The organism is Bifidobacterium sp. LH_413, assembly GCF_056357015.1.
In genome coordinates, this window is sequence record NZ_JBKEVK010000002.1 from 286,458 (window position 1) to 344,128 (window position 57,671).

Here is a 57,671-nt window from a genome sequence, read left to right on the forward strand (position 1 = left end):
CGGCGTGGATCTTCGCGTCGACCGTGCTGATCGCGGCGACCTGGTCGGCGTTCAGCGCGGCGTCGTACACGCGGAACGTGGAGACGGCGCCCTTGAACAGCGCGTCCGGCCACGGCGAGCGTGCGATCGTGTTCAGCGACTGGTCCTTGACGGTGGACAGTTTCGCCGGCACGGTGCCGGACGCGACCTGCACGCCGTCGATGTACATCTTGGTCGTGTTGCCGTCGATCGTCGCGGTGACGGACAACCAACGGTCGGCGGATGCGACGCAGGATTTCGCCTGGACGAGCGTCTCGGCGCCGCCGGACTTGAGGCCGACGAGCGGATTGCGGCCGGAACCGCAGTTGAGCGTGGAGAAGAAGTACTCAGTGTCGGAGCTGTCGTTGCCGACGTTCCACAGGAAGTGGAACGAGCTCAGCATGCTCTTGTCGGCCTTGACCTCCATCTGCACGGTGGCCGCGTCCTTGCCGGCGAGCAGGCCGGCGGGCAGCTTCACCCAGTCGCCGGAGCCGGTCTTCGCGCCGCCGGACAGGGTGAGGGCGCTGTCGGACCAGAGGGTGTCGGCCGCGTTCTGGACTTCGGCCGCGCCGAGGCTCGAGTTCGCGGTGGGCGCGCCGTTGGCGACGGTCTTGCCGTCGGCCGGCTTCGACGTGAAGTCGTAGGCGGCGACGAGATGGTCAGTGGGGATGGTGGCGTCGGCCGCGACCGCCGTGGTCGCGCCGAGCGCCATGCCCGCGAGCGCCATCGGCACCGCGAGCGCCGCGCCGAGGATCCTCTTCCCCCAGCGCCTGGTAGTTGACATGGACATTACGTGTTTCTCCTTCGAAATTGATGTATTGTTCGGCCCCCTCTGACGAGGGGGCTCCCGGCGAAGCCGGGTGGGGGAGAGACAACCGCAAACGTTGCGTTCCAGCTATCTCTCCCCCAGTCCGCTTCGCGGACAGCTCGACCGCAATTGCGGACGGCCTGCGGCCGGCCTCATATCAGCTCGCCTGTCGGCTCGCACATCGCCTACAAACGCCTCCGGCGTTTGCTTCACGGCGATGTCCCGTCAGAGGGGGCCAGAGCCGGGTGCAATGCCATACCCGGCTCTCACCGCTATGCGCGCTTGCGGCGGAGGGCTAGAGCGATGCCGGCGGCGAGCGTCGCGAGGGCAACGGTCGCGGCGGCGGTCACGGACGCGCCGGTGGCGGACAGGCCGGGCTTCCTGCAGGCGTTGGTCGCTCCGTTGCCGCCGTTGCTGCCGGCACCGGAGCCATCGCCCGTACCGTTGCCGTTCTCACCGTTGCCGTTGTCCCCCGGGCCGGTCGGGTTGTCCGGATCCTCGTCGGACGGCCAGGCGGTCTGCTTGGCGCCCCAGATGGAGACGGCGCCCGGTGTGGCGGCGGCCACGTCGGTGCCGGCGTTGGTGAACACGCTGCCGCCGACCGCGCCGAACACGAGCGCGTAGCCGCCGGTCTCGTTGGGCTGTCCGGCGAGCGTGCCGGTGTAGTCGCCCATCAGGTCGCTGCCGGGCGCGGCGGCGGTCACGTGCAGCGTGACCGTGTTGCCGGACAGCTCCCACGTGCCCTGCGCGCGTCCGGAGACCGTGCCGTCCTCGTTGAGGCGCACGGTGACCGCGTGCACGATGCCCGTATCGGCGAGACGCGTCGCGAGATCGGCGTCTTCCGTATTCGTCGCGTAGCTGCGCGTCGGATCGTTGACGGCGATCTGGTATTCGCCGGCCACGTCGGCGACCTTGTACGAGGCCTTCTGACGGAACGCGCCGGAGTACTCGTACGGGGTGGAGACGAGCCAGCCGTCGGCGGTGGCGACCATCTGCTGCACGCGCAGCTCGTTGTCGGACTTGGTGGCGGTCTCGGAGGCGGTCTTGTCGACGAAACGCGTGTGGTACACGTTGTAGATCGCGCCGTCGGAGCCGACGTAGACCTCGTTGCCGCCCTGCGACGTGCGGATCTCGGTGGAGCCGTTCTGCTCCACGGTGGAGAGCACGCGCAGGCCGCGGTTGATGGTCTTGTTCGCGCCGGAGCCCGGGTTGCCGTACACGGACGTGTAGATCGCCGGGTTGCCGTTCTGGTCCACGTACGGGCCGGTCAGCTTCTTCGAGCGGAACTCGCGGATCTGGTAGCCGCCGTCCACGCCGAGGTTGCCGTAGGAGACGAACATGTACCACCAGTCGCCGTGCTTGACGAACGACGCGCCTTCGCCGGAGTTGTTGTGGCCGCCGGCGAGCTTCACGCCGTAGTAGGCGTCGGAGACGTCCGCCTTGGTCGCGTAGGTCGCGCCGTAGTCGCGCAGGCCGGTGGCCGGGTCGAGCTTGATCGCCCAGATGCCGCCGAACCAGGAGCCGAAGCTCATCCACAGCTGGCCGTCGTCGTCGGTGTGCACGTCGGCGTCGATCGCGTTGATGCCGGTGTCGTCGAGGCTCTTGTAGCGGGCGGGCACCTTGCCGTCCGTGGTGAGCACGCCGGGCACCTTGGCCACGTCGGTCGCCGCCACGTCGGAATCCTGGAAGCCTGAGTAGACCACGGGGCCCACGTACGTCCAGTCGCCGTCGAGATGGTCGGCGGTGAGCAGCACGATCACGGTCTTCTGGTAGTTGCCCTTGCCGCCGCCGTTGACGGACAGGTACATCGTCCACTTGCCCATCGTCGCGTTCCAGGAGACGTCGGGCGCCCACATGTTGCCGTCAATCTCGCCGTTGCCGGCGTCGTTCTTCGACGACCACTCGTTCCAGATGCCGCCGAGCACGGTCTTGTAGTCGGTGCTCAGGTTGTTCTGGAACGGCTCCCAGTTCTGGAGGTCCTTCGACTTGAGCCATGCACGGTGGGAGCCGAACACGTAGTACGTGTCGCCTTCCTTGACGATGCTCGGGTCGTGCGCGCTGCCGCGCTGGTGCGTGTCGTCGGCGCGGGAGGCGGTCACGTCGGCCGTGTACGTCACGTCGACGATCGAGCCGTCCTTCATCGTGTAGCGCACGGTGAACGCGAACGTTCCGGCCGCAACGTCCAGCGCGTCGTAGCGCACGCCGCCGTCGGCGAGCGTGACGACACCCTGCGCCGGCGCCTTGGTGAGGGCCCGCTTCGCGTGGCCCTTCACCGCCGCCGGCTCGGCGAACGTCACGGTGCCGTTCGTCGAGACCGTCATCGCGTCGGTCTTGACGTCGGTGACGGTCGCGGCCTTCGCGGCGACGGTGACGGTCGCCTCGACCGGCATGCGCGACGCGTCCTGCGCGACGCCGGACACGGTGAACGTGCCTTCCTTCGCGTAATCGCTCGCCTTGATCTCGTTCCAGACGACGGCGACGTCCTTGGACGTGCCGTCGGCCATGGTGAGGTGCGCGGACTGCGGCAGCGTGGGCGCCTCGCCGGGCTTCGTGGTCGCGTCGAGCGCGTCGACGGACTTGACGGCGATGCTCGGCTCGTACGCTTCGAGCACGGCCTGGTATTCGGCGCGGGTGACGCCGAGCACGGTGCCGTGGCGCGGACGGCCGCCGTCGGAGTTGAGCGGCATCTGCGATTCGGGCATCTTCTCGCCAACGGACGTCCACTTGGACGCGTCGGTGATGTCGGTCGTGGCGAACGGCACGTAGTGGTTCGGGCCGCCGTGGTAGTTCGGCTGGTCGGCGAACAGGTAGTACTGGTAGCCGTTCACATCGCCCTTGTTGGCCTTGAACAGGGACGGGCCTTCGCCGGCGGTGAACGTGCCGCCGTAGCCGTTGGGCTGGCCCTTGCCGATGTTCACGCCGATTTCGGTCCACTTGGAGCCCTTGAGCGCGGTCGCGTAGTCGGTCACGCCGTCGGCGCCGATGGAGGCGGTCAGGTCGGTGGACTTCTCCTCGCGCAGGGTCATCGAGTTCTCGTCCTTGTAGATGCGGTAGTAGGTGTCGCCCACCTTCTGCACGGTCGCGTCGATCGAGCCGGCGCCGGCCTGGCCGCGGCGGTCCACGTTGATCCATTCCTTCGGTTCGGAGAAGGTGATGAAATCGTCGGTGGTCGCATACATCATGCGGTTGTAGGTCAGCGACGTGCGGTCGTTCTCGTCGGTGGTGTCGTACAGGTTCGACGCCCAGTAGACCACGTAGGTGCCGAGTTCGTCGTCCCAGTAGGCTTCGGGCGCCCACGTGTTGCCCGCGTAGTCGGTGCTGACCTTCACGTGGCGCTGCTTCGACCAGTTGACGAGGTCGGTGGACTCCCAGATCTCCAGGTACTTGGAGCCCTTGTTCTGGGCGGTAGAGAAGTCGCCGTTGACGACCTTCAGATCGGTGGCGAGCAGGTAGAACTTGTCGCCGTCATGCGAGCGCATGATGAACGGGTCGCGCAGGCCCTTCTCGCCGAACGTGGAGGTCATGATCGGCTCGGCCTTGCCTTCGGCGTTCGTGTTGAGCGCGTTCCAGTCGAGCGCGTTGTTGCCCTTGGATGCGGCGATGCTGACCTTCTGCGATTCGCCGCCTTCGCCGGTGAAGTACATCCACACGTAGGCCTGGGTGTCGGTCTTGCTGGACGGCATCGGCTGCACCTTGACCGCGAAATCGCAGGTCTTGGTGACGCTGCCGCTGGTCACGGCGGCGGTGAGCGTGATGGTGGTCGCCTTCGCGCCGGCAGCCGGGCGGGCGATTCTCACGGTCTTCGAGGTCGCGTTGACGCCGTTCGCGATGGTCGGGTTCGCCTTGCCGGCGTCCTTGACGGTCCACGAGATGGTCGCGCCGTTGGCGCCCTTCGTGGGCACGGAGAAGTTGGAGCGCATGTCGGTCGCGTTCTCGATCGAGAGCGCCTTGACGTCACGTGCGACGATCTCCTCGTCGCCGAGCTTCTGCGGCACGAGCACGGTGAACGTCTTCGTGACGGGTTGCGGCGGCGCGGGCACGCCCGTGTTCGGCGAGAGCGTGGCGGTGAGCGTCACGGTCACGTCGCTCGCGGTGGACGGCGTGACGGTCGCATTGCCGGCCTTGTCGACGCTGATGACCTTGTCGTTGTCGCTCGTCCACGTGACGGCGGCGTTGTCGGTGGCGGTCTTCAGCGCGAAGTCGGCGCTCGCGGTGGCCGGCACGGTGAGGTTGCCGATTTCGCCGTTGAGCAGGTCGGCGGCGCCGTCGGAGTCGAGCATCGTGACGATCTGGCTTTGGGTGAGCGCGGTGTCGTACACGGCGAACGACTTGATCGCGCCGTGGAACATCGCGTCACCGACGCCCGGATACGTGGAGTTGCCTATCGTGTTCCAGTTCTGCGCCTTGAACTGGTTCGGCAGCGTATTGAACGTGCCGGAGCCGACTAGTCGGCCGTTGATGTACAGGTTCGCCTGCTTCGTCGCGCCGTCGATGGTGGCGGCGAGCAGCTGGAACTTCTCGGTGGACAGGTTGGATGAGGCGCTGAAGTAGTTCTCGTTCTCGCCGTTCTGCGTGGCGGTGATCGAGGTGTACAGGCCGTTGTGGGTGGAGACCGCCCAGTTGCCTTCCGCCTTGAGACGCGAGCCGCCGAACGTGAAGAAGTACGTCCACTTCGAGTCGCTGATGCTGAAGTCGCTGTTCTTCACCATCGTGACCACGGTGGCGGAGGTCTTGTCCTTGAGCAGATCGTCGGGGAGCTTCACGTATTCGTCGCCGGTGAGCTGGAGCGCGCCGTCCGCGTAGGTGCCGGCCTTGTCGGCGTCCTTCGTGTCCTTGACCTGGGCGGCGCCGAACGTGGAGCCGGTGGCCTCGTTGGCCACGGCGCCGTTGCCGTCGTCCTTGGCGAACGAATAGCTGGCAAGCGGGGTGGGGATCGATGCGGCCTTGGTGGTCGCGTTGGCGTTGGCGGTGGCGGCCTTGGCGGCGATGGTCTGGGCCGTGTCGCCGTCGGCCGCGACCGCGGTGGTCGCGCCGAGCGCCAGTCCGGACAGGGCCATCGGCACGGCGATCACGGCGCCGATGAGACGCCTGCGGATCGCGTGCCCTCCGGCCGATCGCCGCACGGCCGAAAGCCGCCCGATCGGTGATGGTTGGGTGGTCATTGTTTCCTCCTTCGCGCAGAACTTCCGTAGTCCCACGCACATCTACTGTGATGCCGCATCACCAGTGATGCAGCTGTTGATGCACCGATGCACCAACGAAATGCGCCATAGGCGCATACGTTGTTGGGGGGGGGGCGAGCGGGGTGGCTCCCTCTGACGAGGGAGCTGTCAGCCGAAGGCTGACTGAGGGAGAGATAGCTGGAACGTTACGTTCGCGGCATCTCTCCCCCACCCGGCTTCGCCGGGAGCCCCCTCGTCAGAGGGGGCCGAAATCGGCATGCGCCTTCGGCGCATTCTGTTTTTGCTCCCCCACATTCGTGGGGGAGCAAGCGGCTCACGCCTGGCGCTTGCGCCAGACGGTGAGGGCGATGCCGGCGGCAAGGACCAGCGCGGTGGCGGCGGTCACGCCCGCGATCGCGCTGCCCGTGGAGGACAGCACCGGCTTCTTCGTGGCGGTCGTGTTCGTGCCGTTCGGCTTGCCGGACGAGCTCTTCTTCACCAGACCGTCAACGGCGGACTGGAGCTTCGCGAGAACCTGATCCACCTGCTGCTGGCTGGCGTTGTCATCACGCAGCACAGCGTCGGCGGCGGCACGGGCGGCGGCGAAGGCGGCCCAACCGGACTGGTAGTCGGACGCCTCGTATCCCTTGACCTTGTCGTAGAGCTTCTTCAGCGCGTCCTTGTCGACCGTCGCGCCGGGCTGGTCAGGCTGGTCGGGATCCGGGTTCGGATTCTCGCCCTGCGCGACCGTGACGGACTCGCTGGTGGAACCGTTGACGAGGCCGTCGGTGTAGCCGTCGTAGGTGGCGGTGATGTCGCCGGAGACGGCGGCGGGGACGGTCACGGCTGCGACGCCGTCGGCGTCGAGCTTGACGGTCTCGGTCCAGCTGTCGTCCGCGGTGGCGAACTTCACGGAGCCGGCGACGGTGCCCTTGTCGGCGGCCGCGACGGTCGCGGTCAGGACGCGGGAGTCCTTGTCATACTTGAGCGTGGTCGTCGAGTCCACGGCGGCGAGCTTCGTCGGGTTGGCGGTCGTCCACTGGTGCATGTTCTCGGCGATGGCGGCGGACACGTTCACGAACGCGCCGTGGCGGGTCGGGGTCGGCATGTTGGTCGGGGTGACCTTGCCGGTGACGCCCGGGCCCCACTGCTTCTCCGTGTTCCAGCCGTCGGTCTGCGACAGGCGGTTGGCCCAGCTGGAGGCGGCGATCGCGGATTCGGAGGTCATGTACGGCTTGTAGCCGCCGGAGTCGGCCATGATGATCATCGCGTCGCCGGCCTCGTTCTGGTTCGGGTCGCCCGCGTTGAGCTTGATGGACTCCGGGCCCTCGAACGGCAGGATGTTCTGGTCGACGAGCTGCCAGGTCTTGGTCACGTCGGCGTTCGGATCGGCGGAGGTCGTCTCGCAGGTCAGGCACTTGGAGCGCTCGAGGAACGTGGACTTCTTGGTGGTGATGTAGTCGCCGGCCTTGCCGTTCTCCTCGTTCTTGGTGAGGCGGTAGTACATATCGCCGATCTTGAACACGGTGGAGTCGATGCGGGAGTACTGGGTGTCCTGCCACTTCTGCACCGGGGTGTAGTTCTTGAAGTCGCGTGTGATGGCCATCATCACGATGTTGTACGCGCCGCCGGTCTTCGAGCTCTTCACCGCGGTGGAGCGGGTGCCGTCCGTGTACTCGCGGGAGGAGAAGAACACGACGTAGGCGTTGAGGTCGTCATCCCAGAACGCCTCCGGCGCCCAAGTCATGCCCATGTTGTCGGCGTTGACCTTGATGCCGGTGTCGCCGTCCTCGGCGTTGGTGCGGGTCCAGTTCACCATGTCGGTGGACTCCCACGCCTCGAGCTTGAGGGAGCCGTACTGCTGGTTCTTGTCCCAGCCCTGCGAGGAGACCTTGAGGTCGGTGGCGATCATGTAGAACTTGTCGCCGTCATGGGACTTGAGCACGTACGGGTCGCGCAGACCCTTGGTGTCGGTGTTCGAGACGATGACCGGGTCGGAGCCGTTGATCTCCTTGAACGAGAAGAAGTTGTTGCCGTCGGTGGCGGACTCGTACAGGGCCTCGCCAATCTTGCCGTTGGTGGTCGCGGAGTCGGACAGGAAGGTGACGGACGCATACGCGCCGTCCGGCACGGAACGCGTCTTCTCCTTGACGGTGACTTCGACGGTCTTGGTGACCTTCTCGCCGCCGTTGTAGCTGGCGGTGGCGGTCAGCGTGACCGGCTTGGAATCGCCGTCGCCGTAGGCGGGGCGGGTCACGACGCCGGCACCCTGGTACGGGTCGGCGGCCGCGCCGTTGGCCGGCGCCTTGTAGTCGGCGTCCGTGCCGGTGATGAGCTTCGGATCGGAGGACGTCCACGTGATCGCGGAGCCGTTCTTCGTGCCTTCGGCGACGAGCGGCAGGTTCTCGGTCGTGGTGGTCTTGAGCGCGCTGATCGCGGAGTCGAGGTCCTCGGTGGCGGCGCTCTTCGCGTCCAGCGGGTTCACGGTGACGGGCAGCTCGGCCTTCACGCCGCCGATCTCGGTGGTCGCGGTGATGGTCGCGGAACCGGCCTTGACGGCGGTCACGGTGCCGTCGTCGGAGACCTTCGCCACGCCCTCGTCGGAGGACGACCAGGTGACGTTCTTGCTCACGGCGTCGTCCGGGGTGACGGTGGCGGTGAGCTTGGCGGTGGACTTCTCGGTCAGGGCGAGCTTGCCGTCGACCACGCCGTCGCCGGAGATGGTCACGCCGGTCGGCGAGGCGAGTTCGGCGCCCTTGTACACCTTGATGTCGTCCATCGCGCCGTTCCAGTACTCGTCGCCGTTGTAGAACGACTTGCCGATGTACGTGGTGTAGGCACCGAGGTCGCTCATCTTGATGCCGGTGTCGGCCTTGAAGATGATCGGGGTGCCGTCACGGAACACGGCGAGCTGGGTGCCGTCCACGACGATCTTGAAGTTGTGCCACACGTTGTCGTTGTTGGCGACGTTGACCTTCGCGCCCTGCTCGTTGCCCCAGTTGTTGTTGGAGATGACGCCCTTGACAGCGGTCTTGCTGTTGTAGAACATCAGGTACTTGTTGGCGTTCGCCTGATCGGTGGTGTTGGAATCGTTCGAGCCGTCCTTGCCGACGATGAGCGAGAAGAACTTGCCGCTGTCGTCGTGGCGGGTCTTGGTCGCGAACTCCATCGTAAAGGAGTCGCCGGCGTCCTTGAACAGCTGGTCGTCGATCTGCGCATACTGGCCGTCGCCGCGCAGCGACAGGGCTTCGTTGTTGCTGCGGTCGCCGTACTGCTCGACCTTGGCGCCACCGTTGAGGGTCAGGTTGTACTTGCCGGTCGAATCGGCGATGGAGCCGCTGCTGGTGCCGTTCTTGCCGGTGAAGTCCCAGCTGGCGAGCAGGGTCGGTGCGGCGTCGGCCGCGGCGGTGACGGCGGGCGCGGACTGCGCGGCCGCGGTCGTCGCGTCGGCGGCGGTGGCCGCGGGCACGAACGCCGCGAACATCGGCACGGCCGCGATCAGCGCGACTGCTTTCTTCCAGTTCTTCATATGCTGCTATGCACTTTCGTCCAGGCGCGACGCAGCGCCTCTTCCTTCCGTTCTCCCCCGCCATCGCCGTACCACGGTGCTACGCCACACCACGGCCATGCCGGACGTTCCGCACGCCGGTTCCGGTTCGTCCCGTCACCCGCGCACGTGACGTTCCACGATACCCGTTCGCATCGGTCGCCGTCCGTCGCTCCTCAACGACGTCCGCCTGTAATGTGAACGTTCTCATAGAAAACTGCCGCCTATTATTACACCCCCGCCCGACACCCGCGAAACCGCTTGAAACAAAAACAACCTCCCTCTGACGAGGGAGGTGTCATCGCGAAGCGATGACGGAGGGAGAGAAGAGGAGCGGCCGCAGGCCGCGGGGAAATCGAATCGGCCTTCGGCCGATGCCGTATCTCCCGCGGCCTGCGGCCGCTCCTCTACTCTCCCCCAGTCCGCTTCGCGGACAGCCCCCTCGACAGAGGGGGCCACAAAACGCCTTGCGTCTAGAGGCGCATTCCGTCATCGCATGCCGTTTACTCCTTGCGGCGGAGGCGGGCGATGGCGGCGGCTGCGGCGATCGCCATGCAGACCGTCACGAAGACGGCGAGCGGGAGGATCGTCGAACCGGTGGCGGACAGTCCGCCGCGGTCGGCGGCGTTCTGGCCGGACTGGCCGGACTGGCCGTTGCCGGCAGCCGAGCCGGCGCCGGAACCGTTGCCGTTACCAGCGTTTCCGGAACCACCGGCGTTACCGGAACCACCGTTATCGCCGGAACCATTACCGGAACCATTACCACCGTTTCCGTTATCGCCGGAACCGTTGTCACCGGAACCGTTGCCGCCGTTATCGCCCGAATCGGGCTTGTCGGCGGACTGCTGGAACGCCTTGACGGCGGCGTTCAGCGCGGCGGTCGCGGAGGCGACCTTGCGGCCGGAGAGGTCGCCGCTCGTGTCGGACGCGACCTTCTCGGCGGCAGCGATCGCATCCTGGAGCGTCTTCCATGCCTCGTCGGTCTTCTTGCCCTGCGTCACGGCCTTGGCGTCGGCGATCGCCTCGGCGAGCGCGGCGCGCTGGGCGTCGGTCGCCTTGGCGTCGGCCTTGCCGAACGCGGTCACGGCGGCGTCGAGCGTGGCGGAGGCCTGCTGGAGGTCGCCGGCGGTCGCGGTCGCGTTGTCGCGCGCCTTCTCGGCGGCGGCGATTGCATCCTGCAGCGTCTTCCACGCGGAATCGACCTTGTCGCCCTGTTTGACGGCCTTGGCGGCGGCGATGGACTCGTCGAGCGCCGCGCGGGCGGCGTCGAGCGTGGCGTCGGTCGCGGTCGCGGCGACGCTGTACCACGTGGCGTCGCGCACTTCGACGCGCACCTTCACGCCGCCGGCCTGCTCCGGCACGGTCCACTCGACCTGCGCGGCGTCGGACCAGTCCTGCAGGACGGTCTCGGCGCCGTCGGCGGCCACGGCGACGAAGCGGTACTGCTTCGCGCCGTCGACGCCGCCCTCGGCTTCGGCCTTGACCGTCACCTTGGCGCCGGCCTTGACCTCGCCGTCGATGTCGGCGGTGAGGGTGAGCGGCGTGTACGCCTTGACGCGGTCGGCGCCGACGGCCGCGATGGCGACCTTCTCGCCTTCCGAGCCGGCGGGCGCGTACACCGTGCCGTCACCGGCGAGGCTCAGCTTCTTCAGGCTGGCGGGCACGACGACGATGCTCGGCGTATCGGAGATGTTCAGCGTGGTCATGCCTTCGCCGAAGTACGCGGTCTGCATGCCGCCGGCGATGATGCCGCCGGTGTACGTGCCGTCCTGGCCGCCGCGCACCACGAGATGCGTCGGACGGTGGCCCCAGAACTCCTGGTCGATGTTCTTGGTCTTCGTGCCGAACTCGACGTATTCGAGGCCGGAGGCGAACAGGAACGAGGACTTCGTGCTCTCGAAGCCGTCCGGGAAGACGACTTCGGTGAGCCCGTCGGTCGAGTTGAACGAGCCGGTCGTCGTGGTCTTGAGGCTCGCGGGCAGGGTGATGTGCTTCAACTGGTGGTTGTTGCGGAACGCCTGCGCCTCGATGGCGACCGTGCCGTCCTTGACCGTGTAGTCGGTGACGGGGTTGCCCGGCGCGGAGAGCACCAGGTGGAGGCCGTCATCCTGCTTCTGGTAGAGGACATTGCCGCTGGCGGAGTACACCGGGTTCTTCTCGGACACGGTGATCTCGCTCAGGCCGTTGGCGCCGGTGAAGACGCCGGCCACGCCGGACGTGATGCCCGCGCCGAGGTGGACCTTCTTGAGCGAGGTGATGTTGGAGAACGCCAGATCGCCCAGGTCGGTCACCGAATCCGGGAAGTCGAGCGCGGTGATGGCCGGCGACTGGCCGAACGCCAGCGAACCGAACGACTTGAGCCTGTTGTACTCGGGTCGCATGTTGAGGTCGGTGAGCACCGGATCGCTGTAGAAGGCGCTGCCGCCCACGGTGATGGTGCCGCCGAAGTCGACGGACTTGAGGTTCGCCATGTTCATGAACGCGCCGTGCGCGACGGTCTCCAGGGTCTTCGGCAGGACGACTTCGGTGAAGTCGGTGCTCAGGAACGCGGAGTCGCCGATGGTCTTGAGGCCTTCGGTGAACTTCACGCCCTTGAGCGTGGAGTTGTCGTAGAACGCGTACTGGGCCACGTCGGTCACGGTCGCATCGAAGCCGTTCTCGCCCTTGGCCGGAATCGCGTAGACGCCGTCCTTCGGGCCCTGCGCGTTGGCGTTCGGGTAGGCGATGATGCGCGTGCGGTCCTTGTTGAACAGCACGCCGCCGAACTCGCTGTAGTGCTTCACGTCCTTGCCGACGGTGAACTCGGCGAGCTTGGCGTCGCCGACGAACGCGGCCTCCAGCTGCTTGTCGGGCACGTTCGCGCCGACCGTCGCCTTGGCGAGGTTCGGCATGTTGGAGAACGCGCCGTGGCCGACCTCGTCGAGCGAGTCGGGCATGACGAGTTCGGTGCCGGTGGTGCCGGAGAGCGCGGTCGCGCCGATGAACTCCAGTCCGTCGTTCAGGCGCACGTCGGCGCCGACGAGGGCAAACGCGCTGTCACCAATCGAACGCACGCTGGCGGGCAGTTCGATGACGCCGGAGAACGCGGCGCCGGCGAACGCCGAGCCGCCGATCGTCTTCAGCTTCTGCGGCCAGCCGGTGGTCACGTCGCCCTTCCGGTCGACGAGCTTGAGCGCGCCGAGCGACTGGTTCGCATTGAACGCGTTGTCGCCGATCACGGTGGTATCGGCGGAGATCGTCACGTCGGCGAGCTGGGCGTCGCCGTTGAACGTGCCGTCCGGAATCTCGGTGAGGGAGGCGGGCAGCGTCGCATGGCGGAGCGTCGAGCTGTAGAACACGTTGACGCCGAGCTCGAAGTCCTTCACGTCGACCGGCAGGTTCACCGTGTCGAGCGCGAGGGTCTGCGTGAACGCCTCATCGCCGATGGACTTCAAGTGGCTCGGGTGCTTCGCGTCGTTCTGGAACGTGACCGTGGTCAGCTTTCCGGAGCCGGCGAACGCCTGTTTGCCGATCGTCTCCACGCTGGACGGCACGGTGATCGTGACGGCCTGCGTGTTGGCGAAGGCGTTGTAGTCGATCGCCTTCGTGTTGTTCGGGATCACGACGTCACGCGCGTTGCCGGTGTAGCCGAGCAGCGTCGTGCCGTCCTTGTCGAACACGAACTGGGCGAAGTCGGCGGGCTGGACGCGCACGGTCATCGTGGCGGACTTGCCGGCCACGGTGGCGGTGATCGTCGCCGTGCCGACCTGCTCGCCCGCCGTGACGATCGCCTTGCCGGACTGTCCGTCCTTCGCGGCGACGGTGGCGACCTTCTCGTCGGAGCTCGACCACGCGATCTTCTTCCCGTCGAGCGACGGCGCGACGATCGCGGCGACGTCGAGCGTCTTGCCCGGCTCGATCGTGGCGGAATCCTGCGCCATCGCGATGCCGGTCTCGTCGGTCACGTCGGCGACGGTGACCTGCGCGACGGCCTTGACGTCCGGATCGATCTTCGAGGCGACGGTCACCGCGACCGGCTTGCCGTCGCTCGGGGCGACGCCGGTGAGCGTGCCGTCGGCGTCGACCTTGACCTTCGCCGGGTCGGCGCTCGTCCACGTCAGCTCCTGCTCGGTGGAGTCGGCGGGCTGGACCGCGGCCTTGAGCTTCGCCGTCTGGCCGGGCGCGATTGTGAGCTTGTCCGGCGTGACGGTGATGCCGGTGGCGGCCACCGGGGTCATGACGGCGGCCGTGCGATCGCTCGCGTTGAGGCCGTAGTCCCACGCGTACAGCGGGACGGTGTTCGGCAGGGAGCCGGACAGGCCGGACGCGGTCCACGCGGCGGCCACGTCGGCGACCTTCACGTCGAAGTGCCACGTGCGGGTGCCGTCGGCGTTCGTCGTGTAGTCGGCGGGCGCGAGGATGCGCTTGAAGTAGGCGAGCGTGGTCGGATCGTGGAAGTCGATCGCGGAGAGCCAGGACTCGTCGGTCACATCGAAGGAGAACGTCTTCGCGTCGCCTTCGCCGGTGAGCTGCATGTTGGTGATGCGCGGGCCCTTCGTGTCGAGGGTCACCTGGTAGGCGGCGCTCTGCTGCTCGGTGGAGCCGGGGCCGGCGGTCGTGGCAGTCTGGCGCAGCGTGTACGTGCCGTCGGGCAGGTTCGCGCCGTCGTCCGACTTGCCGTCGAACGCGCCGGAGCCGTTGCCGAGACGCGCTTCGGCGTACAGCACGCTGCCGGTCGTCTGGTTGAGCGTGGACTTCGACACGTAGTCGTAGGAGTAGCTCTTGACGACCTTGCCGTTCGCGTCCGTGTACTCGTACTTGAGCTTGTTCGCGTTGCGCAGCAGGCCGGTGACGGGCCAGGCGGCGATCGGCGAGGCGCTGTAGTTCGTGCGGGAGACGACCATGCGGTTCGGGTCGATGTCGTAGACCGGGCCGGCGGTGGCGTCGCCGTCGAGCGGGTTCACACCGAGCGGCAGGCCGTTGTTCGGGTTGGCGAGCGCGGTGCCGTACACGTGGTAGGCCTTGTCACCCTTCTCCCACAGCGCGGAATCGAACACGGAGGCCTGGTTCCACTTGCCGTAGAAGCCGACGAACGGGGCGGACAGGTCGACGCCGTTCTTGTCGGCGGCCTTGAGCAGGGCGAAGCCTTCGACGAACGTGCCGTTCGGGGTGTTCGCGGCGGCGAAGTCCTTGAACGCCTGCGCGGTGGCGACGGTGACGGTCAGCTTCGCGCTGCCGTTCGCCGGGACGGTCACCTTGCCGGTCTTCGCGTCGTAGCCGTTGCCGGAGTAGGCGACGTCGATGCCCTTGCCGGTCCAGTTCGTGTCGGTGTTCTGGAACAGGCCGTCGGCGACCGCCTCGGACAGGGCCTGCGCGTCGGGCGTGTAGGAGCGGGCCTTGCCGCCGAGGTTGTGCAGGGTGAGCGTGAACGACCACGTGCCGTCCGTGCTGTCGCCGAGGTCGGCCTTCGGACGGGAGTCGTCGTCGGCACCGTCGACGGTCAGGTAGACGTCGGTCGAGGTGGCGGCGGGCACGTCGGCGAGGCCGGCGCCCTGCTGGCGCGGCGAGGCGTAGGAGTCGCCGGACGCGACCGGCTTGGCGGTGCTCATCAGCAGGCGGGTGACGGCCTTCGCCTTCTCGGAGTCGGACATGCCGGAGAACTTGGCATCGCCGTCCACGTACTCGTGCATCTGCGCGGAGATGCCGGCCAGCTGCGGCGTGGCCATCGACGTGCCGGACATGTACTCGTACTTGTCGTTCGGTATGGACGACCAGATGTTGCCGCCGGGGGCGGTGATCTCGGGCTTGAGCTTCAGGTCCGGGGTGACGCCCCAGCTGGTGAAGTCGCTCATCGAGTAGCCGGCGGGCGCGGCGGTGGCGTCGGCCTTGACGGTGAGCTTCTTGTCGGCGGCGGCGATGAGCTTCTCGCCGTCCTTGCCGGAGATGGAGACGACGGGGATGTTGACGACGATGCCGGTCTTGATGGCCGCGCCGGTGATCGCGCCGTCCGCGTTGTTGTAGAAGATGACGGCGGCCGCGTTGAGCGCGGTGCCGACGTTCATGAGCTTGTCGCCGAAGGTGAGGGCGTGGCCGTCGCTCGGCTCGGTGCCGCCGCGCTTGACGACAACAATCTTGCCGGACAGGTCCCAGTTGTACGCATTGGCGAGACGGGTCTGGTCCTCGGTGGAGCCGATGCCGCCGTCCACGTACTCGTATTCGCCGTCCTTGAGGCCCTTGTCCTTGTCAGACAGGCCGGGCGTGCTGTCGCCGGTGGCCTGGCCGTTCTCGTCGGCGAAGCCGAGCTGCAGGTAGCCGATGGCCGTGCCGTCGGGGCCGAGGAACGCGGACTGGCGCTGCGCGTTGTTCACGCTCGCCACGGACAGCGAGTCGGGGAAGGAGGACGGGGAGGAGATCACGGAGCTGTCCGGATCGGAGGCATACGGCAGGTTCGCGCCGGAGGCGTTGCCGAGCGCGGCGGTGGTCGCGTTGCCGGCGGCCACGTTCACGGTGGCGCCGCCGTCGCGCAGCGCCTTGATGGCGTCGCCGTAGGTGGCGGTGGACTCCTCGGAGAAGCCGGCGTCGGAACCGAGCGACATGTTCACGGTGTCCGCGTCGAGCGCCTTCGCGTCGTCGATGGCGGCGAGCAGGGAGGAATCGTAGATGGCGCCGCTGAAATCGTCGGCGACCTTCATCGGCATGATCTGCGCGTCGGGCGCGGTGCCGCGGATCTGGTCGCCGGAGTTGGCGGCCGCGATGCCGGCGACGTGCGTGCCGTGCTCCATGCCGGACAGGTCGCTCGGGTTCACGTTGTCGTCGTTGTCGGCGTAGTCGCGCGCGAACGGGATCTTCTCGGACACGTACGTGCCGTGGCCGAGCTCCTTGATCTTCGATTCGGCGTCCGACTTGCTCATCTTCACCTTGGCGTCGTCGAGGTCGCCCTGGAACGCCTCATGGTCGGTGTCGAGGCCGGAATCGATGATTGCGATGGTCTGGCCGTCGCCCTTCTGCGCGGCCTTGTCGGCGCCGGTCATGTCGAGCGACGACTGGTTCTTCAGGTCGGGCGTGGAATCGTCGGCCGCGGACTTCTCGTCCGGGATGCTGTATTTGCTTTCGATGAACGCGCGCTTGACGCCCGGCAGCTCGCGGATGCCGTCGAGCAGCGCGGCCGGGGCCTTGACCGCGAAGCCGTCGATCGCGTGGTAGTAGTCCTGCACGTCGGAGACCTGGACGGACTTCGCCTTGCCGTTGGACTTGGCGCCGTCGGTGGACATCAGCGACGGCTGGTTCGCGGCCAGATCGCGGATGTCGTTCTTGATCTCGCGGTGGCGCGTCTGCTTGCTCACGCCGAACAGCGAACGGTACCACGGCACGCCGGCGGTGGTGTCGTCAAGCTGCACGATGATCGTCGCGATGCCGGTCGTGGTGTCGCCGGAGCCGGACAGCAGGCCCTTGTCGCCGGACTTGTCGTTCTTGCCGGACTTGTCCGCGGACTCGCCGACCGCGCGCAGCAGCGCGTCGGCGTCCTTTCCGTCCGTCTTGTCGGCGGTCTTGGCGGTGGTGCTGTTGCTGCTGGCGCTGTTGCCGGTACCGTTGGACGCGGCGGCCACGGCGGAATCCTGCGATGCCGCGGCAGGCTGCGACGCAGCCGGCGCGGCCATCGCCACATTGGCCGGGAGCAGCATGGCGGCCGTCACGGCAAGCGCCGTGATCGACCGCCATGGTCCGGCATGATGATGCCCTGAAACCATACGGGTGTTCCCTCTCATATCCATATCTGATCGGTCTGTCGATGATTGCCGATCGCGGGGCACGGGGCACGCACGGTACGCACTACGGTCATTCGACCGACGGCCTCGCACGACGACTTCGCACGACGACTTCGCACGACGACCATCGGTGATGGCCGACCATGCTGATTGCCCGTAATCCCGTAATCGGTTACGACGAGCGCCGACGCCACCCCCGGACACGGCACCTTATCTTCCCGTTCCCGGTGCCGCCGTCGAACACTCACAGTCCATTCGTCAACTTACGCCGCAAATTCCCAGAACACAAGACTTGTTTTCCCAGCCGAGACGTGCTATACGCCCCACCCATCTGCGCCTCAGGTGAATTTGCCAATTGCTCCCCTTCAGGGGGAGCTGTCCCGCAAAGCGGGACTGAGGGGGTATTGCCTCCCTCTGACGGGACATCGCCGTCAAGCAAACGCCAGAGGCGTTTGTAGGCGATGTGCGAGCCGACAGGCGAGCCGATATGAGGCCAGCCGAAGGCTGTCCATAATCGCGGTCGAGCCGTCAGCCGAAGGCTGACTGAGGGAGAGACCCCCACCCACCCCCACTTTGCCGCTTTTGACTCCCCCGATTCCATCGGCTCCGTGCCAAATGCGTCGCCCCCACGCCACCCTTGGCACGGAACCACCTCTGAGAACCACATCAGCATCGCATCCGTGCCAAATGCGTCGCCCCCGCACCACCCTTGGCACGGAACCACCGCTAAAACGGCCGTCAGCGTCGTTTCCACGCCAAGCATGGAGCAGAACCGACGCCGTGCGCCGCAAGCGCGCGACTCCCCCTCCCCGACCCCAGCTTTTGATTCTTTTGATATTTTTGATTCTTTTGATTTCTTTGATACCGTGGCAGTGACGATCATTCCGATGACGGGAGACGCATCATGCATGCTACGGAGAATCCATTCAAGCCCACGGCCGGAGGCGAACCGCCCCTGCTCATCGGCCGCGCCAAAGTCATCCGCGACTTCGAAAAGGGACTGGACAACGGCGTCGGCGCCCCCGGACGCATCATGCTGGTGACCGGCGCGCGCGGAACCGGCAAGACGGTGATGCTCACCGTCTTCGGCGACAAGGCGCGCGCCCGCAAATGGGACGTCATCGAAGAGACCGCGTCCATGGGACTGTGCGAACGGCTTGCCAACGAACTGCACAATCACGATGGCATGCTGGACCGCATCTCCGTGAAGCCGTCGGTGAGTTTCGCTGGGGCGAGCGTCAGCCTCGGCGAGGCGGAACTATCACCGAAACGCATGCCGGAGACCCTGCGCAAGGCCATGTCCCGCAGACTCGACGTGCTGGAGAAGCATCATCGCGGCCTCCTCATCACCATCGACGAGACGCAGGCCGCCGACCGCAACGATCTCATCGCCATCGCGACCGCCATCCAGCATCAAATCCGCGAACGTCGCAACATCGCCATCGTGTTCGCAGGGCTTCCGCAGATGGTCTCCGACCTGTTCAACGACGAGGTCATCACCTTCCTGCGACGGGCGAAGACCAACGTGCTCACCGACGTGCCCATCGACGACGTGCGCGACGCCTTCGCGACCACGTTCCGGTCGTCCGGCATGACCATCGACGACGATCAGCTGCGCACCGCCGCCGAAGCGACGGCCGGATACCCGTACATGATCCAGTTGGTCGGATACTACGTGTGGGACGCCGCCGACCTGCGCGAATCCGACGTCATCACCGATCAGGACGTCGCCGACGGCATCGCCGAGGCACGCGACGATCTCGACAACGCCGTGTGCATCCCCGAACTGCACGGACTGTCACGCAACGACAAAGCGTATCTGGAGGCGATGGCGGAGGCCGACGGCCCCTCCGCCACCGCCGACGTGGCACGGCGCATGGGACGGACCGACAACTACGCCGCCACCTACCGCAAGCGACTGCTCGACGCCTACGTCATCCGCGAGACCGAACGCGGCGAAGTCGATTTCGCCGTTCCCTTCCTCCGCGAATACCTGCGGCGGACCAAGTAGCGCGGCAACGCGATAACGCGAAAGGCCGCCGCTCCCCACGTATCGGGGGGAACGGCGGCCTATTTACTTGCTCCCGCTGGCGGGAGCGGAATACGATGCGCTCACCGCGACAGGCTCACTGAACCTGGGCGCGGGCGATCTTGCCGGTGAAGGAGTTGGCCTCGTCGGCGTCCTTCACGCCGTCCTTGTTCCAGGAGAACATGGCGCGCAGCTTCGGGCCGACGGTCTCGATGCGCTCGTTGGAGTACTTCTCCTGCAGCTCCTTGAAGTGCGGGGCGCCGGCATCCTGGTCGTCGATGAACTCCTTGGCGAAGGAGCCGTCCTGGATGCGGCCCAGGTGGTACTCCATGCGCTTGCGGCAGTCCTCGTTGATGACGGTGTTGGTGTAGTCGCCGTACTGGGCGGTGTCGGAGCAGGACCAACGGGCCTTGTTGAGGCCGCCCTCGTTCATCAGGTCGACGAGCATCTTGAGCTCGTGGCAGACCTCGAAGTAGGCGATCTCCGGCTGGTAGCCGGCGTCGGTGAGGACCTCGAAGCCCATCTCGACAAGCTTGTTCACGCCGCCCATGAGGACGTTCTGCTCGCCGAACAGATCGGTCTCGGTCTCCTCCTTGAACGTGGTCTTGATGGCGCCGGCGCGCAGGGCGCCGAGGGCCTTCGCGTAGGCCAGGGTCAGCGCCCAGCCGTCACCGCGCGGGTCCTGCTCGACGGCGACGACCACCGGGACGCCACGGCCGGCCGCGTACTCACGACGCACGATATGGCCCGGGCCCTTCGGGGCGACCATGAACACCGGGTGATCCTCGGACGGCTTGATGTAGCCGTAGTGGATGTTGAAGCCGTGGGCGAAGGCGACGGCCGCACCCGGCTTGATGTTCGGCTCGATGTCGTCCTTCCAGATGTTGCGCTGGTACTGGTCCGGCGCGAGGATCATGATGACGTCGGCCTCGGCGGCGGCCTCCGGCACGGACTTGACCTCGAGGCCCTGCTCCTTCGCGAAGTCCACGGACTTCGAGGTGGGACGCAGGCCGACGACGACGTCGACGCCGGAATCACGCAGGTTCAGCGCGTGGGCGTGGCCCTGCGAGCCGTAGCCGATGATCGCGACCTTCTTGCCCTCGAGCACGGAGAGATCACCGTCATTCTCATACCAGATCTGTGCAGCCATGGTGGCACTCCTTTACTTGCGTACCGTCGCACGGCGGCGGTCGATGCGCCGGTCCGACGACGCCCGCCGGCATCGCCCCTGCGGGGCCGCCGTCGGTCGCGTCCAACCGGTTCGACCATTCGTGCGAACGGCACACGGTGTCGTTATGTGGTTGCGCGTTATGCGTTGGCGCATGTTGCGCGGGTAGGTGGTCCGCCGGTCGCGCGTGCGTGGTGACGCGTGCGTTGTGCGTTGACCGGATGACCTCGATCGTGCGGGATTGTGTCCCGTGAACTGCGCTCAATCCTAGCGATATTGCGGTCGGATAGTGGCCCACGTCCATGATTCGGGCCATCATCCGACCCATTCCCCCGCATCGTGGACAGCCGGGACCTCATCTCATCGCGTCGCCCCACCGACCATGGCGCAACCACAGACACGGCGCAACTTTTCCCGAAAAACACCCCTGTCGTCCGGAAATCGTTGCGCTGAAACACCTCCAGCACAACTTTCCCCGGGAATCATCCCCATCACCCGGGAATCCTTGCGCCCCATTCCCCAACGCAAATTCCCAGCGCAATTTTTCCCGGGAATCACCCCTGTCATCCGGGAATTGTTGCACTGAACCGTCACCAGCACAAGAAATCCCGGAAAACAGCCCCATCACCCGGGAATCCTTGCGCTGAGACCGAGTCAGCACAAAGATTCCCGGAGCATAGGCCGAATTCCCGGGATTTATCGCGCCGAGGACGGGGCGACCGATACGGGGCAGACGACAGCCGCCGACCGGCAATCGAGGCCGACAACCGCCGGCAAAGAAACGAAACCCAAAAGACCCAAACAACCAAAACAACAGAAACAACAGAAACAACCAAAAAGGCCGCCACCCGTGGTAAACGGATGGCGGCCTTTCACCGACCGATATGGTCGCCCGGCCGCGTCCTCATCGGACGGGAGCCGGGGCGGACAAGCTCACTGAACCTGGGTACGAGCGATCTTGCCGTTGAAGGACTCGGCCTCGTCCTGATCCTTGGCCGGGCCGTTGTTCCAGGAGAACATGGCGCGCAGCTTCGGGCCGACGGTCTCGAGGTGCGGGTGGGAGAACTCCTCCTGCAGCTTCTTGAACTTCGGGGCGCCGGCGGCCTGGTCATCCATGAACTCCTTGGCGAAGGAGCCGTCCTGGATGCGCTTGAGCTGGTACTGCATGCGCTTCTTGGTCTCCTCGGTGATGACCGTGGAGGTGTAGTCGCCGTACTGGGCGGTGTCGGAGCAGGACCAACGGGCCTTGTTCAGACCACCCTCGTTGGCGAGGTCGACGAGCATCTTGAGCTCGTGGAAGACCTCGAAGTAGGCGATCTCCGGCTGGTAGCCGGCCTCGGTCAGCACGTCGAAGCCCATGTCGCACAGGTGGTTGATGCCGCCCATGAGGACGTCCTGCTCGCCGAACAGATCGGTCTCGGTCTCCTCGGTGAAGGTCGTCTTGATGGCGCCGGCGCGCAGGGCGCCGAGGGCCTTGGCGTAGGCGAGGCACAGCGGCCAGGTCTTGCCATCCGGATCCTGCTCGACGGCCACGACGACCGGGACGCCACGGCCAGCGGCGTACTCACGACGCACGATGTGGCCCGGGCCCTTCGGGGCGACCATGAAGACCGGGTGATCCTCGGACGGCTTGATGTAGCCGTAGTGGATGTTGAAGCCATGGGCGAAGGCCAGAGCGGCACCCGGCTTCAGGTTCGGCTCGATGTCCTTCTTGTAGACGGCGGCCTGGTACTGATCAGGCAGCAGCACCATGACCACGTCGGCCTCGGCGACGGCCTCGGCGACCGGCTTGACCTCGAGGCCCTGCTCCTTGGCGAACTCGACGGACTTGGAGGTCGGACGCAGGCCGACGACGACGTCGACGCCGGAGTCACGCAGGTTCAGCGCGTGGGCGTGGCCCTGGGAACCGTAGCCGAGGATGGCGACCTTCTTGCCTTCGAACACGGAGAGGTCGGCGTCCTTCTCGTACCAGATAGTTGCTGCCATGATAGGCACTCCTTTATGTTGTTCAGTGTGCCGAACGAAACTGCACGTCCGACAATCGGTGAGATTGCTGACGGCCTTCGGCGAGAAGGATTGTGTCCTTGTGTCGGGGAAAGTCATCGGTTCACTGGGGACTATTTCTAGTCCCGCAGTGGGCGGCGCGGTCGCCCGCGTCCAAATATTGAATTGAATTTTCAGTTATGGAATCAAGCCGAAATCAAACGCGATTACAGCTGGAAAGTTTGGGGGATTCTCATTCCCTGCGCCCCTCCCGCTGGCGGGAAGTGGCGAGGGCTTTCTCCGGCCCCCTCTGACGAGGGGGCTCCCGCGAAGCGGGTGGGGGAGAGATAGCTGGAACGTGACGGCCCGCAATATCTCTCCCTCAGTCCGCCTGCGGCGGCCAGCTCCCTCGTCAGAGGGAGCCAAGGGAAGACGTCACTTCGTGAAATCGACGTCCTTGGTCTCATGGCAGGAGAGCACGGCGACGAGGCAGCACAGGGCCATCACACCGAGGTAGATGCCGACGGAGTGGACGCCCCAGTGAGAGCTCAGCCAGGTGGCGATGGTCGGCACGAAGGCCGCGCCGACGATGGCGGCGAGGTTGTAGCCGATGCCGGAGCCGGAGTAGCGCACGTTGGCGTCGAACAGCTCGGGCAGGAAGGCACCGATCGGGCCGAACGCGGTGCCCATGAGGGCGAAGCCGACGCACAGGAAGACCATGTTGGCGAAGAAGTTGCGCTGGCCGACGATCTCACCGTTCAGGAGGAACGGGAACAGCGCGGCGAACACGACGAGCAGCACGGAGGACGTGATGATGACGCGCTTGCGGCCCCACTTGTCGGCGTTCACGCAGGAGATCACGATGAAGGCGGCGAACACGCAGATGGCGATCATGAGCATGAGCAGGTATTCCTGGTTGGTGAAGCCGAGGCCACCGCCGCCCTCGCCCTGTTCCTTGGTGCCCCACGCGAGGGACCAGGTGGCGAGCGTGTAGAACAGCGTGTAGGTGACGGCGACGAGGAACGTGGCCTGCAGGACCTGCTTCCAGGACTTGCGGAACACCTCGGTGAGCGGGGACTTGACGACCTTCTTCTGCTCCTGGGCCATACGGAAGATCGGGGTCTCCTCCATGTGGACTCGGACGACGAGGCCGATGATCACGAGCACCGCGGAGAGCAGGAACGGCACGCGCCAGCCCCAGGCGAGCATCGCGTCGGAGTCGTTGAAGGTCTCAAGCAGGAAGTAGGTGCCGTTGGAGAGGAAGAAGCCGATCGGGGCGCCGAGCTCCGGGAAGGAGCCGTAGAGGGCGCGCTTGTCCTCAGGCGCGTTCTCGGTCGCGACCAGGGCCGCGCCGGACCATTCGCCGCCGAGGCCGATGCCCTGGATGAAGCGCAGCAGGCACAGGATGGCGACGGCGAAGACGCCCGCCTGGTTGTAGGTCGGCAGGCAGCCGATGAGGAACGTGCCGATACCCATCGTCATCAGGGAGACGACCAGCGTGGTCTTGCGGCCCATGCGGTCGCCGAAGTGGCCGAACACAAGGGAGCCGAGCGGGCGGGCGATGAACGCGATCGCGAAGGTCAGCAGGCTCATCAGCAGCGCGACGGTCGGGTTGTCCTTCGCGGAGAAGAAGATGTGCGGGAAGTAGTTCGCCGCGGCGGTGCCGTAGGCGTAGAAGTCGTAGAACTCGATGGCCGTGCCGACCATGGAGGCGGCGATGACGGTCTTCACGGAATCGTGGGCCATCGCCTGCAGCTTGCCTTCAGCTGCGTTTTCAGCCGTTTCCTCGACTGCACTCATGGGATTGTCTCCTGAATTGGATGGGGTTTCTCTCTCTATTTCGCGGAATTCCATCGCACGCCCTGATCTTGTGGATCGTGGCGGGCGGGCAATGAAAAAGCCCCGCATCTCATGCAGGGCTTGAAACGTGATCAATCGCTCTCGCCCTGCCTTCGCTGACGGGGCTCAAGCTTGTAAGCCGATCATGCCGCCAGCGAAGACGGAATAATAATTCGTGCGGACAGCAGAGCGACGTTGACGAGGGTCAGAACGGACTCATCAACGGTGGTATCGGCAGTGTATCCAGTCATCGCGGCGGCCTCCTTTCGGTCTAGAAGTTTGTCCTCCGAGCGGTTATCGCTCGAACTGGTTCCACACCATAGGAGCGCCGTTCCGCCGCCGGCCACTGATGTTCACTATGTGAACCATGCGAATTCGTCGCATTTTCCCATCACATTCCCGTAACCTGCGGGACAGGTCGCAGCCACCACCGCGGCCACCGCGCCGCCGTCACCGCGTCGAGTCGGCCTTGCGCAGGACGAGCGGCACGAGCGTGACGCCGCGCTCCCCCGCTCCGTCATCATCGCCATCATCGACAATCGCAGCGTCACCGGCACCACCGGCACCGACAGCCGCGCCATCCTCACCACCACCACCGATCAGCGCGATCATCCGGTCGACGATCGCGTCGGCAATCGTACCGAAATCCTGCGCGACGGTCGTGAGCCGCACGCCGGCCGCGTCGACGAGATACGTACCGTCGTACGCGACGATCTGGAGGTCGTCGGGCACGCGGATGCCGCGCCTCGCCGCCTCCTGCACGGCGAGCGCGGCGACGACGTCGTTACCGACGATCGCGTCGACGGGCGGCACGGCGGCGTCCGTCGCGACGGGCGCGACGCCGCCGTCACCGCCGTCGACGTTACCGGCATCGCCGCTGTCGACCGCGCGTCCGCGACGGTCGAACAGGCCGCGCACGGCGGCGACGTATCCGGCGAAATCGTCGACGCCGCCCGACTCGACGTACTCGTGCGCGATGCCGGCCGCGTCCAGCTCGCGTTCCAGCGTGAGGTAGTAGCGCACAGTGGGGAACGTGGATTCCGGATGCGGGCCGTCCGACGGATCATCGTCAGTCAGATCGTGGAACTGGGCGCGCGGACCGCCGACCAGCGCGACGTGACGCGCGCCGGACGCGATCAGCTCGCGCGCGACGATGCGGCCGCCCTGCTCGTGGTCGGACCGCACCGACGGCACGCCTTCGCCGAGATAGCGGTCGAACGCGACGACCGGACGGCCGATCGACGTCCAATAGTCGGCGGGATGACGCGTGTGCGCGGCCATGACGATGCCGTCCATCATGTGCCGGCGCAGCATGTCGATGTACTCGGATTCGTCCTTGCCGGTGTCCGCCACCGAGCACAGGACGACGCGCATGCCGCGCGCCGAGAATCCGCGCTGGAGGGCGGCGACGAACGTGGCGAAGAACGGGTGACGGACGGTCGGCACGATCACGCCGACCATGTTGGTGCGGTCGCGGTAGAAGTTGCGCGCGAGCTCGTTGGGGATGTAGCCGAGCGCGTCCATCGCGTCCTGCACGCGTTTGCGCATCTCGTCGGACACGTATCCGGTGCCATTGACGACGAGCGACACCGTGCTCACCGAGGTTCCGGCCCGACGGGCCACGTCGCGCATACCGACCATGCACCACTCCCCTTTCGTCGTATCGCCATTATGGCGACTATCGTACCCGCAAACCACATCCAGTCGGTTCCCGCCGACAACCCCCTCAGTCGCGCTTCGCGCGCCAGCTCCCCCTCAAGGGGGCGCAAAGAAGCCGCGGTCCCACCGCCTGTCCGAATCGCACTAGCTCCCCCTCAAGGGGGCGCGGGGATAAGGAAGTCCTACTTGCGCAGGAAGAACGCGGCGAGCGCGACGCATACGATCGCGGCGGGGAACACCGCCACGTAGCCGAGCGACGCGGGCGCCACGACGATGGCGAGCGCGCCGGCAAGAGCGCCGATCACCACGCCGACCGGGCGGGCGTTGCCGTAGACGCCGAGCGTACGGCCCGCGTCGCGCGCATCGGGCAGCGCCTCGATGACGAGCGGCTGGACGAGCGCGTCATAGAGTCCGACGGCGAATCCGGCGAGGAACGAGAAGACCATCAGGCTCTTTTCGCCGCCGATCACGGCAATCGCCAAACCCACCGCCAGCGCGATCGCGTACAGCACGCACGTGCAGACGACGGCCGCGCGCGAATCACGCCACCACGGCCCGAATCCTTCGACGAACTTGTCGGTGATCGCGCCGGCGGACTGCGTGGCGAGCAGCATGCCGGCGAACGAGGCGAGCGCGAGCAGCGCGATGAGCACGCCGGACGGCAGCGTGACGGGGGCGGACGTGAACACGGGCTGGTCGCCGTACACCGAGAACCGCACGACGTACCACAGGTAGGCGCCGGTCATCGCGACGGCGGCGCTGACGAACACGCGCGACCAGAACAGGCGGCGGAACGTCTTCGCCTCCGCGCCGTGCGGCAGGCGCAGCGACGCCGCGGCGAACACCTCGCGCCAGTCGAACCGCTTGTGCGGCTGTTCGACGCTGGAAGGTTCCTGCGGCCAGACGACCACGGCGCCCACGCCGGACACGGTGAACAGGACGGCCGCGCACAGGAACGGGTTGAACGCGCCGAAGCCGACGGCCAGGCCGCCGACCACGCCGCCCGTCGCCTGGCCGGCGATCACACCGATCGCATACCAGCGTTCGATGCCGTCGCGGAACTTGTCCGGCACACGTTCGGCGAGCGCGGCGGCGAGCGGCGCGACGAGCATCGCGTAGGAGAACTGCAGCGCGACCCACAGGACGACGAGCAGGGAGACTGCGGTGGCGGCTCCGAGCGCGAGCGCGATTAGCGCGGACAGGATGCCGCCGCCCACGAGCCACGGCGTGCGGCGGCCCAAGGTCACGCGCGTGCGGTCGGAGAGCGCGGCGACCAGCGGCATGAACACGAGGCCGAACAGGGCGCCGACGGCGAGCAGCGCGGCCAGCGGCCAGACGAGGTCGGCGGGCGGCAGGGCGGCCGCGGCATCGGCGAGGGGCGCGGTCACGCTGTTGCCGCTGCCGTTGCCCGAAGCGACGGCGGGGACGACTGCATACAGGCCGACCGCGTGCGCGATCTGGTTCGGGACGGCGACGAGGTTCAGCGCGGCCCACGGCGCGGTGATGAGCAGCGCGCCCGTCGCGAACCCCCACTTGAGGCGGGAGAGCTGCACGACGTCGGGGCGTTCGCCGTCGGCGGCGACCATCGGGTCGCGCATGTCGAGGAACGACGACGCGTAGTCGGGCACGGCGGCATCGACCTTGGCGGCCGCGACGACCGACGCGGTGCCGTCGGCGGCGAGGCGGGCGGCCTGCGCGGTCGGCTGTTCGGCGGACGCCTCCGGGGCGATGCGGTGCGGGTCGGCGGCGAGACGGGAGACCGAGGCCTTGTCCTCGGCGCTCAGCGCCTTCTCATAGTCGGGGCGATCGTCGATGCCCGGCCTCACATATGGCTCCATCATGATGGACTCCTTCCCTTTCCCTATGTCTCTCAGTACCTCGTTATACCTCTACACCTCTCTTTATTGTCCCACTCGCCGATTCGTTCGGGCAGGGTTTTCGGTGGTGGTTTCGGCCGTGGTTTCCCGGCTCGCCAACCCCCTCAGTCGGCTTCGCCGACAGCTCCCCCTGAAGGGGGCGCAAGGAAATGGCCCTTTTGCGCCCCCCTCAGGAGGAACAGCGACGGGGGAGCAGACCCGCTCGCGATATATTCTTTGCTCCCCCTTTCAGGGGAGCTGTCGCGCTTTGCGCGACTGAGGGGGTTCTGCCGGCCCCGAAACCCGGACCGTTCCCAGCCACCTCACAGCATCAGGCAAGAGAACCCCCACATTTGCCGACATACTGTCTTACTGTTATAGCGAAACGCGCGCGGGCCTCGACCATGCCCGGTATCTCGGCCACACCGGCCGGCCTCCGCTGGCATCCCGCCCCGCGCGCATAGGGATATAGAGGACTGGAGAAGCAGCTTATGTTCGTTCTCACCAACGCCTGGCGTGCCGTGACGCGCCGCTGGGCGATCTCGGCGTTGACCGTGGTGGTCACGCTGCTCGCATCGTTCGGCACGATCGCCTCGCTCGCCATCGTGCAGGAGAACGACACGGCGCACGGCAGCGCCTACGACGCGCAGACCCCGAACGCGGTCCTGCGCCCGACCGCCGCCACGCAGGCGGCGATGAAGTCCGACGACGCGAAGGCGACCACCGCCCACTACCTCACGTTCGACGACTACACCCCGTACGCGGTCGCCGCCCAGGAGAAGGGCGTCTCGTTCACGTACACGTTCATGGAGACCATTCCGGTGCGCCAGACCGCGAAGTTCAAGGCGATCGCCGGCACCGCGGACACCGACTCCTCCGCCGACAAGACGGGCGGCGAGTTCCAGCTGCGCTCCTTCTACGACGGCAAGACCAAGCAGGACAACGATTACGGCCAGTACACGATCGTCGACGGCAAAGCGCTCAAGTTCACCGACACCTCGTTCACCGGCGCGCTGATCTCCAAGTCCGTGGCCGAGAAGAACAACCTCAAGGTAGGCGACAAGTTCAAGGTCGCCGATCCGACCGACAAGTCGAAGACCTATGAGCTCACCGTGCAGGGCATCTACCAGTACAACGACGATTCCGCCAGCGCCACCGGCACCGGCGGCAAGTACGCGAAGGACAACCGCGAGAACGTGATCTACACGGCGTACGCCACCACGTACACGCTCGGCCTCGACAAGCTCGACGACTCCAAGGCGAAGAACACCTGGTCGATGCCGAAGCTCGACATCATCTTCGACTTCAGCGACGTCGCCACCTACAACAAGTTCGTCACGCTCGTCAAGAAGGCGAAGCTGCCGAAGGGCTACACGCTCGAATCCCCCTCGCTCGAGGCCTACACGAAGTCGATCGAGCCGCTCGCCTCTGCCGCGTCCGGCGCGCGCGTCGCCCTGTGGGCGTTCGCGCTCGGCGGCTGCATCGTGCTCGCGGCGCTCACCATCGCGCGCACCTGGTCCGGCCGCACGGACGAGATCGGCATGGCGCTCGTCTCCGGCGTGACGAAGCCGCGCCTCGGCTGGCAGTTCATGGTCGAGACGTTCATGCTCACCGTGGTTCCGGCGGCGGTCGGCCTCGTGGCCGGCGGCCTGGGCGCGGGCGCCATCGGCGCCGCGCTGGCCGGCGGCCACGCCACGCCCGTCACGTCCGGCATCGTCTGGCCGTTGGTCTGGGAGTCGATCGGCATCGTCGTCGTGCTCGCGATCGTCGCGATGCTGCGTCCGGCGACGTTCCCCAACGCGAATCTGTTCAAGGCATCGGAGATTTCGGAGGACAAGGCATGAGCGAGAAGGATATCGACAAGAACGAGACGATCGTCGAGAAGAAGGACGACGCCGCGACCGACGAGACGGCCGCCGACGAGACCGCCATCGACGAGACCGCGGAGACCGCCGGGAAGGATGATTCCGCTGAGACGGACGAATCCGCCGAAACGGACGTGGACTCCACGGAGTCGTCCTCGGAAGCCACGGAAGCCGCTGACGCGGATGCGGACGACGGCATCACGGATGCCGACATCAACGCGCAGCCGGTCGAATTCAGCATCGTCTACGACGAGGACGGCGACGCGCAGATCGCGTTCGATCCGGACGCCATCGACGATGCCGACGATGCCGATGATGCCGACGATATCGACGAAACCGACGAGACGGATGACACCGCGGAAGGCGACGCCGCGCCGGTGGCCGTTTCCGGTGAAACGGCCACCGCGGGCGAGCCCGACGCGGACGCCGACGACGCGACGGATACCGGCGAAACGGACACCGCCACGGACGACGACGAAACCGTCAACGAAACCGACGCACCCACGGCACCCGCGGAAACCGCCGATACCGAAGACACCGCCGAGGACAAGGCGGCCGACGCGAATCCCAAGGAGACGAGCGCGGCAGCCACGGCGGCGAACGCGCGACGCGTCAACGAGACGCTCGCGCTGGCCGCGAAGCACGCGACGCTCGACGCGACCGCCGACCCGAACGAGATCAAGGCGTCGGTGAAGCGTTCCGAACGCGCGCTCGACAAGCAGGTCGGCGACCGCGTGCTGCTCAAGTCGTACCCGACGTTCTCGCTCAACCATGCGACCACGACGAACCGCAAGACCGGGCGTCACGTGCTCGACAACGTGTCGATCGCCTGCTACGCGGGCTCGCTGTACGCGATCCGCGTGCTGCCCGACGCGGACGATCCGGAGCAGCGCGTCACGCTGATGGAGGTGCTCGGCGGCTACCAGCTGCCCACCTCCGGCACGGCGATGACGAAGAGCTCGAACCTCGCGGAACTGGAGATCAACGAACTGCGCGGGCATCGGCTCGGCATCGTGCCGCAGCGCTACGCGGTGCGCGGCGACCTCGACGCGGAAGCGAACGTGCGGTACGCGATGGACGCGTCCGGGCGCACGTACCTGAAGCCGAAGCCGGTGATTGCGCGCGAGTTGCTCGACCGCGTCGGATTCTCCGAGGCGACGAGCGGGCGTCCGGTGGGCGAGCTGCCGCTCGTCGAACAGCGCCGCGTGGCGATCGCCCGTGCGATCAGCTGTGAGGCGGACGTCGTGATCCTCGACGAGCCGACGAAGGGCTTGGATTCGGATGATGCGGCTGTGATTCTGCAGCTGCTCGCCTCGATCGCGCACGCCCGCGACCCGAAGCGCGCCGTCATCATCGTGACGTCGTCCGACGAAGTCGCACAGGCCGCCGACCAGACCTTCCCCCTCGCCGACTGAGACCAATTCGAATCGGCCCCCTCTGACGAGGGGGCTCCCGGCGAAGCCGGGTGGGGGAGAGACACCGGCCGCAGGCCGCAGGAAATAGAATCGGCCTTCGGCCGATGCAGTATCTCCCGCGCCCTGCGGCCGCTCCTCTACTCTCCCCCAGTCAGCCTTCGGCTGACAGCCCGACCGCGATTACGGGCAGCCTTCGGCTGGCCTCAAATCGGCTCGCCTGCCGGCTCGCACATCGCCTACAAACGCCTCCGGCGTTTGCTCCACGGCGATGTCCCATCAGAGGGGGCCACATGTGTAGGCACAGCCCTCACACGATGACCATGCCGTATTCCTTGGCGAGGGGGCGCACGTCGACGACGCCGTACTGGTCGAGGAGTTCCAGCCAGCGGCGCTTGTTCTCTTCGCCGAAGCGGGCCGCGCGCTTCGTGTAGCTTTCCGCGGTGACGAACTTGGCGGGTAGCGACTTGCTGTTGTACTTGTCCGCCACCATCACGGTCTCCTGTTCGAGGTTGACCGGCACGTAGTCGGCCGGCGGCAGCGGCAGCTCCTGGCGGATCACGTCGTCGCGCGTCAATCCCACACCGGTGTGGTTGCGCGCGAACTGCGCGATCTCCTCGTCCACGCCGTTCTCCAGCAGGTACTCGTAGCCGAGCAGGCCGTGCTTGATGTATTTCTTGCCGGCGAATTTCAGCGGTTCGCCGTCGGTGCCGTCATGCTTGAGCACCTTGTACGTGCCGATGTCGTGCAGCAGTCCGCCGATCGTGACCAGATGCTCGTCGATGAGCCGCGGCGGCACATGCCCGCCGGTCACCCCGTCGGACGGCGGCACGGCGAGAAGATCGCGCGCGGTTGACTCCCCGGACACACCAGCCCCGGCGGCGGCGCCCTCCCTCGCCTCGATTCCGGCGAGCACCGCCTCCGCACCCGCCGCGGACGGCGCGGCCAGCTCCGCCGCATCCTTCGGCAGGGTGCAGCGGCGCGCGAACAGCATGTTCTGACGATGCGCGAGCATGCGGGCGATGCGCGCGACGATCACGCAATGCGTGTGAATCAGGTCGTACGCCTCTTCGGAAGGCGCGATCTTGTGGTGAAGCTCTTCGATCTGCTCAAGCGTAGGAACCATACCGCCATTGTATGGCGGCCTCGGAACGCGCCTTTCCGTAGGCGGTTTCCGCATTCCATTGGAAACCATACGTCGGAAACAGTCAGAAAATGACAACACCCTCAGTTGCAAAACCGCGGAATAAAGCCGATTCTAAATCGGAGCGCCCAATCACTCCCCCAAGCCACTTCCCAACGGAATCTCCAAACAACCAACACAACAGAAACGCATACTCGATATACGTTAAAAGGTATATCTATTCAGTGCATCTCGATGCCATCGACCAGGAGGAAGCATGATGAAACGCACATCATTCGACGACTACATGGCCAAGCGCGGACTCACCGAGCGGAACCTACAGCCATACAAGGAACAATTGCAGGAGCGCGTACGCATCTATGAGCTCAAGGAGGCGCGCAAAGCCTGCGCATTGACGCAACAACAGCTCGCCAGCCATATGGGTGTCAGCCAGAAGCGGGTCTGCGAGCTGGAACGCGGCGACATCGACCATACACAGGTATCCACGCTGAAGCGCTACGTCGAGGGACTCGGCGGCATCCTGCACGTCAGCGCCACCCTCCCCGGCCGCGAACCGATCGTCATCGTATGAGATGAAACAATCCCCGCACGATCAGTCGATGGAGCGGATCGACCATTCGCCGGTGCGGTTGGAGGCGACGATCATCTGGTCGTTTTCGAGCTCCTCCCAGCCGTCGGCCTCGGTCTGGTCGAAACCGGACGACGCGACGACGATGCCCGCGGGCGCACCCTCCTCGTCGGTGAGCGCACGGTAGCGCATCACACGGTAGTCCTGCGCCTTCTCGCCCTGGCCGTACTGGTCGTAGATCTCGACGATGCGCGACGACGTGCGTTCGCGGCCGGCCGCGTTCAACGCGATGAACTGGTCCTGCGACTGGATCATGCAGTTGTAGCTGGAGCGCGGGTACGCCTGGCGCAGCTCGCGCACGGCCTGCGCCACGGCCTCGTCGAGGTCGTAGCCGAAGCCGATGTATTCGAGGATCACGGCGAAGAAGATCGCGGAGTCGGAGCGGCCGCCGGTGGACAGGAACACGCTGTGGTTCACCGGGTACTGGCGGTTCGTCACGATGTTGCGGCCGTGCGAATCGGAGATGTCGCCGTTGTGGATGAAGCTCAGTCCGTTCGCGAAGAACGGCTGCTGGTTCTCGAGGATGAGCGGCAGGTTCGAGGAGGCGAGGCGCAGATGCCACAGGCCGCCTCGCGCCGGTTCGGAGGCGAGTTCGGGGAAGACCGGGTCGAGGCGCGCGGCCACGGTGGTCTTGTACAACTTGGTGCCGGTCTCGGGCGAAGGCGCGCCGCCGTCGAGTGTGCCGGGTCGTTCGATCGGCTCGTAGAGCATCGCGCAACCCCAGCCGTCGTTGTGGATCTCGCTCATCTCACGATAGGCGTCCACACCCTCCGTGCCTAGGATTGCGTTGAGACTCAGGTTGAACCCTGCCGTCGCGTAACCCAGTAATCTGCACATAGTTGGCTACCATAACCCGCACACGATTCGACGCGCGGCCGGTGCTATAAGCGTTGCTTATAGGTTTCACCCACGCGTCTCGTCCACACCGCGGCCTCACCGCACCGGCGGCAAATCCCCGGTGACCGGCTCGCTCCCGGCGGCGCGTTCGATCCGCTTCAGCCGCGGCGGCCTGCGCGTGGACACGAACAGCGGCTGCACTTCGACGAGCGGGTTGTACGGCGCGAGTCCGAACCATTTGACCGGCGATCCGGCGACGTGGCGGATCGCGTACTTGGTCTGCAGCGACAGCGCCCCGCGCGCGGAGACCTTCGACTCCGGCATCAGCGCCTTGTGAATCAGCACGTAGCGGATCGTGCCGATGTTCGGATCGGCGTCGACCTTCGGGTACAGCGACTTCTGCTGCGGCAGTTCGCCGGTCTTCGACAGGTCGTGCATGATCTGGTGCAGGTACGCCGGAATCGACTGCGACACCTTGAATCCGAGCCGGATGCGCACGCGGAACAGGAAGTCGGTGCCGAAGTCCTGCACCTCGTATTCGCGCGTGAACGGCTGGTCGGTGGTCTCCACGCTCACCGCCCACCAGGCGCGGGCGCGCTTCGGATGGTCGGCGAAGATGGAGAAGAAGATGTCGGTGTCGAGCCGTTTCGTCTCGCTGTCGGACGTGAGATACACGATGTTGTCGGCGAAGTACGGGATGCGGAAGTCGCCGTGCAGCTTCTCCAACGTGGGCAGGAAGTCCTTCGGGCGCATGTGGCGGCGCTGCGCGCGTTCCAGCTTCGTGCCCTCGTTCCACGTGTACATGACGAACAGGATCGCGATGGTGAGCAGCATCGTGAACCAGCCGCCGTGCAGGAACTTCGCCATCGACGCGATGAAGAACAGAATCTGGATGGCGAGGAACAGCACGAGGAACACGATCGCGCCGACCCGCCGCTTCGCGTACCACAGGTATACGGCGAGCAGGATCGTCGTCGTGATCATCGTGATGGTGAGCGCGAGTCCGTACGCGGCGGAGATGTGTTCGGAATCCTTGAACATCGCGAGCACGAGCAGCGTCGCGACGCACAGCACCGCGTTGACGACCGGGATGTACAGCTGCCCGCGCGTGCGCGCCGGGTAGCGCACCTGAAGATGCGGCATCCAGTTGAGTCGCGTCGCTTCGGAGACCATCGTGAACGCGCCGGTGATGAGCGCCTGCGACGCGATCACGCCGGCGGTGACGGACAGCACGACCGCCACGTAGCGCACGTTCGGCGTCATCATCTGGAAGAACGGGTTCAACGATTTCATCGTCGTGTAGTGCGGGTCACGGCTGTGCGCGAGGATCCACGCGCCCTGGCCGAAGTAGCAGCACACGAGCGCGACCTTGATGAACGGCCACGTGAAGTAGATGTTGCCGCGGCCCACATGGCCCATGTCGGAGTAGAGCGCCTCGGCGCCGGTGGTCGCGAGGAACACGGTGCCCATCAGCGCGATGCCGGCGTCGTTGTGCGGGCTGAACAGGAACCGCACGCCGTACACCGGGTTGAGCGCGGCGAACACCGTCCAGTCCTGCGCGAGGTTCACGAGGCCGACGACGGCGAGGAAGCTGAACCAGACGAGCACGATCGAGCCGAACACGCGGCCGATGCTTTCCGTACCGCGCGACTGCACCATGAACAGCACGACGATGATGACCACGGTGATCATCAGCGTGAGGCTTGGATTGTCGTCGAACAGCTCCTCGAGCGGCGGCAGCGTCTGCAGGCCCTCGACGGCGGAGCTGATCGACACGGCCGGCGTGAGCACCGAGTCGGCGAGGAACGCGGCGCCGCCGACCATCGCGGGGATGGCGAGCCACGCGCCGCGGCGGCGGATCAGCGAGTACAGCGCGAAGATGCCGCCTTCGCCGTTGTTGTCGATCTTCATCGCGATGAGCACGTATTTGACGGTGGTGATCAGCGTGATCGACCAGAACACCAGCGACAGCATGCCAAGCACGGCCTCACGGTCGACGCTGCCGATGCCGCCCTGCCCGGAGAGGAACGTCTGCGCGGTGTAGAGCGGCGAGGTGCCGATGTCACCGTAGACGACGCCGAGCGCGACGATCATCATGCCCCAGCTGACCTTGTTCGGCCCGGACTGCAGGCGCGCCCACCAGCGGCCGAAGCGTCCCTTCGCGGCGGTGGTGGCGAGCTTGGCGGCCTCCTTGTTCTCGGCCTCGGCCTGCTTGGCGAGGACCTCGCGCTCCTCCTTGGTGAGGGTGCGGCGTGAGACCTTCGGGGCGTTGGTGAAGGTGTCGGCCCTCAGCAGCGCCTCCTTCTCCGCCTTGGCCTTCTCCTGGCGCTCCTGCCATTCCCGGCGTTCCCGCCGTTTCCCGTCCAGGGCCGATCTGCCGGATTTCGTATTCGTTTCGGTCGCGGTGCCGCCTACCACCTTGCGGGCGCGTTTGGTCTGCTGATTGCGGTCAGCCATACGCTCAATCCTCCATGCGGAGCAGCCTCACACTGCCTGCCGTTCTCGATGCTCTTTCGTCTCTTGCGTCACACTCGCTTTTCTTCGGACACACATCGTAGTCCGCCACCGCAATCACCACAAATTCACCAGCGGCACCAATCATCGCCGCGAAATCAGCGGAAATCCACCATTCCTCCCCCACTTCGCCTGATATTCACCGTGCCGTCACCGCACCGTGCGCCACCGCCACACTCGCACGCGACTCACACGCCGTACACCGCGCGCGTGGTGGCGCGGGTGCCGCGCGCCACCGCCGCGAGCGGCATGTCGAGCGTATCGGCCATCGCGCGCAACGTGTACGGAATCATGTACGGCGCGTTCGTGCGCCCGCGGTACGGCATCGGCGTGAGGTACGGCGCGTCGGTCTCCACCATCGCGTGGTCGAGTCCGACGATGCGCAACGATTCGCGGATTCCCTCGTTGCCCTTGTAGCTCACCGTGCCGGAGAAGCTCAGGTACCAGCCGTTCTCGCGCGCGATCGCGGCCATCTCGGCGTCGCCGGAATACGAGTGGAAGACGGTGCGTTCGGGCGCGCCGTCGGCGAGCAGCGTCTCGATCACTTCGCGATGCGAGTCGCGGTCGTGGATCTGCATCGGCAGGTTCAGCTCCTTGGCGAGCGCGATGTGCGCGCGGAACGCCTCGCGTTGCAGTTCCAGCGCCCCCTCGCCGGTGCGGAACAGGTCCATGCCGGTCTCGCCGATCGCGACGACCTGGTCCGGGTATGCGCGTGCGAGGCGTTCGACCTCGGCCATGGCCTCGTCGAACGGCACGTCGTGGTACGGCTTGTACGTGACGGCCAGTCCGTCCGGCCCGGCCACCGCGCGGTGGCCGTGGCGCACGGCCTCGTTCGGGTGGATGGCGATGGCCGCGTGCACGACGCCCGGGTGCGCGACGGCCATGTCGATCGCGCGTTGGAGGTTCGGCAGCTCGCAGCCGCAGTCGATGATTCCGGTCACGCCGACCGCCGCCGCCTGCGCGAGCAGTTCGTCGACGTCGTAGACGGGCACTTCCGGCTGCCCTTTCGCGACGGCCTCGTAGCTCATCGCGCGTGCGAACGGCACGACGGATGCGACGTGCGTGTGATTGTCGATGACGTGGGCGTCCTCCGGCAGCGCGTCCGGTGCGGGGGCCCAGCTGCGGTCGCGGTGATGATGCTTGCTCATAACCGCCCAGTCTAGCGAGCCGCGCGCCACCGCCTACTTCCAGCAATCGTCGTAGTCGACGCCGGTCAAGCGTTCGACCACCTGGCGTGTGGCGGGCGCGACGTCGGCCTTCGCGCCGCCGTTGCGCAGTCGCGTCACTTCGCGCAGGACCACGCCGTCGGTGCGCTTGTCGATGACGAGCCGCGTGGAGACGATCCAGCCGGCGATCATCGCGAACGAGAACCATCCGAGCAGCAACGCGCCCACGCCGACGCGCGCGGCCGGCGTCTGCACGGCCCGCGTCGCGTCGAACCCGACCGCGCCGAGAATCACGCCGACGAGAATCGTCGCGAGACCGGAACCCACCTGACGGAACGACGCCTGGATGCCGGAGAACGTGGCGGAACGGTACCGGCGCGTGACGATCTGATCGATGTCCGCGATATACGGGAACACCGCCCACGGCAGATACCCGCACAGGGATTTGAACGCGAAGAACCACAGCGAGGCCGCGACGGCGAGCGCGGTCCACGCCGCGCCCGGCAGGCGGCCGGCGCACAGCCACAACGCAAGGAACCACACCACGCCGAGCAGGCAGCCGGCGTAGTTGAGCGCGTACATGCGGCGCGGGCCGAGGCGGGTCATGCCGAAACCGAACAGCGGCATGAGCGGCAGGGAGACGGCCGCGCAGCCGAGCAGCAGCGAGGCGAACGCGGCCGTGCGGTTCCAGTCGTAGACGACGAAGAACACGAACGTCTGGCCGAACACGTCCATCGTCACCTGCACGAGCAGGTAGATGGCGAGATGCTTGCGGAATTCGCGGATACGCAACGTGGTCGCGTATTCGGCGAGCACCTTGCCGGCGCGGCGCATCCACCGACGCACGCCGACGTGCCCGTCGCGCCGTTCGCCGCGCGCGTACGCGCCGAAGCCGGCGCGCTCGGGCGTCATCTCCCACGTGCTGCGCCAGCATGCGAACACGGCGAGCGCGAACAGGATGGTCGTCGTGATCGTGAACGCCATGTAGCCGGTCGGCGCGGTCTCGCCGAACACGGCGAGCGTCGCGGCGCCGGCGAGCGGAATCGCCGTGCCCGCGCCGGTGGAGATGAACAGGCGCACGGTGGACAGTTTGGTGCGCCCGTTGAAGTCGGCGGTCATCTCGCCGGGAAGCGGGTTGTAGGCGGTCTGGAACAGTTGCGCGAGCACGACCCAGAACACGTAGGCGGCCACGTAGGCGGCGAACGGGAGTCCGGGGATCCACAGCAGGACGCCGACGAGGATGAGCGGTCCGATGATCATGAGGAGGAACCGGCGGCGGCCGTATTTGAGGCCGATCGGGTAGCGGTAGAGATTGTCGTCGAGGACGCCGAACGCGAGCGCGGCGATGGCGCTGACGAGTGCGCTCACGCCGATCACGGCCTGCGCGGCGGCGATGTTCATGCCGCAGAAGCGCGTCCAGAACAGGGCGAGATACGTGGCGATGATGGTGAGCTGGCCGCCGCCGTAGAAGTCGCCGACGCCGAATCCGACGGCCTCGCGCATCGTGATCTTGCGCACGAGGTCACGTGCGCCTTTCTGGTTCTTGTTGCTCGATTCGCTCGCGCCACTCGCTGCTCTCGCCATATCATCCAGCCTAGTTCGTGCGGCGTCCGCCGTGATGGGGTCGGTCCGGGATCGCCACGGTTTGGTCCGTGAACGTCACGGTCGCCCGTGGGTCGGTCCATGACCGTCACGGTTCCCTCCGGGATCATCACGATTCGCTCCACGGTTCGCCATGGAAAAACGACGCAAACCGAGGAGGGAACCGTGACGGCCCGGGAGGGAACCGTGCTACTTGGTGACTACTTGATGAGGCAGGGCAGGGACGGGCTGGATTCCGCAGACATGTAAAAACCAAAAAACATGCAAAAACCAAAAAAGAAACCCGGCGGGGAGAAACCGCCGGGTGAGAGAGAAGAGAGAAGAAGGGTTCAGTTATGGGGTTCGGGAAGAACCTCGCCAGTGATATTCACTTCGGGAAGGACTCCCAACCGCTGACATGTTTTAGTAAACCGTCCCTCCCTTGGAGGAACGATGCGCGTTCCTGAGAAACCTCTGAGCACTATGTGACGATTTTGTAACCGCTTAACAGCGAATCGGCACACAGACGCGTGGCCCCCTCTGACGAGGGGACCACGCGAAACGGGGTTACTCGGCCTTTTCTTCGGCGGCGAGCTTGGCCTTTTCGGCGGCGAGGCGCTCGGCCTCGGCGGCGCGACGGGCGGCGAGCGCCTCGTCGAAGCGGGCGAGCTCCTCCTCGACGGCCTCCTTCGGGATCTTCGCGAAGATCGGCGTCGGCTTGGCGACGGGCGCGCCCACCTCGATCGGCTCGCTCTCCCACGGGTGCACGGTCTCGCCGAGCTTGTAGTCGCCGGTGATGATCGGGTACTTGAAGCCCGGCTTGTCGAGGTCCTCGACCTCTTCAAGGCGCGGCAGCGGCGAGAACACGCCCTTGCCGCCCAGGGCCTCCCACACCTTCTGCGAGGCGTGCGGCAGGAACGGGGCGAGCAGGTGGTTCGCGTCGGAGACGGCCTGCGCGGCCACGTGCAGCACGGTGCCCAGTCGCTTCTCGTCGTCCTTGATCTTCCACGGCTCGGTCGCGGAGATGTACTTGTTGATGTCGCCGACCACGCGCATCGCCTCGATGAGGCCCGCCTTCTGGTGGTGGTTCTCGATGAAGCCGCCGACCGTGGCGAACGCGCCGCGCGTCTCGTCGAGCAGGGCGCGGTCCTCGTCGGTCATCGAATCCTCGTCGAGCGCCGGGATCTCGCCGAAGTTCTTGGCGATGAGGTTGGCGACGCGGTTGACCAGGTTGCCCCACGAGGAGGCGAGCTCCTCGTTGTTGTGGCGCACGAACTCGGCCCACGTGAAGTCGGAGTCGGAGCTCTCCGGGCCGGCGATCGAGATGTAGTAGCGCACCGCGTCCACCGGGTAGCGGGAGAGGATGTCCTTGACGTAGATGACGATGCCGCGCGAGGAGGAGAACTTCTTGCCTTCCACCGTCATGAACTCGGAGGCGACGACCTGCTCGGGCATGTTCAGCGGGCCGAGCTTGCCGGTCTCGCCGCCCTTGGAGCCCTGGCCGTTGTAGGCGAGCATCTCGGAGGGCCAGATCTGGGAGTGGAACGTGATGTTGTCCTTGCCCATGAAGTAGTAGGCCGGGCAGGACGGGTCGTTCCACCACTGGCGCCACAGCTCCGGGTCGCCCTGGCGGCGCGCCCATTCGATCGAGGCGGACAGGTAGCCGATCACGGCGTCGAACCACACGTACAGCTTCTTGTTCGGGTTGTCGATCCAGCCCTTCACCGGCACCGGGATGCCCCAGTCGATGTCGCGGGTGATGGCGCGCGGCTTGACCTCCTTGAACAGACCCTTGGAGAAGTTGATGACGTTGGTGCGCCAACCTTCACGGGTGTTCAGCCAGGCGAGGTTCGCCTCGGCGAGCGCCGGCAGGTCGAGGAAGTAGTGTTCGGTCTCCTCGAAGCGCGGCGTCTCGCCGTTGATCTTGGAAACGGGGTTGATGAGCTCGTCCGGATCGAGCTCGTTGCCGCAGGCGTCGCACTGGTCGCCGCGCGCGCCCTCGGCATGGCAGATCGGGCACTCGCCCTCGATGTAACGGTCCGGCAGGGTGCGGCCGGTGGACGGGGAGATCGCCACCTGCTGCGTGCCCTTGTAGATGTAGCCGTTCTTCAGGCACTGCGTGAACATCTCCTGCACCACGTGCTCGTGGTTGCCGGTGGTGGTGCGCGTGAACAGGTCGTAGCTCAGACCCAGGTCGCACAGATCCTTGGCGATCACGCGGTTGTAGCGGTTCGCGAGCTCCTGCGCGGTCAGGCCCTCCTTCTCCGCCTCGACGAGGATCGGGGTGCCGTGCTCGTCCGTGCCGGAGACCATCAGCACGTCGTTGCCCTTCATGCGTTCGTAGCGGGCGTACACGTCGGAGGGGACGCCGAAACCGGCCACGTGACCGATATGGCGGGGGCCGTTCGCATACGGCCATGCAACATTCACCAGAATATGACTCATAAGACCGAATTATCCGGCGCGCCGGGGACACGCCGGCCACCCCTCAGTCCGGCCTTCGGCCGCCCAGCTCCCCCTCAAGGGGGAGCAAAGCAACGGTGTACCGTCCCTGCGCCTCCTCCGAGGGGGAGCTGTCGGCAAAGCCGACTGAGGGGGACTCCTGCGGACTGTGGACAACCGTCCGCCCATCCACCGGATCATCCACCTCGCGCGAGTACGGTCGCGCACGATTGGCGCGCACGCCGCGCACGCCCTACCGTATGGTCATGGAACCTTCAACGACGACCCCACCGCCATCATCCGCACCCTCGCCGCCGCCCGCGCTGCGCACCACCCCGCTCGTGCCGGCGATCCTGCGCGAACGCGACCTGCCCGGGCCGATGAGCCTCAGCCGGCTCGCCACCGACGGCACGATCACCACGCTGGACGACCTGGAGAGCGGCTACTGGTCGGAGCACGCGTCCACCCTGTACGGCCGCGCCTCGATCGTGCACCGTCTCATCCCACATTCCACGGTGGCGTGCGCGCTCACCGCCATGTGGGTGTGGATGGGCGGCGACTTCCCGCGCACGCTCGACGTGCTGTCGCGGTCGCATTTCCGCATGCGGCATTTCGGGCACCGGATCCGCGCGTTCACGCGCAAGGTCCTGCCGAACCATCTCGTCACGATCGGCAATCTGCGCGTCACCGATCCGACGCGCACCGCCTGCGACGTCGCGTCATTGCTCGTCACCGCCACGCATCCGAACGAATACGCGGACAAGGTCGTCGACTTCATGGACGCCTACGATTTCACTCCCGACGACTGCATCACGATTCTCGACGAGAATCCGTGCATGTCCACCACGCCGCGCGCACGCGCGTTCTTCACCGGCGTGCGCCATTCGTACGATCATCGCCGCGTCAAGGTCGCGCCATGAGCCGCGCGCGACCGTCGCGGCGACTGCGCTCGCTCGACCGCGCCGACCGGCTCAGGCGCCTAGCGCGGGCGGCGGCCGACGCCGACGCCGCCCGCGCGACGGCGCTGGAACCGCCCGAACCGCCGCTCGTGCTCACGCCGATGGTGGCCGCCGACCCGGCGACGGACATGGACGTGCTGTGGCATATCGCGCGCACCGCGCCGGAACTGCGGCGATGGCTGGTCGCGAATCCGAAGGCGGACGCGGCGCTGCTCGAATACGTCTCGCAGGCCGGCGGACCGGGCGTCAAGCGCGCGCTCACCGTCCTGCTGGAATCGCTGGAGGAGCTGGAGGCGCGGAACGTTACTGCTTGATGGCGAGGACGGCCTGGTAGACCTGCTTGCGGTTGGCGAGCGTGCCGTCGGGCAGCGGGTGCTCGCCGACGACCTGCGTGATCGCCTCCTTGATGCGCAGACCGTCCTCGAGCGCGCGGTCGATGGCGAGCACGGCCAGATCCTCGACAGACAGCGTGCTCGGCGCGACGGCGGCGGCCTCCTCGTCGGAGGCGCCGGCGACGACGAGCACCATCTCGCCGCGCGGCGGATCGTCGTGCACGCTGTCGCGGATTTCGGCGATCGTACCGCGGCGAATCTGCTCGTAGTCCTTGGTGAGCTCGCGGCACAGGGCCATGCGGCGGTCCGGGCCGAACGCGTCGAGCAGGTCGTCCATCGAATCGTCGATGCGGTGCAGCGTCTCGTAGAACACGATCGTGCGGCGTTCGCCCTGCAGCATGCGCAGATGCTGCACGCGCTCGGAATGTTTGCGCGGCAGGAAGCCCTCGTAGCAGAAGCGGTCGGTGGGCAGGCCGGACAGGGCGAGCGCGTCGAGCACGGCGGACGGACCGGGCGCGCAGGTGACCGGCAGGCCGCGTTCGATGGCGCGGCGCACGATCGCGAGGCCCGGGTCGTTGATCGTGGGCATGCCCGCGTCGGAGACGACGAGCACGGTCGCGCCGGTCTCCACGTTGTCGAGCAGGCCGTCGGCCTTGTCGCGTTCGTTGTGGTCATGGTAGGCGACGACGCGGCCGTTCACGTGCACGCCGAGACGGTTCGCGAGATCGTAGAGGCGGCGCGTGTCCTCGGCGGCGACGATGTCGGCGTGCTCGAGCAGCGCGCGCAGACGTGCGGACGCGTCGCCGACGTTGCCGATCGGGGTGGCGGCGAGCACCACGGTGCCGGCCGGGATGGTGACGGCGACGGCACCCGCGTCCGCCGCGCCCGTGCCTGCGCTCTCGGTCGATTCGTTCACGTTCACATCCGCTGCATTGGTCATGCCTCCAGTATCCCCCACCCCCTCGGACGCATGCTCCGCCCAATGCCACCGCCCTGAGTAATGTGCATCACGGAACCGAAACACGCCGGAAGAGCGAAGAACAGAAAGAGAGTCGTCGAAAGTGCGAACGATATGGCGCGTGTTCACCCGCGACCTGACGCGCATCCTGCGCAACCCGGTCGCCGTGGTGGTCACCTTGGGCGTGGCGATCATCCCATCGCTGTACGCGTGGTTCAACATCCTCGCGAACTGGGACCCATACTCCGCCACCGGCAACATCCAGGTCGCGATCGTGAACAACGACAAAGGCACCAGCTCGCCGCTCGTCGGCGAACTGAACGCGGGTAGGCAGGTCGTCACGCAGCTCAAACGCAACCACCAGCTCGGCTGGCGGTTCGTCGACGAGACGGACGCGTTCAACGGCATGCAGACGGGCGACTACTACGCGGCCATCGTCCTGCCGAAGGACTTCAGCGCGAAGCTCGTCGGCGCGCTCGCCAATCCGAAGCAGCGTCCGAAGATCACGTACTACGTGAACGAGAAGAAGAACGCGATCGCGCCGAAGATCACCGATTCGGGCGCGACCACGATCGACGAGCAGATCAACCAGACGTTCGTCACGACCGTCGGCAACACCGTCGCGAAGGCCGTGACCGACGCGGGGCGCGACCTGAGCGACGCGACGGGCTCGACGCAGCGCGACGTGATCGCGACGCTCGACACCGTGGCCGGCGACATCCGCGACGTGAACGCGGCGCTCGACGACATCGCGACGACGCTCGACCAGTCGGACGGCACGATCGCGAGCGCGAACGACACGCTCGCCTCGCTCCAGCAGTCGATCGCCGCCGCGCAACGCACGTCCTCGCAGTCGGGCACGCTGCTCGCGCAGGCGCAGACCTCCTCGCAGCAACTCTCCACGACGATGGTCGGCGCACTCGACCAAGGGTCGGCCGGGCTGAGCGGCATCGGCGTGAAGGTGAACACGGCGGCCGGCGACGCGACCGGCACGCTCAACAGCACGCAGGAGGCCGTCAACCAGATTCACACCTCGGTCTCCGCCTCACTCGACCAGGCGTCGGCCGCCGTCGACGCGCTCAAGAAGACGCTGCGCGACCACGGCATCGACGAGAACACCAGCGATCCGGACGGGCAGCGCATCTGGCAGCAGGTGAACGCGCTGGGCGACGCGGTCGCCAAGCAACAGCAGCAGGCCGACGACTTCCAGAAGGACGCGACCGCGTTCATCGACGGCGGCAAGAAGGCGGCCGGCTCCCTGTCCGACACGACCGGCAAGGCCGTGGGTGACGGCATCACCGGACTGTCCAACGCGCGCGGCACGCTCACCGGCACGGTCATGCCGAACCTCAACACGTCGCTGAACTCGTTCGGCGCACTCAACGGCACGATGTCGGGCACGCTCGTCTCGCTCGCCGACACGGCCACGCAGACCCAGGGCCTGCTCGACCAGCTGTCCGGCACGCTCACGCAGACCAAGCAGACCGTGACGAGCACGCACGATTCGCTCGACCAGCTCATCGGCGACGTGACCGGCGTCCGCACCGACGTGGCGGCGCTCGACAGCTCCGCCGCGTACACGGCCGTGAAGGACGCGCTGCATCTGGACGACAAGGAGTTCGGCAAGTTCATGGGATCGCCGGTCACGCTCAACACGCGCACCGTGTATCCGATGGACAACTATGGCTCGTCGGTCACGCCGTTCTACACGAACCTCGCCCTGTGGGTGGGCGGCTTCGTGCTCATCGCAATCTACAAGCTGGAGGTGGACCGCGAGTCGCGCGAGTCCGGAGAAGCGGCGGGAGAAGCGACCGGCGCGGCGGCCGGTGCCGCGGCCGAGGAGCTGCGCGGCATGACTTCCACGCAGGCGTATCTGGGCCGGTGGCTGCTGCTCGTCGCAATCGGATTCCTGCAGGCGCTGATCGTGACCGTCGGCAATCTGGTGATCGGCATCCAATGCGCGCATCCGCTGCTGTTCGTCCTCGCCGGCGTCTGGTGTTCGTTCGTGTACGTGAACATCATCTACGCGTTGGCGGTCGCGTTCCGCCACATCGGCAAGGCGGTGGCGGTGATCCTCGTCATCGTGCAGATCCCGGGCGCGTCCGGCCTGTACCCGATCGAGCTGATGCCGAGCTTCTTCCGCGAACTGCACCCGTGGCTGCCGTTCACCTACGGCATCAACGCGATGCGCGGCCCGATCGGCGGCATGTACGCGAACCACTACTGGCTCGACATGCTGCACCTCTTCTACTACGTGCCGGCGGCGCTGTTCGTCGGACTCGTCGTGCGCCGGTACGCGATGAACCTCAACGCGCTGTTCGACCGTCGTCTCGGCGACACCGACCTGATGATCACCGAGCATGATTCGATGGTCAACGAACGGGTGAGCCTCTCCTCCGCGTTCCGCGTCGCCTCCGACTCCTCGCAGGGCATGCGCGAGCTGATCGAGCGCCGCGCGCACCGCTTCTTCGACCGCTACCCGCGGATGATCGTCACCGGCCTCGTGCTGCTCACCGTGCTGCCGATCGCGTTCCTCATGCTGCTGTTCTTCACGCAGGCGAAGATCGCGATGCTGTCGGCGTGGATCCTGTCGATCATCGTCATCGACGTGTATCTCATCGTCGTCGAATACACGCGCGAAAGCTACGCGCAGCAGGTGGGCGTCGGCGCGATGACGTCCGAACAGTTCCGCGACGTGATGCTCGACGGCTACATGTGGCGGCGCAAGCGCACGGCACGCGGCGCCGGCGCGGCCACGCGCGGCGATGCCGGCGCGACCGCGACCGACGCAACCGACTCCGACTCCGCGAAGGGAGACGAACGATGAGGAACATCTGGCGCATCTTCGCACGCGACGTGCGGCAGGCCACGCGCAACGTGATCGCGATCATCGTGGCGGTGGGCCTCGTCATCGTGCCCGCGCTGTACGCGTGGTACAACATCGCGGCGAGCTGGGACCCGTACGGCAACACGAAGGCGCTCAAGGTCGCCGTCGCGAACACCGACAAAGGCTACAAGTCCGATCTGATGCCGGTGCGCATCAACGTGGGCGAGACGGTGACGAGCGCGCTCAGGGCCAACCACCAGCTCGACTGGCAGTTCGTCGACAAGGACAAGGCCATCGACGGCGTGTACTCCGGCGAATACTATGCGGCGCTCGTCATCCCGAAATCGTTCAGCGCCGACATGATGACGCTGTTCTCGCCGACCATCCGCCACGCGCGGCTCGACTACTACCTCAACGCGAAGATCAACCCGATCGCGCCGCACATCACCGATCAGGGCGCGGGCACGGTCGCCACGACCATCGACCAGACCTTCGCGAAGACCCTCGGGCAGGTGGCGCTGGGACTCGCCTCCAACGTCGCCGGCTACGCGGACAGCCCGCAGATGCAGCAGTACGTGGAGAACGCGACCGGGCACATCACCACGATGTCCGCGCGACTGAAGACCGCATCCGCGCAGGCGAACTCCTACGCGCAGCTGCTCGCCGCCGCCGACGGCATCATCGACTCGACGGACCGGATGCTCGGCTCCGCCGGCACGCAGGGCGACGCCGCGAAACAGGCGCTCGAACAGGGTTCGCAAGGCGCGCAGTCGCTCGTCAAGGCGATGAACGGCGCGTCGGGCGGCGTCGCCGACGCGCTGAAGCAGGCCGGCGGCGCCTACGACTCCATCAGCGAACAAATCGACAAGGCGTTCGACGACGAGGACACGCAGAACGGCAAGGTCGCGGACACGCTCACCAAACTGCAGCAGCAGGTGAGCGCGCAGGCCGCGGCGTACGGCGATTACGCGACCGCGCTGCGCGCCATGGCCGACACGGCCGGCGCGAGCGGCGACGCCGACGGCAAGGCGCTGCAGGACGCGCTCAACGCGGCGGCCGATCAGGCGGTCGACACGCAGAACGCGCTCAACGCCGCCGCCGACACGCTCGGCGAGGCGGCGAAACAGGCGTCCGACGGCAAAGCCGGACTCGACGCGACGCGCCACGATTTGCAGGCGCAGATCGCGGCCGCGCGCGAGTCCGTCACCGACGCGGCCGACACGTACCGGTCCACGCTGAAGCCGCAGATCGACGCGCTCACCTCGTCGATGGACGACATGGTCTCGCAGGCCAGCGGCGTGGTCGACGGCCTCGCCGCGACCACAGCCAGCGTGCGCGGCCTGTCCGGCGGCATCTCGAACAGTCTGGCGGACGTGCGCACCGCCCTGGGCGACGTCGCCTCGACGCTCGACAAGGCGGCGGCGAAGCTCGACGATCTGAACGCGAAGTTCGCGAGCGCGGTGAGCGGGGGCGGCAGCGGTTCCGGTGATTCCGGCGATTCCGGTTCCGGTGGTTCCGGTTCTGGCGCCAAGGCGGACCTGTCCGCGGTCGCGTCCTCCGATCCGGACACGATCGCCACGATCCTCTCCGCGCCGGTCTCCCTCGACCGCGAGGCCATCTACCCGATCGCGAACTACGGGTCCGCAATGGCGCCGTTCTACACGATCCTCGCGATCTGGGTGGGTGCAATCATCCTCGTCGCGATGCTCAAGGTGGCGATCTCCGACCATGAGAAGGCGAAGATCCTAGGACTCGGCAACGTGCTGCCGCTCGGCGAGGACGTGGGTCTGCGCGACGCGGTGATCATCGGGCGCACGGCCGGCCCGGGCGCGATGCTCGACGTGCTGCGCAAGCCGCATTCGGAATCGCCCGGCAACGCGCGACGGTTCGGATTGCGCATGCATCAGGAGTATTTCGGGCGCTACATGCTGTTCGGCGTGCTCGCGCTCATGCAGGGCACGCTCGTCTGCCTGGGCGACCTGCTGTATCTGGGCGTGCAGTGCGAGCATCCAATCCGGTTCATGATGGTCGGATGGTTGGCGGCGATCGTGTTCTCGAACATCGTGTACACGCTGACCGTCTCGTTCGGCGACATCGGCAAGGCGATCGCCGTGGTGCTGCTCGTCATGCAGGTGGCCGGCTCGGGCGGCACGTTCCCCATCGAGACGCTGCCGCCGTTCTTCCAGGTGGTCTCGCACTGGCTGCTGTTCCCGTACGCGGTGGACGCGATGCACTCGGCCATGGCCGGCGCCTACGGCATGGAGTACTGGGTGGCGATGGGCAAGCTCGCGCTGTTCCTCGTGCCCTCGCTCGTGCTCGGTCTGGTGCTGCGCAAGCCCGTAATCCGCCTCAACGACTGGGTCATCCGCAACCTCGAAAGCACGAAGGTGATGTAGCGGGCCGCAAACGGGCCAAGCGGGCCAAACAGCTCAAACGGCGGGAGGCCGGTGCCATGACGGCATCGGCCTCCTCTTTTCCCCGCGAAACCGCTACTCGAGCGCTACTTGAGCGCCTTGCCGGCGGAGCCGAGCTCCTGGCAGGCCTCGACGACGCGCGCGGCCATCGAGGTCTCCGCCTCGCGGCCCCACGAACGCGGGTCGTAGAACTTCTTGTTGCCGACCTCGCCGTCGATTTTGAGCACCGCATCGTAGTGCTCGAACATGTGGCCGGCCACCGCACGCGTGAACGCGTACTGGGTGTCGGTGTCGACGTTCATCTTGACGACGCCGTGGCTGACCGCCTCGGCGATCTCCTCCGGGCGGGAGCCGGAGCCACCGTGGAACACGAGCGCGAACGGCTTGCCGGCCGGGAAGTCGACCGCGCCGGCGGCGGAGGCCACGCGGCCGTCGACCACGGCGGTGGCGACCTCGCGCTGGATGTCGCCGAGCAGGTCGGGGCGCAGCTTCACGAATCCCGGCTTGTACGCGCCGTGCACGTTGCCGAACGTGAACGCGGCCATGTAGCGGCCGCGCTCGCCGAGGCCCAGTCGCTGCGCGACCTTCACACCGTCGGCCGGCGTCGAGTACAGCTTGTCGTTGATCTCGTGGCTGTGGCCGTCCTCCTCGCCGCCGACCGCGCCGATCTCGATCTCGAGCACGGTATGCGCCTTGACGGACTTGTCGAGCAGTTCCTCGGCGATGTCGAGGTTCTCGTCGAGCGGCACGGTGGAGCCGTCCCACATGTGCGACTGGAAGGTCGGCTCCTTGCCGTGCGCGACCTCGTCGGCCTCGTGCGCGAGCAGCGGACGCACCCACTCGTCGAGGTACTGCTTGGCGCAGTGGTCGGTGTGGAGCGCGACGGTGATGTTCGGGTACTTCTTCGCGACCTCGTGCGCGAACGCGGCGAACGCCAGCGAACCGGTGACGCGATCGTTCACGCTCTGGCCGGAGAAGTAGGCGGAGCCGCCGACGGACACCTGGATGATGCCGTCGGATTCGGCTTCGGCGAAGCCCTGCAACGCGGCGTTCAGGGTCTGCGTGCTCGTCACGTTGATGGCGGGGTACGCGTATCCGCCGCGACGTGCGGCGTCGAGCATTTCAGCATAACGTTCGGGAGTTGCGATAGTCATACGGCCATTATCGCGCCAGACGGCGGACGGAACGCGCGCGGATGCGGCATTCGCGACGGGAATGTGCCGTAAATCACGCGCTGTTGGAACATCTATGCGACGACGACGCGGCGAGAGGCGCCGTGAATGAACATTGGTTGAAAATCAGGGAATCATTCCGCACGCAAAGTGAATTGTAGCTGACCGGACGGCGACTTCTTCGCGCCTCCGGAGCGTGCCACTGCAAACGGTTTCATACTGGAACCGCTGATGCCGATGCCGCCCATAGCGCGCATCGGCATCATCGTTGTGGAATGAGGAATGGATAGGAAATGACAAGGAAATCACCGATGATGCGAGGTGCGGTGGCGGGAATCGCCGCCGCGGCCATGTTGTTGGCGGGCGGCGCGCTGACCGCGAACGCGGCCGACGCCACCTATCAGTATCCGGCCGACCTGCAGCAGCCTGACCTGGTCAAGCTTCTCGGCAGCTATACGGACTACTGGCACCCGGATGCGAACAGCAAGGATCCTGACGGTTTCGGCAAGGGCCACATCGTCGACAAGACCGTGACCGATTGGAACGACAGCTCCACCAAGGCCATCAACAACGCCGCCGCCACGGCCGACGCCGAAGGCGACGGAACGACCACGCCGACCGCCCAGCAGAAGCGCGCACTCATCGACTCCGACTACAAGATGCGGGAGACCCTGCCCGACGCGCTCGGCCCGGTGCTCGGCAAGTATCTGGCCGACGGCCTCGACGCCAGCGCCGCCGGCGATGGCAGCACGCCCAACCCGAACGGCCCGCTCGCCAAGACCTACAGCCTGCTGATCAGCGATCACAAGTCTGCCAGCGGCTACGACACCGCATTGGTCTCCAACTGGCTTGATACCGGCACCGCCAAGAACTACTTCAACCATCCGCGCCCGTACGTCGACCGCGCCAACGGCGGCTATGCGGCCGGCGACAATGCGCTCGGCATCAAGAAGGTCCCCGTGTGGACCGACGAGAACGGCGTCAAGCATGACGCCTCCTACGACGGCATGGTGGCGTCCGGCTCGTTCCCGTCCGGCCACACCACGTACGCCTTCTCGGGCGGCATCGGTCTGGCAACCCTGCTGCCGCAGCTGGGCACCGAGATCGTGACCCGCGCCTCCGAGGCCGGCAACAACCGCATCGTGCTCGGCGTGCACTATTCGCTCGACATCATGGGCGGCCGCATCGACGGCGAGGCCGCCAACACCGCCCTGTGGAGCAACAAGCAGTTCCGCGACGACAAGCTGATGCCCGCCTACAACGAGCTGCAGAAGTATCTTGCCGACAAGTGCGTGGAGAACAAGAACGTCGACCAGCGTGCCGACAACGACTACGACACCGTGCTCCAGTGCGCCACCAACCTCAACGCCAACGCCAAGAAGGATTCCCAGGGCAACGGCTACACCAACACCTTCGTCGACGCGGTGTCCACCAAGCCGGTCACCGGCCGCAAGAGCGCCATCAACGCCTACACCGCGCGCATGACCTACGGCTTCCAGCCCGTCGGTGACACCAAGCAGGCCCCGGTCGTGCCGGAGGGCGCGTCCAACCTGCTGCTGACCGCCTTCCCCGATCTGACCGACGAGGAGCGCACCGCCATTCTCGCCGCCTCCGAAATCGACTCCGGCTACCCGCTGGACGCCAGCTCCGAAGGCTACCAGCGCATCAACCTGGCCAAGGCGTTCAGCGCCCGCGTGACCTTCGATTCCGGCGACAAGGCCTCCCGCAAGATCGTCAGCATCACTTTCGGGCACCACACCCCCGAGGTCGAGACCCAGAAGCCCGCTGCTACGCCGACCCAGCCGCAGGCCGACAAGATTACCGACCTTCTCAAGGACTTCAACCAGTACTTCGACTTCTACAACGCCAACGGCGTGCAGAACACCGATGTGGCGAAGGCCACCGTGAAGCATGACGACGACCTGACCGCCTCCATCAACAACAAGGCGTTCGGCACCGACGGCCGGACCAAGCAGGACCAGCGCGCCCTCTCCGACGCCCAGATGAACTCCACCAACACCCTGTACGACGCACTCGGCCCGGTGCTCGGCAAGTACTACAAGGACGCGATGGACAACGGCCAGCTGCCCGACACCAAGGCGTTCCTCGCGACGATGAACAAGTCGGCGAGCACCGGCACGGCCAAGAAGTACTATCAGCACCCGCGCCCGTACATCGACCGCGTGAACTACCTCGGCAAGACGCTGAACATCGACAACACGCTGAAGGACCGCATCAAGAAGGTCCCGGGCTACGAGAACTTCGACTGGGGCGACGGCCAGGCTCCCGACAACGAGTACGACAGCCTGTACGACTCCGGCTCGTTCCCGTCCGGCCACACCACCTTCGCGTTCACGCAGGGTGCCGGCCTGTCCTACCTGCTGCCCGAACTCGGCCCGGAAATCATGGCCCGCGTGTCCGAAGCCGGCAACAACCGCATCGTGCTCGGCGTCCACTACCCGCTCGATATCCTCGGCGGTCACGTCGCCGGCCAGTACGGCGTCGCCAACGCCGTAACCGATCCGAAGACCAAGGCCGCCGGCGATGCCGCCCGCAAGGAGCTCGTCGACTACCTGACCGCCCAGTGCAAGGCCGACAACCACGGCGACACGCTCGAAGCCTGCATCGCCAACACGAAGGCCAACACCACCAACGGCTACCAGAACGACTTCACCGATGACGTGTCCACCAAGCCGGTCACCGACCGTGCTTCCGCGCTCGTCGCCTACAAGGCCCGCATGACCTACGGCTTCAAGCAGACCGGTAAGGCCGGCCAGGCCGCCGTCGTGCCGGCCGAAGCCGCTCGCCTGCTCGACAACGTCGAGGCGTTCAAGGTCCTGACCGACGACCAGAAGAAGGCCGTCATCGCCGCCACCGAAGGCGACTCCGGCTACCCGCTGGATGCCACCTCCGAGGGCTGGGCCCGCGTCAACCTCGCCGCCGTCTACAGCGCGAAGGTCACCCTGAGCAAGGACGGCAAGACCGTCGTCAAGGTCGAGCCCGGTCAGGCCGTGGCCTCCGTCGTGAAGGAAAGCGACGGGCCGCAGCCGCAACCCGGCGACAGCCGTCAGCAGTCCGTCGCCAACGGCCCGCTGTCCAAGACGGGCACCGACGTCGCCGGCATCGCGGCCATGTTCGCGCTGATCGCCGGTGCCGGTGTGACGCTGGCGATGATCCGCCGCCGCTACGCCGACCGCTGACCGGCCCGGGTCCATAACCCTGAAACCCTGATAGCAAGAGGACCGTTGGTCTCCCAACGGTCCTCTTGCTATCACTGAATCACTGGAGCGGATGACGGGAGTCGAACCCGCCTTTAAAGCTTGGGAAGCTTTCGTTCTACCGATGAACTACATCCGCAAGGGTGCGTCTTTTGGACGCGAGCCACCAGTGTAAACGCGCCGCCCGACGTGGCACCACGCCGTCTCACTACTCGGGCGGCCAGCGCACCGGCCATCCCACCGGTTCTCACGCCAATCACCGCACCGGTCCTCACATCGCCCGCCGTCGCCGCCGACCGTTCACGCGCCGATGAACCGCAGCGGATCGTCGATGAACCGGCGTAGGCCGCGTTCGGCAGCGCCGTACAGCGAAGGGTGTTCCGCGACGGGCGGCGTGGCGACGCGCACCGTCATGCCGTCCGGTCCGACGATCTCCTCGCGCAGTCGGTTTTCGAGCACGATGGTGAGTTCGTCGCCGAAGTGCGTCCAGAGACCGCCGAGCAGCACGGTGTCCACGTCGATGAGGTTGACGGCGGAGGCGATGGCGGAGACGAGCGCGTCGACGGCTTGGTCGATCACCGCGGTGATTCGCGGATCGCCGGAAAGCCAGCCGTCGAGGAGCCGCTTGACGGCGTCCGATTTGGTGGCGAGACCGCCGTCGGCGAGTCCGGCGGCTTCGACCATGGCGCGGCGGCCCGCGTACATTTCGAGGCAGCCGCGGCGGCCGCACGTGCAACGCGGCCCGTCCATCGCGACGGACAGGTGGCCGATTTCGCCGGAGAATCCGTGCGAGCCGCGGACCACTTCGCCGTCGCGCACGATGGCGCCGCCGATGCCGACGTCGGTGGAGACGTAGATGAAGGAGTCGCGTCGGTCGACGACGTTCAGGAAGTCGGCGCGTTCGGTGGCGTAGCCCGGGATCTGCGCGATGGCGGCCATCTTCGCCTCGTTGCCGGGGATGGCGTCGAGGCGGCGCACCACGTCGAAGCGCGTGAGGTCGAGGTCGGTCCAGCCGAGGTTGCGGGCGAGCGTCAGCCGGTTGCCGGTGATGACGCCGGGCAGGGCGAGGCCGGTGCCGGCCACCGTGCAGCCGCGGCGGGCGAGCTGCTGTTCCAGCGATGCCGTCATGGTGTCGAGTTTCGTGAACACGTCCTGCGAATCGCAGTCGGTCATGTCGTCGTTCACCCATTCGCGGCCGAGCGTGTCGCCGTTGATGTCGAGTGCGAGGCAGCCGTAGCCGTCGGTGTTGACCTGCAGGCCGATGCCGGCGATGCGGCCGCCGTGGATGCGCAGCGGTGTGCTGGGGCGGCCGTAGGATGCGGCGGCGACCGGCGCCCCTTCCGCGACCACGCCGGAGTCGAGCAGCATCGAGACGAGCAGCGACATGGTCGCCTTGGTGAGTCCGGTCGCTTTGGCGAGGTCGGCGCGGCTCAGCGGGTCGTTCGCGCACAGCATCGCGTCGAGCGTCACGGACAGGTTGTGGTTGCGCAGGTCGTCCTGATTGATCTTCCTCAAAGCGGCCATGGTACCTGTCCCTTCGTGCTGTCGTCTTCGTCTTGTCTTCTCTGTTGTCTTGGTCTTCGGGCCGTGTGGCGACGTAGACTTTCATAGTAGACGCCGCGCGGCGCGTGCCGGCCGGCCGTCGCATGTCGTATGACGTACGACGCGACCTCACTTGCATCTTCATGCCGGAATACAGTATAGTTTAATCGTCTAACTTATTAGGTGCGGCGCGTCGAACCCTTGCGCGCGGCCCTCATCGAGGAGGAAACATGACTCGCACATTGGTCGCAGGAGTCGATACATCAACCCAATCAACTAAAGTCCGCATCACGGACGCCACCACGGGCGAACAGGTGCGTTTCGGCCAGGCCAAGCACCCGGACGGCACGTCGGTCAATCCCGAATACTGGTGGGAGGCGTTCCGGTCCGCCGCCGAACAGGCTGGCGGACTCGACGACGTGGCCGCGCTGGCCGTCGGCGGGCAGCAGCACGGCATGGTGATCCTGGACAGGCAGGGCAACGTGATCCGCGACGCGATGCTGTGGAACGACACCAGCTCCGCCCCGCAGGCCGCCGCGCTTATCGAGAAGCTCGGCGAGGCCACCCCGGCCGCGGACGGCGAACCGGAGGATGTCGTCGCGCGCGGCAAGCAGCGCTGGATCAAGGCCGTCGGCTCCTCGCCGGTCGCCTCCTACACGCTCACCAAGGTCGCGTGGGTCGCCGAGCACGAACCGGAGAACGCGAAGCGGATCGCCGCGATCTGCCTGCCGCACGACTGGCTGAGCTGGCGCATCGCCGGCTACGGCCCGGTCGCGGAGGGCGAGGACGCGCACCTCGACCAGCTGTTCACCGACCGTTCCGACGCGTCCGGCACCATCTACTACGACGCCGCGCACGGCGAATACCGCCGCGACCTCATCGCGATGGTGCTGGCCGTCGCCGAAGGCGAGGAGACCGCCAAGGCGCACGCCGCATCCATCGTGCTGCCCACCGTGCTCGGCCCGCGCGAGACGGCCGCGGTGAAGGCCTCCCCCACTATCGCCGGCAAGAGCGTCGACGGCGGCTGCGTCCTCGCCCCCGGCGGCGGCGACAACGCGATGGCCGCGCTCGGCCTCGGCATGGGCGTCGGCGACGTGTCGATCTCGCTCGGCACGTCCGGCGTGGCCGCCGCCATCGCCGAGGACCCGGTCTACGACCTGACCGGCGCGGTCTCCGGCTTCGCCGACTGCACCGGCCACTACCTGCCGCTCGCCTGCACGATCAACGGCTCGCGCATCATCGACGCCGGCCGCGCGGCCCTCGGCGTCGACTACGACGAGCTGGCCGAACTGGCGTTCAAGTCCGAGCCGGGTGCCGGCGGCATCACGCTCGTGCCGTACTTCGACGGCGAGCGCACGCCGAACCGCCCCGACGCCACCGCGTCGCTCACCGGTCTGACCCTGCACAACACCACGAAGGAGAATCTTGCGCGCGCATTCGTCGAGGGTCTGCTGTGCTCGCAGCGCGACTGCCTGGAGCTGATCCGTTCGTTGGGCGCGCGGATCGACCGCATCCTGCTGATTGGCGGCGGCGCGAGGTCGGTGGCGATCCGCACGCTGGCCCCGTCGATCCTCGGCATGGACGTGACCCGCCCGGCCACCGACGAGTACGTGGCGATCGGTGCCGCGCGTCAGGCCGCGTGGGTGCTGTCCGGCAAGGCCGAGCCGCCGGAGTGGCCGCTCACCATCGACGGCGTGGAGACCGGAGAGCCGACCGAGGCCGTATACGAGGCCTACGTGAAGGCCCGCGGCTGAAGAAGGAGCCGCCGCCCCGCCGGCGAGGGGCCGTCGCATCACGATGGACCTCCCACCGGATACCGATGTTCACGCCCCCGCCGGCGGGGGCTGTCGGCGAAGCCGACTGGGGGTGGTCGCGGTTCGGCGCCGAACCACCCTCAGACCGCCTACGGCGGCCAGCTCCCGCCAGCGGGAGCAGGAACTTGCCTTCATGTGGTTCCTGTTCGGTGGCAATCACCGCCGGCATCAGCCGCCATCGCATATGGCAAACCCCCGGAATGAAGCCGTTCTTCATTCCGGGGGTTTGCCATATATCGCCTCCAGTTACCCAATGGGGCGATTGCGATCCGAATAAAGCCCCGTCGCCGGCCGTCCCTCCTCAACCTCGCCTGAGGCTACCCGAAAGCCCACCGGGCTTTCGGCTCACGCTTCGGCCAGTGCGTCGATGATGTAGTTGTTGATGGTGGCCTTGACCTGCTCGAGGTGGTCGGACTTGGTGGCGGCGCGCAGCTCGGCCTGGGTCTTGTCGAGGCTGTACTCCTCGAGGGAGGCGAGCGTGACGTTGCCGTCCTCGATGTCCTTGCCGATGCCGGACTCGTAGGAGCTGTAGCGGTCGGCCTGCAGATCCTCGATGTAGTGGTCCTCGTGCATCTTGGCGGCGACCAGCAGGCCGGCGGCGTAGGAGTCCATGCCCACGATGTGCGCACGGAACAGGTCGTCGGCGGCGAAGGAGGTGCGGCGCGGCTTGGCGTCGAAGTTCAGACCGCCGTGGGGGCCGATGGAACCGTTGGCCAGGACCTCCCACATCACAGCGACGCAGTCGTACAGGTCGGACGGGAACTCGTCCATGTCCCAGCCGATGAGCTTGTCGCCTTGGTTGGCGTCGAGGGAGCCCAGGATGCCGTTCTCGCGGGCGAAGCGGACCTCGTGCTGGTAGGAGTGGCCGGCCAAGTTGGCGTGGTTGCCCTCGAGGTTCAGCTTGAACACGTCGTCCAGATCGAAGGTCTTGAGGAAGGCGAGCGCGGCGGCGGCATCGAAGTCGTACTGGTGCGAGGTCGGCTCCTTCGGCTTCGGCTCGATGAGGAACTGGCCCTCGAAGCCGATTTCCTT

At 66.6% G+C, this 57,671-nt stretch carries 29 protein-coding genes and 1 tRNA gene (2 of these 30 cut by a window edge); 10 read left to right on the forward strand and 20 right to left on the reverse strand.

The features are described from left to right. The 4 genes from AC1AYN_RS05320 to AC1AYN_RS05335 all read right to left on the reverse strand — a co-directional run. On the reverse strand, nucleotides 1–808 hold the 5' end (the start) of the coding sequence (locus tag AC1AYN_RS05320; protein WP_476532454.1) for a family 43 glycosylhydrolase. Its footprint begins 2,840 nt before the window's first position; the window shows 808 of its 3,648 coding nt (coding positions 1–808); the start codon lies at nucleotides 806–808; the stop codon falls past the left edge of the window. Between the two features lie 290 nt (nucleotides 809–1,098). Beyond that, nucleotides 1,099–5,988, reverse strand: coding sequence for a family 43 glycosylhydrolase (locus AC1AYN_RS05325; RefSeq protein WP_476532455.1), 4,890 nt, complete (start codon nucleotides 5,986–5,988; stop codon nucleotides 1,099–1,101). A 334-nt stretch (nucleotides 5,989–6,322) separates the two neighbouring features. Then, nucleotides 6,323–9,517: an Ig-like domain-containing protein gene (locus AC1AYN_RS05330; protein WP_476532456.1), complete on the reverse strand. Its 3,195-nt coding sequence runs from the start codon at nucleotides 9,515–9,517 to the stop codon at nucleotides 6,323–6,325. Between the two features lie 521 nt (nucleotides 9,518–10,038). Continuing rightward, nucleotides 10,039–17,262 (reverse strand): leucine-rich repeat protein, encoded by a 7,224-nt coding sequence (locus tag AC1AYN_RS05335; protein WP_476532457.1) that lies wholly within the window; start codon nucleotides 17,260–17,262, stop codon nucleotides 10,039–10,041. A 922-nt stretch (nucleotides 17,263–18,184) separates the two neighbouring features. Between AC1AYN_RS05335 and AC1AYN_RS05340 the strand changes: the two genes are divergently transcribed. After that, the gene (locus AC1AYN_RS05340) at nucleotides 18,185–19,291 is read left to right on the forward strand and encodes an ATP-binding protein (RefSeq protein WP_476532458.1); all 1,107 of its coding nucleotides are present in this window, start codon (nucleotides 18,185–18,187) and stop codon (nucleotides 19,289–19,291) included. A gap of 115 nt (nucleotides 19,292–19,406) precedes the next feature. On the opposite strand, the gene ilvC (AC1AYN_RS05345) is transcribed toward AC1AYN_RS05340, so the two are convergent. From ilvC (AC1AYN_RS05345) to AC1AYN_RS05365, 5 genes are all read right to left on the reverse strand, one after another. Further along, nucleotides 19,407–20,459: a ketol-acid reductoisomerase gene (gene ilvC, locus AC1AYN_RS05345; protein WP_034529598.1), complete on the reverse strand. Its 1,053-nt coding sequence runs from the start codon at nucleotides 20,457–20,459 to the stop codon at nucleotides 19,407–19,409. Nucleotides 20,460–21,410: 951 nt separating this feature from the next. Further along, the gene (gene ilvC, locus AC1AYN_RS05350; protein ID WP_476532459.1) at nucleotides 21,411–22,463 is read right to left on the reverse strand and encodes a ketol-acid reductoisomerase; all 1,053 of its coding nucleotides are present in this window, start codon (nucleotides 22,461–22,463) and stop codon (nucleotides 21,411–21,413) included. A 432-nt stretch (nucleotides 22,464–22,895) separates the two neighbouring features. After that, nucleotides 22,896–24,260 (reverse strand): MFS transporter, encoded by a 1,365-nt coding sequence (locus tag AC1AYN_RS05355; protein WP_476503136.1) that lies wholly within the window; start codon nucleotides 24,258–24,260, stop codon nucleotides 22,896–22,898. Between the two features lie 489 nt (nucleotides 24,261–24,749). Then, nucleotides 24,750–25,940: a LacI family DNA-binding transcriptional regulator gene (locus AC1AYN_RS05360; protein WP_476532460.1), complete on the reverse strand. Its 1,191-nt coding sequence runs from the start codon at nucleotides 25,938–25,940 to the stop codon at nucleotides 24,750–24,752. Between the two features lie 200 nt (nucleotides 25,941–26,140). Continuing rightward, nucleotides 26,141–27,799 (reverse strand): MFS transporter, encoded by a 1,659-nt coding sequence (locus tag AC1AYN_RS05365; RefSeq protein ID WP_476532461.1) that lies wholly within the window; start codon nucleotides 27,797–27,799, stop codon nucleotides 26,141–26,143. A gap of 506 nt (nucleotides 27,800–28,305) precedes the next feature. Between AC1AYN_RS05365 and AC1AYN_RS05370 the strand changes: the two genes are divergently transcribed. Together AC1AYN_RS05370 and AC1AYN_RS05375 are read left to right on the forward strand one after the other, a co-directional pair. Beyond that, nucleotides 28,306–29,658 carry an FtsX-like permease family protein gene (locus AC1AYN_RS05370; protein ID WP_476532462.1) on the forward strand — a complete coding sequence of 451 codons (1,353 nt, stop codon included), beginning with the start codon at nucleotides 28,306–28,308 and terminating at the stop codon, nucleotides 29,656–29,658. Then, nucleotides 29,655–31,094 carry an ATP-binding cassette domain-containing protein gene (locus AC1AYN_RS05375; protein WP_476532463.1) on the forward strand — a complete coding sequence of 480 codons (1,440 nt, stop codon included), beginning with the start codon at nucleotides 29,655–29,657 and terminating at the stop codon, nucleotides 31,092–31,094. Before AC1AYN_RS05370 ends, AC1AYN_RS05375 begins: the two co-directional genes overlap by 4 nt. 307 nt (nucleotides 31,095–31,401) lie before the next feature. On the opposite strand, the gene AC1AYN_RS05380 is transcribed toward AC1AYN_RS05375, so the two are convergent. Continuing rightward, the gene (locus tag AC1AYN_RS05380; RefSeq protein WP_476532464.1) at nucleotides 31,402–32,217 is read right to left on the reverse strand and encodes an HD domain-containing protein; all 816 of its coding nucleotides are present in this window, start codon (nucleotides 32,215–32,217) and stop codon (nucleotides 31,402–31,404) included. Nucleotides 32,218–32,491: 274 nt separating this feature from the next. Here AC1AYN_RS05380 and AC1AYN_RS05385 point away from each other — a divergent pair, with 274 nt between their 5' ends. Continuing rightward, nucleotides 32,492–32,806, forward strand: a complete 315-nt coding sequence (locus AC1AYN_RS05385) for a helix-turn-helix domain-containing protein (RefSeq protein WP_476532465.1) — start codon at nucleotides 32,492–32,494, stop codon at nucleotides 32,804–32,806. Nucleotides 32,807–32,827: 21 nt separating this feature from the next. Here the strand turns inward: AC1AYN_RS05385 and AC1AYN_RS05390 are convergent, their stop codons facing one another. The 5 genes from AC1AYN_RS05390 to metG all read right to left on the reverse strand — a co-directional run bounded on the left by AC1AYN_RS05390 (nucleotide 32,828) and on the right by metG (nucleotide 41,406). Continuing rightward, nucleotides 32,828–33,700: a class II glutamine amidotransferase gene (locus AC1AYN_RS05390; RefSeq protein ID WP_476532466.1), complete on the reverse strand. Its 873-nt coding sequence runs from the start codon at nucleotides 33,698–33,700 to the stop codon at nucleotides 32,828–32,830. 96 nt (nucleotides 33,701–33,796) lie between these two features. After that, nucleotides 33,797–36,157 carry a KUP/HAK/KT family potassium transporter gene (locus AC1AYN_RS05395; protein WP_476532467.1) on the reverse strand — a complete coding sequence of 787 codons (2,361 nt, stop codon included), beginning with the start codon at nucleotides 36,155–36,157 and terminating at the stop codon, nucleotides 33,797–33,799. 245 nt (nucleotides 36,158–36,402) lie between these two features. After that, the gene (locus AC1AYN_RS05400) at nucleotides 36,403–37,362 is read right to left on the reverse strand and encodes a TatD family hydrolase (protein ID WP_476532468.1); all 960 of its coding nucleotides are present in this window, start codon (nucleotides 37,360–37,362) and stop codon (nucleotides 36,403–36,405) included. A gap of 33 nt (nucleotides 37,363–37,395) precedes the next feature. After that, nucleotides 37,396–38,964 (reverse strand): MFS transporter, encoded by a 1,569-nt coding sequence (locus AC1AYN_RS05405; protein ID WP_476532469.1) that lies wholly within the window; start codon nucleotides 38,962–38,964, stop codon nucleotides 37,396–37,398. A gap of 564 nt (nucleotides 38,965–39,528) precedes the next feature. Beyond that, nucleotides 39,529–41,406, reverse strand: coding sequence for a methionine--tRNA ligase (gene metG, locus AC1AYN_RS05410; protein WP_476532470.1), 1,878 nt, complete (start codon nucleotides 41,404–41,406; stop codon nucleotides 39,529–39,531). Between the two features lie 263 nt (nucleotides 41,407–41,669). Between metG and AC1AYN_RS05415 the strand changes: the two genes are divergently transcribed. Both AC1AYN_RS05415 and AC1AYN_RS05420 read left to right on the forward strand, forming a co-directional pair. Then, on the forward strand, nucleotides 41,670–42,323 hold the full coding sequence (locus AC1AYN_RS05415) for a hypothetical protein (RefSeq protein WP_476532471.1): 654 nt from the start codon (nucleotides 41,670–41,672) through the stop codon (nucleotides 42,321–42,323). Then, nucleotides 42,320–42,676: a variant leucine-rich repeat-containing protein gene (locus tag AC1AYN_RS05420; protein WP_476532472.1), complete on the forward strand. Its 357-nt coding sequence runs from the start codon at nucleotides 42,320–42,322 to the stop codon at nucleotides 42,674–42,676. The genes AC1AYN_RS05415 and AC1AYN_RS05420 overlap by 4 nt, the downstream gene beginning before the upstream one ends. On the opposite strand, the gene rsmI is transcribed toward AC1AYN_RS05420, so the two are convergent. Beyond that, nucleotides 42,666–43,634 (reverse strand): 16S rRNA (cytidine(1402)-2'-O)-methyltransferase, encoded by a 969-nt coding sequence (gene rsmI / locus AC1AYN_RS05425; RefSeq protein WP_476502289.1) that lies wholly within the window; start codon nucleotides 43,632–43,634, stop codon nucleotides 42,666–42,668. The two genes, AC1AYN_RS05420 and rsmI, sit on opposite strands and share 11 nt — an antisense overlap. A gap of 121 nt (nucleotides 43,635–43,755) precedes the next feature. Between rsmI and AC1AYN_RS05430 the strand changes: the two genes are divergently transcribed. Both AC1AYN_RS05430 and AC1AYN_RS05435 read left to right on the forward strand, forming a co-directional pair. Beyond that, nucleotides 43,756–46,479: a YhgE/Pip family protein gene (locus tag AC1AYN_RS05430; RefSeq protein ID WP_476532473.1), complete on the forward strand. Its 2,724-nt coding sequence runs from the start codon at nucleotides 43,756–43,758 to the stop codon at nucleotides 46,477–46,479. Beyond that, nucleotides 46,476–48,875 (forward strand): YhgE/Pip family protein, encoded by a 2,400-nt coding sequence (locus AC1AYN_RS05435; RefSeq protein ID WP_476532474.1) that lies wholly within the window; start codon nucleotides 46,476–46,478, stop codon nucleotides 48,873–48,875. Before AC1AYN_RS05430 ends, AC1AYN_RS05435 begins: the two co-directional genes overlap by 4 nt. A 104-nt stretch (nucleotides 48,876–48,979) precedes the next feature. Here AC1AYN_RS05435 and fbaA read toward each other — a convergent pair whose 3' ends face one another. Then, nucleotides 48,980–50,047 carry a class II fructose-bisphosphate aldolase gene (gene fbaA / locus AC1AYN_RS05440; RefSeq protein ID WP_476502286.1) on the reverse strand — a complete coding sequence of 356 codons (1,068 nt, stop codon included), beginning with the start codon at nucleotides 50,045–50,047 and terminating at the stop codon, nucleotides 48,980–48,982. A 329-nt stretch (nucleotides 50,048–50,376) separates the two neighbouring features. Between fbaA and AC1AYN_RS05445 the strand changes: the two genes are divergently transcribed. Next, nucleotides 50,377–53,265, forward strand: a complete 2,889-nt coding sequence (locus tag AC1AYN_RS05445) for a phosphatase PAP2 family protein (RefSeq protein ID WP_476532475.1) — start codon at nucleotides 50,377–50,379, stop codon at nucleotides 53,263–53,265. Nucleotides 53,266–53,348: 83 nt separating this feature from the next. On the opposite strand, the gene AC1AYN_RS05450 is transcribed toward AC1AYN_RS05445, so the two are convergent. Continuing rightward, nucleotides 53,349–53,422 (reverse strand) — tRNA-Gly (locus AC1AYN_RS05450). A 161-nt stretch (nucleotides 53,423–53,583) separates the two neighbouring features. After that, the gene (locus AC1AYN_RS05455; RefSeq protein WP_476532476.1) at nucleotides 53,584–54,807 is read right to left on the reverse strand and encodes an ROK family protein; all 1,224 of its coding nucleotides are present in this window, start codon (nucleotides 54,805–54,807) and stop codon (nucleotides 53,584–53,586) included. A gap of 248 nt (nucleotides 54,808–55,055) precedes the next feature. Here AC1AYN_RS05455 and AC1AYN_RS05460 point away from each other — a divergent pair, with 248 nt between their 5' ends. Next, nucleotides 55,056–56,579: a xylulokinase gene (locus AC1AYN_RS05460; RefSeq protein ID WP_476532477.1), complete on the forward strand. Its 1,524-nt coding sequence runs from the start codon at nucleotides 55,056–55,058 to the stop codon at nucleotides 56,577–56,579. Between the two features lie 405 nt (nucleotides 56,580–56,984). Here AC1AYN_RS05460 and xylA read toward each other — a convergent pair whose 3' ends face one another. Continuing rightward, nucleotides 56,985–57,671, reverse strand: the 3' portion of a protein-coding gene (gene xylA / locus AC1AYN_RS05465; RefSeq protein ID WP_101621831.1) for a xylose isomerase. Its footprint extends 657 nt past the window's final position; 687 of the gene's 1,344 nt are visible here — the last part of the coding sequence; its start codon lies off the right edge, out of view; the stop codon is at nucleotides 56,985–56,987.

Coding starts and splice junctions, on each gene's coding strand:
- AC1AYN_RS05325 (WP_476532455.1), bottom strand. CDS start 5,988: ATGACCACCCAACCATCACCGATCGGGCGGCTTTCGGCCGTGCGGCGA.
- AC1AYN_RS05330 (WP_476532456.1), bottom strand. CDS start 9,517: ATGAAGAACTGGAAGAAAGCAGTCGCGCTGATCGCGGCCGTGCCGATG.
- AC1AYN_RS05335 (WP_476532457.1), bottom strand. CDS start 17,262: ATGGTTTCAGGGCATCATCATGCCGGACCATGGCGGTCGATCACGGCG.
- AC1AYN_RS05340 (WP_476532458.1), top strand. CDS start 18,185: ATGCATGCTACGGAGAATCCATTCAAGCCCACGGCCGGAGGCGAACCG.
- ilvC (WP_034529598.1), bottom strand. CDS start 20,459: ATGGCTGCACAGATCTGGTATGAGAATGACGGTGATCTCTCCGTGCTC.
- ilvC (WP_476532459.1), bottom strand. CDS start 22,463: ATGGCAGCAACTATCTGGTACGAGAAGGACGCCGACCTCTCCGTGTTC.
- AC1AYN_RS05355 (WP_476503136.1), bottom strand. CDS start 24,260: ATGAGTGCAGTCGAGGAAACGGCTGAAAACGCAGCTGAAGGCAAGCTG.
- AC1AYN_RS05360 (WP_476532460.1), bottom strand. CDS start 25,940: ATGGTCGGTATGCGCGACGTGGCCCGTCGGGCCGGAACCTCGGTGAGC.
- AC1AYN_RS05365 (WP_476532461.1), bottom strand. CDS start 27,799: ATGATGGAGCCATATGTGAGGCCGGGCATCGACGATCGCCCCGACTAT.
- AC1AYN_RS05370 (WP_476532462.1), top strand. CDS start 28,306: ATGTTCGTTCTCACCAACGCCTGGCGTGCCGTGACGCGCCGCTGGGCG.
- AC1AYN_RS05375 (WP_476532463.1), top strand. CDS start 29,655: ATGAGCGAGAAGGATATCGACAAGAACGAGACGATCGTCGAGAAGAAG.
- AC1AYN_RS05380 (WP_476532464.1), bottom strand. CDS start 32,217: ATGGTTCCTACGCTTGAGCAGATCGAAGAGCTTCACCACAAGATCGCG.
- AC1AYN_RS05385 (WP_476532465.1), top strand. CDS start 32,492: ATGATGAAACGCACATCATTCGACGACTACATGGCCAAGCGCGGACTC.
- AC1AYN_RS05390 (WP_476532466.1), bottom strand. CDS start 33,700: ATGTGCAGATTACTGGGTTACGCGACGGCAGGGTTCAACCTGAGTCTC.
- AC1AYN_RS05395 (WP_476532467.1), bottom strand. CDS start 36,157: ATGGCTGACCGCAATCAGCAGACCAAACGCGCCCGCAAGGTGGTAGGC.
- AC1AYN_RS05400 (WP_476532468.1), bottom strand. CDS start 37,362: ATGAGCAAGCATCATCACCGCGACCGCAGCTGGGCCCCCGCACCGGAC.
- AC1AYN_RS05405 (WP_476532469.1), bottom strand. CDS start 38,964: ATGGCGAGAGCAGCGAGTGGCGCGAGCGAATCGAGCAACAAGAACCAG.
- metG (WP_476532470.1), bottom strand. CDS start 41,406: ATGAGTCATATTCTGGTGAATGTTGCATGGCCGTATGCGAACGGCCCC.
- AC1AYN_RS05415 (WP_476532471.1), top strand. CDS start 41,670: ATGGAACCTTCAACGACGACCCCACCGCCATCATCCGCACCCTCGCCG.
- AC1AYN_RS05420 (WP_476532472.1), top strand. CDS start 42,320: ATGAGCCGCGCGCGACCGTCGCGGCGACTGCGCTCGCTCGACCGCGCC.
- rsmI (WP_476502289.1), bottom strand. CDS start 43,634: ATGACCAATGCAGCGGATGTGAACGTGAACGAATCGACCGAGAGCGCA.
- AC1AYN_RS05435 (WP_476532474.1), top strand. CDS start 46,476: ATGAGGAACATCTGGCGCATCTTCGCACGCGACGTGCGGCAGGCCACG.
- fbaA (WP_476502286.1), bottom strand. CDS start 50,047: ATGACTATCGCAACTCCCGAACGTTATGCTGAAATGCTCGACGCCGCA.
- AC1AYN_RS05445 (WP_476532475.1), top strand. CDS start 50,377: ATGATGCGAGGTGCGGTGGCGGGAATCGCCGCCGCGGCCATGTTGTTG.
- AC1AYN_RS05455 (WP_476532476.1), bottom strand. CDS start 54,807: ATGGCCGCTTTGAGGAAGATCAATCAGGACGACCTGCGCAACCACAAC.
- AC1AYN_RS05460 (WP_476532477.1), top strand. CDS start 55,056: ATGACTCGCACATTGGTCGCAGGAGTCGATACATCAACCCAATCAACT.